Genomic DNA, 56,670 nt, shown 5'->3' on the forward strand with positions numbered 1-56,670 from the left:
ACGACACCCTTGTCTCGAGCTAACACTTCCTACTGCTAAGCGTGTTCGGGACTTGAACCCTATAGTCGATTGCCATGCCCGGCGCACGAAAAATAAAAGCCCCCGATATAAACCGGAGGCTTTTCCTAACAACTAAAAAATAACACCTATGGTGGTGTTTTATCCAACTTTAAAAGCAGGAGCAACATCATCAATACAAGTACATGTTACCTGTAAATCTTTAATGATTCCTGTTTTTAAGCTATAAACCCAAGCATGTACAGAAAGCTCCTGGCCATTTGCCCAGGCACTTTGTACAATTGAAGTATTGGTTACATTTGCTGCACCTTCAATAGCGTTCAGTTCAACCAAACGATCAAAACGCTGATCCTCATCTTCAATCGCCGCCATTTCACTTTCGTGCGTACGGTATACATCGCGGATGTTTCTCAACCAGTTGTCGATTATACCAACCTGTTTGTTACCCAAGGCCGCTTTAACACCACCACAACCATAATGGCCGCAAACAATTACATGTTTTACTTTCAATACATTAATAGAATAATCCAGTACCGAAAGTAAATTCATATCAGTATGCACCACTACATTGGCAATATTTCTATGTACAAAAATATCACCAGGGCGGGTATTCGTAATCTGGTTGGCAGGTACACGGCTATCAGAACAGCCTATCCACAATACAGGCGGACTCTGGCCTGCAGAAAGTTTATCAAAAAAGGCAGGATCCTTGTCTATTGTATCCTTAACCCAATCCTTATTGCCTTGTAACAAGTTATCGTAAGTAATATCTTGTGTTTCTATTGTTTTTGCGCACATAACTATATTTTATTAATTTCTTCTTTTACTTTAATATTTAATTTTGGTACTGTATAATGTTTCTGGATGTTCTCCAGGGTTACAATAATACCTTTTGTATAGGCATTATGTTTGTAATTAAAAATGGTTTCCAATACATCAGGATCTATGTACCTGGCGTTCGAACCATCAATAGTTACATTTGTTTCTTTAGGGATATTCGTTAAAACTACCTGTATTGCTGCTTTATTTAAAAATGAAACCTCTTCTGCCAGTTTAATCCTTATATTCTTTTTGTCGCCTTCGTTCGTAATTCTGTAAAAGAAGGGGTTACGCATGTTGGTACGCAATAAATAAAATATCGAAACCAACATACCAATGGCCACTCCTTTTAATAAATCGGTAAACAACACCGCAACAACTGTAATTACAAATGGCACAAACTGATCCCATCCTTTATGGTACATGTGCTTAAACAAGCTGATGCGAGTTAATTTATAACCCGTTACCAAAAGAATTGCTGCCAAACACGACAATGGAATCATGTTAATTAAACCCGGAATAAACAACAGGGATAACAATAACCAGGTTCCATGGAAAATTGCCGACATTTTTGTTCTTCCTCCAGCATTTACATTGGCCGAACTCCGTACAATTACCGATGTCATGGGTAAACCACCAACCATTCCACTGGTGATGTTGCCTATCCCCTGCGCAATCAATTCTCTGTTTGTTGGCGTAACACGCTTAATCGGATCAATCTTATCTACCGCCTCAATACTGAGCAAGGTTTCTAAACTGGCTACAACAGCAATGGTTATAGCCACAATATAAACGTTTTTATTAGCCAGTTGCGAAAAATCGGGCATGGTAAACAAACCTAAAAATTCACCGAATCCGCTTACTACAGGTATTTTCACCATTTGATCGGGCCTTAAAGGATGATCAGTACCAGCAAAAATTATAGTACCAATAATACCCAAGGTTACCACAAGCAATGGTGCCGGCACAATTGCCAATTTAGGAAATTTAGGCCAGATGATAAGAATGGCTATCGATAATAAGCTGATTACTACAGCAGCCAAACTAAAATGGCTTATTGCTGCAGTAATTGCAGAAAAAGTATTTTCGTGATCTTGTTGAAAGAAACCTTCATCGCCTGTAAAATCAGTATCAACACCTAATGCATGCGGCAACTGTTTTAAAATTAAAATCAGTCCGATTGCAGCAAGCATGCCTTCAATTACACTTGATGGAAAGTAGTTACCAATTGTTCCGGCCTTAACCAGGCCTAAAATTAATTGGAATACCCCTGCCAGCACAACAGCAAGTAAAAAGGTTGGATAGCTACCCAAAGAGGTAATAGCGCCCAAAACAATAACGGTTAAACCTGCTGCGGGGCCACTTACGCTCAGTTGCGAGCCGCTAAATGAGGCCACTACAATACCACCAATAATACCGGTAATTAAACCGGCAAATAATGGCGCACCCGAGGCAAGTGCAATACCTAAACACAATGGCAGGGCCACCAAAAACACTACAATACTTGATGGTAGATCTTTCTTTAAATTCTTTTTAAGAATATATTTCTTCACGTCCGAACCTGAAAAGGCCGGGTTAAACTTTTGCATAACGATATAATTATCTGGTAAATTTTAACGAATAAATCGTTGGGGAAATTTTAAAAAGCGATCACAGATCACAATGATTATATCGTGCAGGTATTTAAACACGGCATATACCATCATAGCTGGTTACTCACCAAAAAGATTACCCCAATAAAAACTGACTAAATAAAGTTAGGCGGTGGTGTTGGTACCGTAGGATGATATGGATCTACATATCTTTTGAAATGTTCAATAAAACTGCTCTTCAAAAAGAAATGACTTGAAGAGAACTCGTAAGAAAAAATAGGATGGTTAAGTTCAACAAGCTTAAAATCGGTAAACTTTGCGGTATCTTTGGCGGTATCCTTTCCGCCATCATGCTCTAACTCAATTTGCATGATTACAGCGTTCATGATTTCCTTATCAATACTCGTACAAAAAACCGGTGCACCAGATATACCCATCTTCGCCATGAAGATGAACATGAATGATGTAACGATTAAATACTTGTATTTCCTTAAAAACATCTACTAATTCTAATGTTGTTCTAATACTAACGGTTACAAAAATAAACGGATAATTGGTTTTTCAATGCTTTAGGCTGTAAAAAAAATGTAATTATATCGTAAATCTTAGTTTGTAGCTTATAAAAAAGGCTTTTATTTATCTTTTGAAACATCATGGCTTGGTTATCATCGGCCAGCGCAGCCCTGCCAATTGCTTAATCTTTCTGGCAACTTTCATTTCAAAATTAAAATCAAACCAGGCCAAAAAGGATACCGCTGCTGTTTAATTAACATCGGGCATAGTTCAAGGATAAATAACCTGGTGCAAACCTTGCATTACCGTTAGTAATTTTTAATTTTAAATTCTCATAGCTTCAGCAATGGATAAAAAAATAGCATTACTTAAAGATAAGATTAACCAGGCCAACCTAGGTGGCGGACAAGCGCGGATAGACAGTCAGCATAAAAAAGGCAAACTTACAGCCCGCGAACGCATTCATTTTTTAATGGATGAAGGTAGCTTTGAAGAAATCGGGATGATGGTTACCCACCGCAGCACCGATTTCGGCATGGAACGCGAAAAATATCTTGGTGATGGTGTAATAACAGGCTATGGAACAATCAACGGAAGGTTAACTTATGTTTTCTCTCAGGATTTTACCGTATTTGGCGGTTCACTTTCCGAAACCCATGCAGAAAAAATCTGCAAATTAATGGATATGGCCATGAAAAATGGTGCACCTTTAATTGGTTTAAATGACAGCGGTGGTGCCCGTATCCAGGAGGGTGTTGTTTCATTAGGCGGTTATGCAGATATTTTTTATAAAAACGTGCAGGCATCCGGTGTTATCCCGCAGCTATCGGCCATTATGGGCCCATGTGCCGGAGGTGCAGTGTACTCGCCCGCCATTACCGATTTTATTTTAATGGTAGAAAACACTTCATATATGTTTGTTACCGGCCCAAATGTGGTTAAAACAGTAACACATGAAGAAGTAACCTCAGAAGAATTGGGCGGCGCAACCACACATGCCACAAAATCAGGCGTTACGCACTTTGCCTGTGCCAACGAAATTGAAGCCATTAACCACGTAAAACGCTTACTCAGTTATATGCCTCAAAACTGTGAGGAAATTGCCGATCATTTACCATACGAAACCGCTGATGAAAGCAGGCCGGAGCTGAATACCTTTATGCCCGAAAATGCTTCACAGCCATATGATATCCGCGAAATAATTACCACTGTTACCGACAGTGATAGCTTTTTGGAAGTACATGCCGCCTATGCAGAGAATATTGTAGTAGGTTTTGCCCGCCTTGCAGGAAGAAGCATTGGCATAGTGGCCAATCAGCCAGCCTATTTAGCAGGTGTTTTAGACAGCAATTCATCAAATAAGGCCGCAAGGTTTGTCCGCTTTTGCGATTGTTTTAACATCCCTTTGCTTGTATTTGAAGATGTTCCGGGCTTTTTACCAGGTACAGATCAGGAATGGAACGGAATTATCACCAATGGTGCAAAATTATTGTATGCCTTTAGCGAAGCCACTGTACCGCGCATCACAGTAATTACCCGAAAAGCTTATGGCGGAGCTTACGATGTAATGAACAGCAAACACATTGGTGCAGATATGAATTACGCCTGGCCAAGTGCCGAAATTGCGGTTATGGGTGCTAAAGGTGCCGCAGAAATTATTTTTAAAAGAGAAATCAATTCAGCAGAAAAACCCGAAGAAAAGTGGCTCGAAAAAGAAAAGCTCTACTCCGATATCTTTGCTAACCCTTACCGTGCGGCAGAGCGTGGCTTTGTTGATGAAGTAATTGAACCCGCCCAAACCCGTGTAAAGTTGATAAAAGCTTTTAAGATGTTAGAAAATAAGGTAGTGAACAGCCCAAGAAAAAAACACGGAAATATACCTTTGTAGAAATAGTATATAGTCATAAGTGCATATTCAGCTAGTATAGCAACCCGCCCACTAACACTTATGACTGTTGACTTCTGACTCAAAAACCAACATGCAGATTACTCCCCAATTATCACGGACAGATATTTTACTCATGGCCTTTTGCACAGGCCTCATTGTTGCAAACATTTACTATTGCCAACCATTGGTGATCTTAATTGCGAAAGATTTTAAGCTCAGCGAAACCGATGCCGGAAAAATCACTTACCTCACACAAATTGGTTATGCCCTTGGCCTTTTCCTATTGGTACCACTTGGCGATATGTTTGAGCGCAAGAAACAGATTCTCATGATTACTGGTCTGGCTATTTTTGCCTTACTTGTGGCGGCAATTTCGCACACTTTCTTTCTACTCGAAATTGCTTCCATATTAATCGGAACATGCTCTATTGTACCACAATTAATTTTACCATTGGCAGCCAACTTAAGCACCGATGAAAACCGTGGTGCAAATATCGGCATGATTATGAGCGGGTTATTGGTGGGCATTTTAGCCTCACGCGCGGTAAGCGGAAGCATTGGCTTTTGGTTGGGCTGGCGTGCTGTTTATTATATCGCTGCTGCCATTTGTGGGTTACTAATCATTTTAATGGCCAAACGTTTCCCTAAAAGTTACCCTGCCTTTAAAGGAACATATAAAGAATTAATGCGCTCGATGTTTGGCTACATCAAAACCCAGCCTGCTTTAAGAGAAACATCGATTATTAACTTTTTGGCCTTCGCCATAATCAGTGCCTTCTGGACCACCATGGTGCTTTTCCTCGCCAATCCACCCTTTAGTTTTCAAACTTTACAGATTGGGTTATTTGGAATTGCCGGAGCTGCAGGCGCATTGGCGGCACCATTGGTTGGTAAACTGAGCGATGGTAACAATCCACGTAAAAACCTGATGATTGGCTTTATCCTGCAAATTGTAAGCATTGCCTTATTCTATTTTACAGGCAGCCACTTGTATCTTTTTGTAATTGGCATTGTATTGATCGATATTGGCCAGCAGGCTATCCATGTTACTAACCAAACCCGGATTTACACTTTAATACCTGAAGCAAGAAACCGGTTAAATACCATTTTTATGTCGGTTAGTTTTATTGGCGCAAGCTGTGGGTCGGCACTCGGTTTATGGCTCTGGGATCAGGGTGGATGGGCTTTATTCTGCTACGGGATGACGGGTATAATAATCCTTAACATATTAATTTACCAATTTTACGGAAGAAAAAATAAATCCATTAATTAATAAAAATACATGAAATCTAAAAACGCAATCAAAACACTTTCAATTCTCTTATTCTCTTTAGTTTTTGCAGGCCAGTTAAAGGCGCAAGACAGTACACATGTAGAACAACAAACAGAAGTTAAATCGCTGAACAAAATAAGGCTTACCTTATTGGGCATTAGTTATGAGCGTGAACAAAAAATTGATAGACTGGCCACCTTATATTTTGCCGGAGGTATAGGTGCTTCCTTTGCCATCCAAACAGAGGATTATGGCCTTATTGCTAAAACGAATACCTATTTTAATATCTCTCCAAACATTAATGCAGGGTTTAGGCGCTACTATAATTTTGACAAAAGAAATAAAAAAGGAAGGAAAACGGCCAACAATGCCGCCAACTATTACGGCTTGGATGTTTCGGCATACTTTAAACCGCTTTTAAACAATGATTATTTTGGTAATGGTGAGATTGGAATTACTCCGCAATGGGGGTACCAACGAAGTATTGGCAAAAAAATAAATTTTGAATTGATGCTAGGTCCAACCGTTCGCTTAGGCGCCTTTGATCCATACTTTGGGGTTGACGGCAGAATCGGTTTTAGCTTTTTATTATAACGATGGTTCAAATTGAGCAAATATTTCCTTCTTTAACCTGGCGGATCAGGCATGAAACCATGTATCCTGATCAACCCTTTGATTTTGTAAAACTACCAGATGATTTTAATGGCATCCATTTTGGATTGTATCTTGATCATAAATTAACAGGTGTAGTTTCCGTATTTAATGATGGAGATGTTTACCAATTCAGGAAACTGGCCATTCTTCCTACAGCACAAAAGACTGGTTTAGGTTCGCAATTGCTGGAATATATCATTGATTTTTGTAAAATTCAAAAAGCGACAAAACTATGGTGCAATGCCCGTGTAAATGCTAAAGAATTTTACTTTAAATTTGGCTTCCACGAAACCGATAAAACCTTTTTTAAAGATGGGTACGATTTTGTGATCATGCAATTAATATTAAATTACGAAGAACCCCCAATACGCGAAGATCACAAAGAAATTTAATTTTGTGCCCCCTGGTGCTTTGGTGGTAAAACAAATAACATATGGCTAAGAAAAAAGACGACGAAAAAAAGAAACATACTCCGGTAGTAACAAAAAAATCGCTACAATTTCTGGAAGAATACATTAATAACCCAGCGCCTACCGGTTACGAATGGGAAGGGCAAAAACTTTGGTTAAACTATTTAAAACCATATATCGACGAGCATTTTATAGATAATTATGGCACAGCAGTAGGTGTAATTAATCCTAAAGCAGCTTTTAAGGTAGTTATTGAGGCGCATGCTGATGAAATTTCGTGGTATGTAAATTACATCACCAGCGATGGTTTAATTTATGTAATCCGCAACGGTGGTTCTGATCATCAGATTGCGCCTTCAAAACGCGTAAACATCCACACCGAAAAAGGCCTGGTAAAAGCAGTATTTGGCTGGCCGGCCATCCACACCCGCCATGGTGAAAAAGAACAGGCTCCTGAACTTAAAAATATATTTTTAGATTGTGGTTGTACTTCAAAAGAGGAAGTAGAAAACCTGGGCATCCATGTAGGTTGTGTAATTACTTACGAAGATGAGTTTATGGTATTGAACGACCGCTATTATGTTGGTCGCGCTTTAGATAACCGTGTAGGTGGCTTTATGATTGCCGAAGTTGCACGTTTATTAAAAGAAAACAAGAAGAAGCTTCCGTTCGGTTTATACATTGTAAACTCTGTACAGGAAGAAATTGGTTTGCGTGGGGCAGAAATGATTGCACATCGTATTAAACCTAATGTGGCTATCATTACCGATGTAACCCACGATACCACTACCCCAATGATTAACAAAAACATTCAGGGCGATTTATCTGCCGGTAAAGGCCCGGTGGTTTCTTATGCGCCAGCCGTGCAAACCAACCTGAATAAACTGTTAATTAAAACTGCAGAAAAAAATAATATTCCATTTCAGCGTCAGGCTTCATCGCGCTCTACCGGAACAGATACTGATGCCTTTGCCTACTCAAATGGGGGTGTTCCATCAGCATTAATTTCATTACCGCTACGCTATATGCATACCACTGTAGAAATGGTGCATAAAGAAGATGTTGACAATGTAATCAGTTTAATTTACGAAAGTTTATTAAACATTACCGATGGTCATGATTTCAGGGAATTTAAATAATGGAAAAAGTAAACCATAAAAAAATCATCATCAGAACCTTTTTAAAGCTTTTGCTGATGATTTTGATCATTTTTACGCTAAACTCATGGCCAAGCATAAAACAAAGCATGAACGGTAATGCACCGCCACTTGCTTACTGGCTCGACCATAGTTTTAAAATAAGCAACATTATCCTCATTTTAGGGTTTACAGCTTATTTCTATTATAAAGATTTAACAGATCAAAGAGAATTGATCGAAAAAGAAAATCGACAAATTTAATTTTTAATATCCGAGCAAGATTAGTTGCTAAAGAAGTCAAGTTTTAATGGCCATGCGCTATAAAAACTTGACTTCTTTTATTTAAAAGGCATTTTACAATTTCACTACAATCATTTTTAGAACATTTTACATCTTATTTGTTTAAGCATATAGTTATGAAAAAACTTGTATTAATTCGCCACGGACAAAGCGTTTGGAACCTCGAAAACCGTTTTACCGGTTGGACGGATGTAGATTTATCAGAAAATGGTTACCAGGAAGCAAAAAAGGCAGGTGAAATTTTAAAAAAGCATGGTTATAATTTCAACATCGCTTTTACATCGCTATTAAAACGGGCTATTAAAACATTACACATCATTTTGGAGGATCTTGATCACCTTTGGATCCCCGAACATAAAAGCTGGCATTTAAACGAGCGTTTTTATGGTGCTTTACAAGGCCTGAACAAGGCAGAAACTGCAGAGAAATATGGAGCAGATCAGGTATATAAATGGAGAAGAAATCCTGATGAAGAACCTCCACAAATTACCAAAGATGATGAACGCTATCCTGGGAACGACCTCCGTTATCAACTCTTAAAACCCGAAGAATTGCCCTTAACCGAAAACTTAAGCGATACCATTGCAAGGGTATTGCCTTATTGGAACGAGCGCATTGTACCCGCCATAAGCAAAAACGAAAAAGTAATTATCAGCGCACATGGCAATAGTTTACGGGCACTGATTAAATACATCGATAACTTATCAAACGAAGAAGTTACCGCTTTAGAAATCCCTACAGGGGTGCCGCTGGTTTACGAACTGGATGATAACCTGCAAAAAATCAGGCATTATTATCTTGAATAAATACTAAAAGAAGCTTTATTTATAAAAATACCGTCATTTGAGGGAGGAAAACGAGAAGTAAACCATCATGCTAGATATTTTTGCTTAAAAGATTGCTTAGTTAGCTGAAAAACTTCTGCGAATTAACAGCACATAGAGTAATTTTATACCAATTTCACCTACTTATCTCCTCGTAGAGAAAAATTCTTGCCAACTATACCAATTAAAACCTTAAGCACTGCGTTTATTGTTATTAATACTTAAAATTATATTTACATTGTTTGCGTTATTATAACAATTAGTTTATCCTTATTATGAGATCAAATATTAGAAGCATCGATCTCTCAATTATCTGCGATGGTCATTGGGATGTTGTGTTCGACCACGTTGGTCTGGGTTTTTGGGAGTTAAGTGTAGCCACTGGAATACTCCGCTCAACCAGGTCGTTTAAAGAAAATTTTGGGTACCCGCCAAATGCTGTTTTAAGTTATGAAACCGTTTTAGGCTTAATTTTACCAGAAGATCTTGACCATGTTCAAGACGAAATTGAATTGACAGTAACCAGAGAAAAAAGCAGTTACAATGTGCTTTACCGCATCCGCCGTCCTGATGGTGAAATCAGATGGATTAAAGCGGATGGAATACTATCTCAGCAAGATGGCGAAAGTTTAAAACTAATCGGAACAACTTTAGATGTTACCGATTTAAAGCAGTCTGTTTCTTAATTATAAATCATCAATTTCAATCCACACAGGTCCGTGGTCGCTTGTTTTTTCCCATCCCCTAACTTCCCTGTCTACTCCTGCCGATTTTAAGCGATCGCTAACCTGTGGGCTCAGCAAAAAATGATCAATCCGTAACCCTGCATTCCTTCCGTATGCATTGCGGAAATAATCCCAAAAGGTGTAAATTGTTTCATCAGGATATAACTTTCTGATGGCATCTGTATACCCCTGCCCTATTAAATTTTTAAAGGCCAAACGTGTTTCTGGTCTAAACAAAGCATCCTCCACCCAGCGTTCGGGTTTATAAGCATCGAGTTCTGTTGGAATTACATTGTAATCTCCAGCCAAAACCACAGGCAAATTGTAGGTGAGTAATTTGGCAGCATGGGCAGTAAAGCGCTCAAACCATTGTAATTTATAATCAAACTTTGGCCCCGGTGCCGGGTTGCCGTTTGGCAGGTACAAACAGCCAATAATTACATTGTTTACCATAGCCTCAATGTACCGGCTATGCAAATCTTCAGGGTCGCCGTCTAACCCACGCCTTAATTCCTTTATTTCTAAATTTTTGGCCAATATGGCAACACCGTTCCAGCTTTTCTGTCCGTGCCAAATGGCATTATAACCAGCATCTTTAATGGCCTGTTCAGGAAATTTTTCTTGCGGTGCTTTTAGTTCCTGCAAACAAACTACATCGGGTTGGGTTTCTTCGAGCCAGCGCAATAAAACAGGCAAGCGACCATTAACTCCATTTACATTATAAGTTGCTATCTTCATTTTATAAATCTCAGTATTAAAACGCCAAATTGAAACCAAGTGTTTCAACTTACCATACTAAAGCTACAATTTTAGCAATAAAATTTCTTTTGAGTTAAAAAACTATGACTTATAAAAAATTTGCAACTATCTTGCAGTATATTAAATTATCCCGTAAGTACCCATGTTCAAAGCAGTTTTAAATATCCCTCCTGCAGAACCAAAGGATATCCGTTGGTTTTATGATCGCTATGCGGCAATGTTGCTTGGCTACATTAATGGCATTGTTAAAGACAAGCAGCAATCAGAAGATCAATTGGTTAAAATCCTTACCTCTTTTACCCAGGATTTTGTGGCGGCAGAAAAAAGCAATCAGCACATCTGGCTTGAGTTGCGCCAGTATGCACAAAACAGGTTAAATTCGGCTGTACTATCAGATCGTCAGCTTATTCAAAAACAATCTGTTAGCGAGCCAGGCTTAGCATCGCTTGATGATTTGCAGAAAATAGTTTTTAAAGCCGTGTACTATCACGGAAAATCAATTTCACAACTGGCCATAAGCTTAAATTATGGAGAAGAGGAAATACGTAACCAATTAAAATTAGCAATTGATAAAATGAGGAGGGCCCGTGGAAATTAAAAAATTAATGGAAAGCGGTTTAATGGAAACCTATGTAATGGGTATTGCAACCGAAGAGGAAATTCAGCAGGTTTTATCATTAACAAAAACACACCCTGAATTTAAAAATGCTTTAGATCAATTAGAGTTTGATATGGAAACATTGGCGCAAAGCATGAGCATCGATCCACCTGCCGGAACTCTGGAGAAAATTGAACAGGAGATTAACCAAATTCAACGCCGTAACCAAGCTTTACAGGCCGAACCAGAGCCAGCATTCAGGTACGATAACAGAGAGCAGGAATATGCCAAACAAGAACGCTATATCGAGGTAGAATCAGAATCTAACCAGATGCGGGTTAATAAAGCCTGGAAATGGGCATTTATAGCTGTTTTTGTATTGGGAAAGATATTTTTGGCTACTGCAATTTATTTTTACCTGGAAAACAGACAGGCGCAGGAGCAAATAAATGAACTGAAAATAGAATTGAAGCAAAAGCTAAGGTAATATTGAAAAATTGAGTAGAATAACCTCGCCTTTTTAAAACCAATAGTTAATTGAACTGTTTAGTAGATAAGATTCATTCATGTTTGAGCGCATGTTTGAGTTTAGATATAGGGATAAGCTAATTACTTATCCCTTTTTTAATATTTAAACTCATTATTTTTTAGATAGCTGTAGAATTTTGAATTGAGCTTAGCAATAAAACTAGGCTGCCATGCCAGATTTATAATTTTTAAGCATCTTTTTCAAAAGTCCTCTGGCCACATGTATTTTGGTTTTAACAGTACCAAGGGGAATATCCAGTTCTGCAGCAATTTCATGGTATTTATACCCTTCAAAATAGCGGCAGAAACAAAAGCGGCAATCTTCTGGCAATGCATTTAATGATTTTTGAATATCTTCCATCATAAACTTAGCAGTTCCGGCATTGCTTGATGCACTGGGGGCCAACTGTAAAGAAGTTAAATCTTCTTCCTGCTGGATCATTTCGTTTTTCCGCTTTAATTTATAATAATGATTAAGGAAGGTATTTTTTAAAATGGTAAAAAGCCATGCCCTAACATTACTGCCCATTTCAAACTTGGCCGAAAACCTAAATGCTTTCATAAAGGTATCCTGAACCAGATCGGCGGCATCGTCTTCATCACGAGTGTATGCTAATGCCCGCTCGAAAAGTGGCTGGCGATATTGGTAAATGTCGCAATTGAAATTTAATGTTTCCATGTTGGTTTTGGGATTGATGTAAATGTTCAACAAACGGTAACATGCAATGTTATTTGTAGAAATACCCGATTTTTTACGGTTTATTTAAAACACCGTAAAATGAACCCCAAAACCACCAAAATTGTTAAGAAATGTACCCGTTCCGCATCACAAAACGGACTAAAGATGCTGAGTTTTTGGTACCCGTTTTATTGATTAAAGCCTCCCTTTGGCTCTCAACTGTACGCCTGCTGAGGTACAATTTATCTGCAATTTCCTGGTTGGTTAAACCATCTGCTATGAGTTGTAATACGTTAATTTCGCGCTCAGAAAAATTAATTTCTCCGTTGGTTTTTTGCGACAGCATATTTAATTGGGTGTTAAAACGCTCCAAAATTGAGATGCATAAATTAGATGAAAGGTACCGTTTTCCCTTCATTACATGTTTAATGCAAAACAGCAGTTCATCTTCTTCAATATCTTTAGAGAGGTAAGCAAAAGCTCCTGAAATAAAGGCATTTGAAGCATATTTTTCATCATCTAAAATAGAGAGAATTACAATTTTTGTATTGTATCCATGTGCCTTAACTGCACTAATTAAACCTAAACCATCAAGGTTCGGCATGGCCATATCAGACAAAACAATATCAGCCTTTATTCCTTTTTCCAAAAGTGCTAAAACACCTAAACCATCAGATACTTCTGCTACAACTTTTATCCCATCATGTTTTTCTATAAGTGCTTTTAGAGAGGTGCGGATAATATGGTGATCGTCTGCAAGAATAATGTTAATCATAATTCAAATATAACTTACGCCATTTTAAAATTAAAAACGGCTACTTCGGAAGCTCGATATAGAAGGTGGTTCCGACACCAATTTTGCTCTTAAACCAGATTTTTCCCTGATGCAAATCTACAATCGACTTGATTATGCTCATTCCAAAACCTCCGGATTCTTCGCCCTTTAAACCCGGCCTTAAAGTTTCAGGCAAATGATCAAATAGTCCTGCCTGCAACTCATCCGGTATCCCTATGCCATCATCAGTTACGGTGATTAGAACCGTTTTTTCCAATTCTTCGGCATGCAAACCAATGTAACCGTTATCGGTTGTAAATTTTAAGGAGTTTGAAATTAAATTATTAATTACCTGCAAAAACTTCATGCTATCCAGGCGCAGGTAAATTTGCTCGGCAGAGCTGGTAAACTGTATATTTTTGGTTTTGCCCAATTTAGATCGCTTGTAAAAACGCACCACATCCCTAAGCTCCCAAACGAGATCGGCGCGCTCCTTGCCAATTTCTATTACTGATGATTTAAGAAACTCCCGATTAATCATACTCCTTACCAAGAGCAGGTTGCGCTCGCACATATCCTTAATAAAACTTAACGAATTCACCATCCGTTCATCGCCCATTTGTGCAATGCTATCTTCCATTGATGATGCTGTTAATTTCATCATTCCAAGTGGCTCCTTCAAATCATGCGCCAGCACCTCAAGGGTTATGTTCTTTCTGGCGTTAATTTGCTCAATATGGATTTTATTGTGCCGCACTACAGTAGTATCTTCTACAGTACCAATCATCCGCGCTCTGCCTGCATCAGCAACAGCAAATACCGTTGTACGCACATACTTTTCTCTACCTTTAAAAGTGAGGCGGAACTCATATCTCTTTTCTTTTTCATTTTCTAAACATTCTTCATAACATGAAAATACATGCGCTGTATCTTCAGGATGAATCCGCTCCAAAAGTACTTGTGGATTAGTATAAATATCATCTGGTGTTGTTTCCCAGATTGCAGCCAAGGATTTATTCAGGTAAGAAAATTTCTGTTGATCATGTTCGTAAATAAAGTAGCCATCAACAGACAAATCGCCAAGTTTGCAAAAAAGCTCGTTATTTAATTCGATCATAGATTTAGTGTTTGATAATTTGTACACGAGGATGGTTATGAACCTTCTGAGCAACCTAATCAGAAACGCAGCAGGCCGTAAAATGTTTTATATAAAAAAATTACGTAAAACGGGTTTACAATTAATCGCCATTTTAACCTAAATTATAGATATACAGCTGGCTTTTACAGAGATATTAACATTTTCCACACGATGTGTAAAATTATTTTGCATAACAAAACTAACTATTGCCTAAATTGTTAATCATAAAGGAAAGACAAAAAAGTCCTGTGAGCGGGAGATCCGCGGAGGGCAGGCACACCATAAAAAGAGGAATATCTTTTACCAATATAGCCATCATTACAGGTGGCTATTTTTATTTCGGGGCTGCTTACTTTAACACCACTTTTTTGCCCGTTTTGGCAGAGATTTTAGCCGCCTCCAAAATGCTAACTACAATTAAGTTATTGGCTAAAGAGGATAAATCATTTGTTGGGTTAATTTCGCCTTTTAATATTGCTGATAGATAATTTAAATGATTGGCATATACTGGCGGTAATGCTTTTGCTGCATATAACTTATAATCTTCCTTCCCGTTTTTCCTTCCCCTTAAATCTTTTTCGTTTACCGCTTGTATATATCCTGTTGCGCCAAACACTTCCATATCTTTTATGCTAAACGGCCAGTTCCACGAGGCCTCAATAATGCCGGTGGCACCAGGGTATTCTAATAAAATTGTGGCATCATCATCCACATTCGGATAAATATTTTTTTTAATCTGGTGCGTAACTGCTGTAACAGAAACGGGTGCTTTACCATCCATTAACCAGGTCATTAAATTTGCACCATAGCAGCCAAAATCCACCAATGCACCTCCACCGTTTTTAGCGGGATCAGTTAACCAGCTTAAAAACTCCTTACTTACACCAATTTCCTTTGGTCCTTCATGCCCATCATGTACAATTATTTTTCTTAAGGTGCCTATGCTATTGGTTTCTTTAACATTTTTATACACTTCCTGGTTACTGGGATACCAGGTGGTTTCGTAATTGGTAAGCACATGCACCTGATACTGTTTGGCCAGTGCCGCCATTCTTTCTGCTTGTTTAACCGTTACCGCCAAAGGTTTTTCTACCATTACCGATATGCCAAGCGGAGCAGCAGCTTCTACCACGGCTAAATGATCGCTTATGGCATTATAGGCCAGTACAACATCTGGCTTCTTTTTCTTTAATAAATCAACCAGGTTAGTATAAAATATACTGTCGGGAATTTTGTAGCGTGTTTTAAACTTGTTTACCAGTTCAGGATTACTTTCTGCAATACCGATGATATTAACCTCTGCCTTTTGGTAACTGTTCATAATGAGATACACATGATCGTGGTTTAACCCGGCAATTGCCACATTTAATTTCTGTTGCGCACAAACAGTAAATAAAGAAAATACAAAGCAGGCAACTAAGCTACTTAAGCTTAATAAATAGTTGTTTCGGTTAATAATCATGACTTCTGATTTCTATTGATAATTACCAATTTAGAAATTTATAAAAGCATAGATGTTAACACCCAAAAATATTACAGAGTTTAGAATAGGGAGGTGAGAAACAATTGATTCAACTTAAAGGGTGAGTGGTAAAAAAAATAAAATCTAACGGGATGATTAGATCACTCACATTAAGTTGTGCAATTGCACGGTATTTGGTTAGTATATATTATTATTGGTACAAAAATGCTTCAGTTTTTTTATTTCTTAACGGAAACTCTTTACTAATGGGATCTTCCTGTTGCTCTTCGGTAATTAACAGATCATTGTACTTTTCTAATAAGTGAATGTACTTGTTCATCCAGAAATAAACCGAATTGGCGTCAGACCCGATTTGTTTTGAAGGATCTGCAGTTTGATTTGCATTATCTGAACTATATCGGGGAAAAGCTTCCGGGAATGATGCTGAAAGATCCTGCCCTAATAATTTGCCTACCTGCCAAATTACTTCGTGACCAATCCTATCCTGACCAAACCAGTTGTAAATTGTTCTGCGGCTTACATTAAGCTTTCTGGAAAGCTCACTGATGCCCATACGATCTCTGCGCACTAAGCGCTCAAGGATTTCTCCTTGCTTTAATTGTGTTGTCATTGAGATAATTAATTTTTTAAAAAATGAAAAAATAATTAAATCAGCTATCGGGGACGATTGACAATTCAAATGTAGAAAAAAGTGTAAAAGGTTGTATAAAAAATGTTGTTTTTTTGACATTTGTCAATCTTCATTTAAGAATAATTGTAAAAGGATAAGTGTTGGGGAGTGATGGTTATAATGCAATAAGAAATGTGGTACAGGGGAAAAATAATTTCGTTAAACATAGTGATGCATTACGGTTCCCGCATGCGCGGGAATGACGGATTTATTGTGATGGCAAATCCAAAGATTTCTCCACTACGGTCGAAATGACGATACTATGTACCCCTTCAGTTTCTTAAAAGAGATAAGCTTAAAGATTGTAAAAGCATAGCGATCGCATTACGATTCCCGCATGCGCGGAAATGACGACCGTTTTAATCTGAACCTCGCTATCTGCACCTCGCTATTTCCTCCCTGCTATCCGGCATAGGAAATGATGGAAGGAGAAAACGTTAAAGCTTTATCAATACCTTTTAGTTTATAATTGCATTGAGGCAGCACACACTTTCCGCCCCCTTCGGCGGAACTTGTGCTGACGACCAAAAAGCTTTAACGAATTTATCCGACATCAGTTCCAAGCCTCAAGCCTTTCAGTTATGCCTTATTGTTTGTTGTTTTTATAGGTAGTCATGCTTTCGCTGCGCTCAGGTTTGTTACTTTTGGGCCAAGCCAAAAGTAAGAGCCTCATCGGCGGCGGTGAGCCGAGGCAAGACTAAGCGAAGCGAAAATATAGCGATCGCATTACGGTTCCCGCCTGCGCGGGAATGACGACAGTTTTAATCTGAACCTCGCTACATGCACCTCGCTATATGCTCTATGCTATCCGGCATAGGAAATGATGGAAGGAGAAAACGTTAAAGCTTTATCATTACCTTTTCTTTTATAATTGCATTGAGGCAGCACACACTTTCCGCCCCCNGTTAAAGCTTTATCATTACCTTTTCTTTTATAATTGCATTGAGGCAGCACACACTTTCCGCCCCCTTCGGCGGAACTTGTGCTGACGACCAAAAAGCTTTGACGAATTTATCCGACATCAGTTCCAAGCCTTGGGCTTTTGTTACTTTTGGGCCAAGCCAAAAGTAAGAGCCCCATCGGCGGCGGTGAGCCGAGGCAAGACTAAGCGGAGCGAAAATATAGCGATCGTATTAAGATTCCCGCATGCGCGAGAATGACGGATTTATTGTGAAGGCAAATCCAAAGATTTCTCCACTACGGTCGAAATGACGTTACTATGTACCCCTTTAGTTTCTTAAAAGAGATAAGCTTAAAGATTGTAAAAGCATAGCGATCGCATTACGATTCCCGCATGCGTGGGAATGACAACCGTATTAAAAACTACAAAGATTGCTTCGGCTCGCTATTTCCCTGCCTCGCAATGACGGATTCAACGTTTTCGTTGCATAATGCTATTTAAACCTCGCGATCTGCATCTCGCTATATGCTCCCTGCTATCCGGCATAGGAAATGATGGAAGGAGAAAACGTTAAAGCTTTATCATTACCTTTTCTTTTATAATTGCATTGAGGCAGCACACACTTTCCGCCCCCNAACTTGTGCTGACGACCAAAAAGCTTTAACGAATTTATCCGACATCAGTTCCAAGCCTTGATTTTTGGTTACCTTTTTATCAAGAAAAAGGTAAGAGCCCCATCGGCGGCGGTGAGCCGAAGCAAGACTAAGCGAAAGCAAGCCTGAGTAATGGGTAAAAACAGCTTGGCGCATTAGGGTTCCCACCTGCGCAGGAATAATAACCTTACCAGCACGATGTAAATAAGAAGTTACGCTATAATTAGTTAAATTTTGCAATATTTGATTATTCCTTATTTCGAACAAACTAACTGGAAATGATTAAAAAACTACACCTCTATTTACTGATAGCGGGCACTTGTGTTTCGCTTAATGCAGCGGCACAGGATGCCATAAGCTACCAAACCCCACCAAAAGAAATTGCAGATTTGCTGCTGGCCAAACCCACACCTGGCGTTAGCATTGATGGCAAGGCAGAATGGATCTTATTTAGCGAACGTAATTCTTACCCATCTGTAGAAGAATTGGCCATGCCCGAATACCGGATTGCGGGCTTAAGGTTAAATCCAAACAATTATTCGCCAAGCAGGCAGACGTACATTAATAACTTCAGTCTTAAAAATATAAAATCCAATCAAACCTTCCAGGTAACTGGTTTGCCAACGCCATTATATGCAAGCAATATCAACTGGAACCCTTCAGAAAACAAAATTGCCTTTACCAACACCACACAAAAAGGTGTAGATCTTTACATTATAGATTTAACTACAAAAAAAGCTACTAAAACAAATAAAGCTTTCTTAAATGTAGTTTTAGGCAGTGGCCTTATCTGGTTAAACGATAACACCATTATTTACCGCACGGTAACCAAACCAGCAAGTGCCGCACCAACAAAACCATTAACGCCAAAAGGGCCAACCATACAACAAAATTTAGGTAAAGCCGCGCCAAGTGCTACTTATCAGGATTTAATAAAATCGCCTTTTGATGAACAATTATTTGAGTTTTTTGCCACATCACAATTGGTTAAAAATACTGCACGTGTAGAAACCCCAATTGGCAAACCAGCCATTTATGGTTTAACAAGTATATCGCCCGATAAAAACTACATGATGATTGAAACCATCCGCAAACCTTTTTCTTACCTGGTTTCTGCTTATGGTTTCCCTTCTACCGTAACCATTACCGATTTAACTGGTAAAACAATAAAAGTTATTGCCGAATTACCATCTTCAGAAGGCACTCCATCAGGTTATGATAATACACAAAACGTAGCGCGTGGTTTTGATTGGAGAGATGATGAGCCTGCCACTTTGGTTTGGAGCAAACCTTTAGACAGTGGTTTAATTAAAAAAGATGTTCCTTTTCATGATGCCGTTTACGCCCTGAGCGCGCCTTTTACAGGGGCAGAAAAAGAACTGTTTAAAACACAAACCCGTTACCGTGGTGTACAATGGGGCGATGCCAACCTTGCCCTCATTATGGAAGGCTTACGCAGCAAACAAACCAGTAAAGTAAGCAGGTACAACCCAACTACCGGTGCTGTAGAGGAATTATACAGCCGGAACCAAACTGATGCTTATGGCAATCCAGGTTCGCCGGTTACAACAAAAAACAAATATGGCCGGCAGGTAATTAAAACAGTTGATAATGGCACCAAACTATTGATGAACAACGTTGTAGGCTCATCAGAAAAAGGCGACTTACCGTTTTTGGCCAAGTTTGATTTAGCAACCAAAAAGAACGAAATTATCTGGCGCAGTGCAGAAGGAACTTTTGAATATGTAACTGATGTAATTAACCCTGATAAACTGGTTTTACTTACCCGCAAGGAGAGTCAGAAACTGGTTCCCAATTACTTTATCAAAAACCTGATGCTCCGCATTGCAGATCAGCCAATTACCAATTTCACTAATCCATATCCATCTTTAGAAGGTATTACCAAAGAAAAAATTTCTTATAAACGTGCAGACGGGGTTGATTTAACGGGCGATCTGTATTTACCTAAGGGCTACAATAAGGATAAAGATGGTCCGTTGCCAGCATTAATCTGGGCTTATCCACGAGAGTTTAATTCAGCAGCTGATGCGGCTCAGATCCGCGGATCGAAAGATAAATTTACAACCATCAGTTGGGCATCACCTATATTTTGGGTAACCCGTGGTTATGCGGTTCTGGATAATGCCGAAATGCCGATTGTGGCTAAAGATGGCAAAAAGCCCAACGATACCTTTGTTGATCAGTTGCAGTTAAACGCAGAAGCTGCCATTAATAAATTATCAGATTTAGGCGTTGGAGATAAAAAGCGCATGGCTGTAGGCGGTCACAGTTACGGAGCATTTATGACAGCAAATTTGTTGGCACACACCAATCTTTTTGCAGCAGGTATAGCCCGCAGCGGTGCTTATAACCGTACATTAACACCATTTGGTTTCCAAAACGAAGAACGCACCTACTGGCAGGCCCCTCAATTATATTATGAAATGAGCCCTTTCAGTTATGCCGATAAAATTAAAACACCTATATTGTTAATCCACGGTGATTCTGACGATAACCCAGGAACTTTCCCAATTAACAGCGAACGTTTATTTAACGCTATAAAAGGAGCTGGAGGCACCACCCGTTTTGTATTTTTACCTTACGAGGCACACAGTTACCGCGGTAAAGAAAACTTATTGCACATGCTTTGGGAGCAAGACCAGTGGTTGGAAAAATACGTTAAAAACAAAAAATAAATCTCTCTCTACCTTTATCGATTAAAGTGCCTCTAACCGGGGCACTTTTTTTGTTTCTAAGTTTAATTTCGAGGGTATTAGCTATTTCTACCTGACACTGATTATGAACTATCTTTCAATCGCTTATTCTTATCCATTTGGTTATTTGGAGTAAAATGGCATCAATTAACTTTGAAAACCTCCTGCCATACGCAGCGATAAATCAAAGTTACTTTGAAACCTTCCTGCCGTGGGCAGCGACAAAACAAAGTTACTTTGAAACCTTCCTGCCATAAGCAGCGACAAATCAAAGTTACTTGGAAACCTTCCTGCCGTGGGCAGCGGCAAAACAAAGTAACTTTGATGGTTTAGTGCCCTGCGCTGCTTAGCATCATTATAAAAGGTAAATCCATACTTAGCATTTAAATTTTGCTCATTCTTTGCCATTATGCTCAATAGTTAATCAGGCACTTATCAATCAGCCAGAATCATAACAGCTAACCGCATCAAATTCAACTCACACCCCCTGCTCTATTCTCTTTACCCTTTGCTCTATTTCCTATGCGCTTTGCACCACGGTTTAGCCGCATTTTCAACCTAAAACCTTACATTTATACCATTAAAACTGAACATTCTTTTTACTTATTTGTTATGCCAATATGGACTACATAGACTATTATAAAATCCTCGATTTAAAAAAAGATGCTACAACTGAGGATATTAAAAAAGCTTATAGAAAATTAGCCAGAAAGCACCATCCCGACCTTAATCCCAATAATGAGGAAGCGAATAAAAACTTTCAACAGATTAATGAAGCCAATGAAGTTTTAAGCGATCCGGATAAAAGAAAGAAGTACGATAAATATGGTAAAGATTGGCAACATGCCGATCAGCTGGATGCGCAACAGCAGCAGCAAAGGCAATATCAATCGCAAGGCGGCGGCTATGGAGGAGGAAATAGCTACTCGGGTGGTTTTGGCGGAGATGATTTCTCTGATTTCTTTTCTTCCATGTTTGGTGGTGGGGGCAGAAGCAGTAGAAATTCTCCTTTTAAAGGCCAGGATTATAATGCCGATTTGCAGTTAAACCTACTCGATGCTTGCACTACACATAAACAAACGCTAACTGTAAACGGTAAACAGGTGCGCATTACCATTCCGGCTGGTGTAGAAAACGGACAGAAAATTAAATTGCCAGGTTATGGCGCAGCAGGTGTAAATAATGGTCCTCCGGGCGATCTGTTTATTAAATTTAATATTATTGACGACCCTAAGTTTAAACGCAAGGGCAACGACATTTACATTCAGGAAGAAATAGATGTATATACAGCCATTTTAGGCGGAGAGAAAATTGTAGAAACCCTAAACGGCAAAGTGAAACTTAAAGTACCCGAAGGCACACAACCCGATGCTACACTGCGTTTGAAAGGGAAAGGATTTCCGCTTTATAAAAAAGACAATCAGTTTGGTGATCTGTACATCAAATGGCAGGTTAAATTGCCTACCAACTTAAACGCCGAACAAAAAGAACTATTTGAAAAACTTTCCAAATTCTAACCATTATGGAAACCTATCTAATCCCTGTAGAAGATATTTGCGCTTACCACCATGTGGAGATCAATTTTATCCAGTCTTTAGAAGATTTTGGACTGATCCATACCACTGTTAAAAAGCAATCGATCTTTTTACCTGTTGATGAATTAGCTAAATTGGAGCAATACCTGCGTTTAGCGCACGATCTTGAAATCAATTTAGAAGGGATTCATGCCGTTTCCCATCTGCTTAATCAATTGCAAAATATGCAGCAGGAAATAACAACACTTCAGAACGAACTAAATTATTATAAGCAACTTAACCAACACCATTAAACAACCGTTTGTGCAGTATTTTGCATTAAAAGTGGTAACAAAAACACATCCTTTTTAAGATATGTTTCTTAAATTGGCAATCTAATTTTAAAAAATGAGCGATCTTTCTTCAAAATTCATCGAAAAAATAAAATCATCTTATGCCCCAACAGGCTCGTACATTTATTTAGGCGCCGGAATTTTAGACGGACAGGTTTACAGCGAAGCCGAAGTTAATTTATCATTAAAAATGATGAACAGACACGGTTTAATTGCGGGAGCTACAGGAACCGGTAAAACACGTACGCTGCAATTATTGGCAGAGCAGTTATCAGATGCAGGTGTTCCGGTGTTTATGTTGGATGTGAAAGGTGATTTATCGGGGTTGAACCAGCCTAGCGCAGTTAATCCAAAAATTGAAGAAAGGGCACAACAGCTCAACAAACCTTTTTCACCATCTGGTTTCCCAATAGAAATTTATTCGCTTTCAGGTAAAATGGGTGCGCAGATGCGGGCAACCGTGCTCGAATTCGGACCTACGCTTTTATCAAAAATTTTAGATTTAAACGATACACAATCAGGTGTTATGGCGGTAATATTTAAATATGCCGACGATAACAAGATGCCGATAATTGATTTAAATGATTTAAAGAAACTAGTATCTTACCTTTCTGAAGGGGCTGGTGCAGCAGAAATAAAAAGCAGTTATGGTACCATATCAACAGCAACATCAGGCACTATACTGCGAAAAATTGTTGCCATAGAGCAACAGGGGCTGGCAGGTATGTTTGGTGAAAAATCTTTCGATATTGAAGATCTTTTCGAACGTGTTGATGGCAAAGGAACCATTAGTTTATTAAACATTGCTGATGTTCAAAATCAGCCGGTATTATACTCTACTTTCCTTTTGAGCTTATTGGCCGAATTATTCAATACCATGCCTGAGGTTGGCGACTTAGATAAACCGAAGCTGGTTTTCTTTTTTGACGAAGCGCATTTACTTTTCAAAAACTCTTCGAAAGCATTTTTAGCGCAGATAGAAACCATTATCAGGTTAATCCGTTCAAAAGGAATAGGCGTTTTCTTCTGTACGCAGGCACCTACCGATGTTCCGGAAAGTGTTTTGGGGCAATTGGGTAATCGCGTTCAGCACGCCCTAAGGGCATTTACCCCGAATGATGTAGATGCTTTAAAGAAAACTGTTAATACTTATCCAAAATCCGATTTTTATGAAATTGACAAGATATTAACCGCATTGGGTACAGGGCAGGCATTGGTAACTGTATTAAATGAAAAAGGAATACCTACTGAGGTTTCTGCAACCATGCTTACGCCCCCGCGTGCAGTAATGGGGCCACTTACCGCGGCAGATTTCGATCAAGTGGTGCATGCAAGTCCATTGTACACCAAATATAAAGATCCGGTTGATCCGGAAAGTGCCTATGAGATTTTAACAAAACGCATTAATGAACAAACCGCAGCTGCTGAGCAACAAAAACAGGAGGCTGAGGAACAGAAACAGGCCGAACAGGAAAGCAAACCTAAACCAGGCGAAAAGAGTTTGGTAGAGCAGGTAATGGGTGCAACAATTACACGCCAGATTGGCAAAGAAATTGTTCGGGGCATTTTCGGCATGCTTACAGGAAAAAAAACACACTCAAAAACCGGTGGCGGCCTGTTTGGATTTTAAATAAATGATATAAATACATTATAGCAATTAAGCTAATGGCCCGCAAGGGCCATTAATAATAAACATAGAAATTACTATTTTCGCAACAATAACACACCAGATTGGTAAAAGACTGTACCTCGTATTTCGCATGATTAGAAGAATAAAACATGCTCAAAAAGCTGAGATAGTCTGTTTGAATATTAAAACTGGTTAAATAACAATATAAAAACGCTCATATAACTAATTTCACAATAACATTACCAATAGAAATGACTTTAAATGATATTGGTGTAATCCCAAAAAAACAATAAACAATAGATGAAACCTACCCTATTAATATTGGCTGCAGGTATGGCAAGCCGTTATGGAAGTATGAAACAGATCGATGGTTTTGGCCCGAACGGCGAAACCATTATCGATTATTCAATATATGATGCAATTAATGCTGGCTTTGGCAAAGTTGTATTTATCATTAAAGAAGAGTTTGTAGAAAACTTTAAGTCTATTTTTGAGCCTAAACTTGCCGGAAGAATTGAAACGGATTACGTTTTTCAGAACTTTGATTTAAAGCAATTTGGTATCGAAGAGGAAATTTACAGGGAAAAACCTTGGGGTACTGCCCATGCAATTCTTTCTGGAAGAAACGTAATCAAAGAACCGTTTTGCGTTATTAATGCAGATGATTATTATGGTTACGATGCCTTTAAAAAAATGGTCGATTTCTTATCTACAGAAGTTACCGACAGCAATTATGCCATTATTGGATACGAAATTGGCAAAACTTTATCTGAGTTTGGTGCAGTATCACGCGGTGTTTGTAAAGTAGACGCAGCTGGTAACCTGGAAGAAATTGTAGAACGTACAAAAGTTTATCCTAAGGATGGCAGTATCTTTTATGAAGAGAATGGCGAAGAATTCCCTTTAGCGTTTGAAACACCTGTATCGATGAATTTCTGGGGTTTTACACCTTCAGTATTTAAAATTACCGAAGAACTTTTCAGAGAATTTGCCCAAGCGAACAAAGATAAACCTAAGGCAGAATTCTTTATTCCATTAATTGGCGAAAGTTTGGTAAAAAGCAATACAGCAACCTTTAAAGTGGTACCAACTTCAAATAAATGGTTTGGTGTAACTTACAAAGAAGACAAACCTTATGTTCAGGATAGTATTGACCAGTTGGTTAAAAACGGAACATATCCGGAAAAACTATGGAACTAAATTTAGATTCTGAAGTTTTAAAAGCCTACGGATACACTAAAGAAAATATCAAAATTACACAAATAGGTACGGGTTTAATTAACCGTACTTATTTGCTTGCTCCATTAGCAGAAGAAAAAAAGTACATTCTTCAAAACATCAATACCTCGGTGTTCAAATCGCCACAAGCTATTGCAAATAACCTCAGGGCAATTGCCGATTATCTTGCGTTTAACTATCCAGATTACCTTTTTATAAAACCGGTTTCTACCGCTAACAGCGAAGAAATGGCCCATATCCATAATGAATACTGGCGCATGCTTCCCTTTGTGCCTAACACAATCTCATTGGATGTACTGGCCGACCCAAAACAAGCTTATGAAGCAGCAAAGCAGTTTGGAAAACTTAGCAGGCTGCTTAATCATTTCGAGGCTAAAACACTTCAGGCTACCATCCCTGGTTTCCACGACCTGGCTTTAAGGTACAAACAGTTTATTTTAGCTTTAAACCAGGCAGAAGAAATGCTCAAAAATGCGGCAAATACGCAGATTGAAGATGCTTTATCTCATAAATATATTTTAGATTATTATACTTTATACTCGCACAGGACTGATTTCCCTGATCGTGTAATGCACCACGATACCAAAATAAGCAATGTTTTATTGGATAATGAAACTTATGAGGGCATCTGTGTAATTGATTTAGATACCATTATGCCCGGTAAATTTATTTCCGACCTGGGTGATATGATGCGCACTTATCTTTGTGCTTTTTCTGAAAATGAAACCGATTTAGATAAGATTAAGATACGTTTGCCCTACTTTGAGGCCACGATAAAAGGTTATTTATCGGAGATGAAAGGTATTTTAACCGAAACAGAAAAAGAACTCATTTTATTCTCAGGCAAATACATCATTTATATGCAGGCCCTGCGCTTCTTAACTGATTATTTGAGCGGCAATAAGTATTACCCTATTAGCTACCCCAAACAAAATTTGGATAGGGCCAAAAATCAGTTTAAACTATTGCAACAAATTGCTGCAGAAGAAAAAGAATTACAGGATATTATTGAACAGAATTTAGTTTAATTAAATTCGTCATACTTAATTAGTTTAACCTCATTTGTCACCCTAAATTTAGTTCAGGGTCTTAAGTGATGAAAAGATGCTGAAATTAATTCAGCATGACGATCGCATTAGTTAAACCGATCGCTATTCAACCTGCCCCAAGAAGCACTAAACCCTCCTACCTAAACCCGACAGCAGCGGTTCCGATCTTTCATCGGATTAGCAAATGGCGGGACTACATCAACCGAAACGTACCGAACCGTTCATTTCCAAACCATTTCAACCATATAAGGCATTTAAAAATACATAAGTAAACTATCGCCTGGATATTATATTAATAAAAGAATGGATTTAACCTCATTCTTCACCCTGAATTAGTTCAGGACCTTAAGTGATGAAAAGATGCTGAAATAAATTCAGCATTATGATCGCATCAAACCTGCGCGATTTACATCATATACAAAAAAAGCGTTCCGATGTGAAATCGGAACGCTTTTAATATTCTCCCAAGACTCTCGCCTCAGAACTAAAGACTCAAGACTTATTTCTTATCGTCTTCTTTTACTTCTTCAAAATCAACATCGGTAACGTTATCGCCACCACCTTGAGGCTGACCATCAGCTTGTGGTTGTTCACCACCTTGAGGCTGACCGCCATCTTTGTACATTTCCTCAGATGCTGCGTTCCATGCATTTTGCAATTCAGCTTGTGCTGCATCGATATCTGCAAAGTTACGAGAACCGTGTGCTGCTTTTAATTTCTCTAAACCAGCTTCGATTGGTGCTTTTTTATCAGCAGATAATTTATCACCAAACTCTTTTAGTTGTTTCTCAGTTGAGAAAATTAAAGCATCAGCTCCGTTGATTTTATCAGCTTCTTCTTTCTGCTTAGCATCATCTGCTGCATTAGCTTCAGCTTCTTCTTTCATTTTTTTGATCTCAGCATCAGTTAAACCTGAAGATGCTTCGATACGGATTTTTTGCTCTTTACCAGTAGCTTTATCTTTAGCACTTACGTGTAAGATACCGTTGGCATCAATATCGAATGATACTTCTACCTGAGGCACACCACGAGGTGCTGGTGGAATACCATCTAAAATGAAACGGCCAATTGTACGGTTCTGACCAGCCATTGGGCGCTCACCTTGTAAAATGTGAATTTCCACTGAAGGCTGGTTATCAGCCGCAGTTGAGAAAGTTTCAGATTTTTTGGTTGGGATTGTTGTGTTAGACTCGATTAATTTAGTCATTACACCACCCATAGTTTCAATACCTAATGATAAAGGCGTAACGTCTAATAACAATACATCTTTTACATCACCAGTTAATACACCACCTTGAATAGCAGCACCAATTGCTACAACCTCATCAGGGTTAACACCTTTACTTGGCTCTTTACCAAAGAAAGCTTTAACTGCATCCTGGATTGCAGGAATACGGGTTGAACCACCTACCAAAATAATTTCGTCGATATCGCTTGTGCTTAAACCAGCATTTTTCAAAGCAGATTTACAAGGATCGATAGTACGTTTGATCAAACTATCAGCCAATTGCTCAAATTTAGCACGAGATAATGTACGCACCAAGTGTTTAGGGCCGCTAGCATCAGCAGTAATGTATGGTAAGTTAATTTCAGTTGAAGTTGTGCTTGATAACTCAATTTTAGCTTTCTCAGCAGCTTCTTTTAAACGTTGTAAAGCCATTGGATCTTTAGCCAAATCCATGCTGTTTTCAGCTTTGAATTCGCTAGTTAACCAATCAATAATAATGTGGTCAAAGTCATCACCACCTAAGTGTGTATCACCATCAGTAGATTTTACTTCGAAAACGCCATCACCTAATTCCAATACAGAAACGTCATGTGTACCACCACCACAATCGAACACAACAATTTTCATGTCTTTGTGTGCTTTATCCAATCCATAAGCTAAAGCAGCTGCAGTCGGCTCGTTAATGATACGTTTTACAGTTAAACCTGCAATTTCGCCGGCCTCTTTAGTAGCCTGACGTTGTGCATCATTAAAATAAGCTGGTACTGTAATAACCGCTTCTGTAACTTCCTGACCCAAGAAATCTTCAGCAGTTTTTTTCATTTTCTGCAAAATCATTGCAGAAATCTCCTGTGGAGTATATTTTCTGTCGTCGATTTCAACACGTGGTGTGTTGTTATCACCTTTAACAACTTTATAAGGTACACGTCCAGCTTCTTTCGCGCTTTCGTCATAGCTGTTACCCATAAAGCGTTTAATCGAATATATCGTTTTTGTTGGGTTGGTTATAGCCTGACGTTTAGCAGGCTCGCCAACCTTACGCTCACCGTTTTCTGCAAAAGCAACAATAGACGGTGTAGTACGTTTACCCTCACTGTTTGCGATAACTACAGGCTCGTTGCCCTCCATTACGCTCACGCAAGAGTTTGTTGTTCCTAAGTCTATTCCAATAATTTTTCCCATTGTATTTGTATTTTCTCTTTTTAAAGTATTATAATTTCTACTCCTATTAAACAATGCTTGTGCCAATTGGGTTTTGGCAGATAATACATGTAAAAGACTGATAAAATGTAAAAAAAGAGGTTATAGTTTACTGACAGCATGACAGAAATAAGCTGAAAGGCTTAGGTTTAAATACTAAAGCGAAGTACAAATTTCTGAAAATGATTTGAAAATGAAAGTCAATAGTGCTTTGGAGGCAGCAGTTCCGCTTTAGGGTTTATAATAACAGCCCGTTAAAAAACCACTTTTAATTTTTATATCTTTAGAGATACAATCAATCTGTACAATCATTTAAATCTGTATAATCCCTTATAAAATGCAATTAGCAGCTCAAATCGTAATCGGCTTAGTAGCCTTCATCCATATCTATATACTTTGGTTAGAAATGTTCGCCTGGACTACCAAAGCACCAAAAGTTTTTAAAACCATCCCTAAAGATTTGTTTGTGCCAACCAAAACCTTGGCAGCAAACCAGGGATTGTACAATGGATTTTTAGCCGCAGGTTTAATCTGGTCGTTATGTATAACTGATCATCAGTGGAAAATTTATGTGGCTGTATTTTTTTTAACCTGCGTAATTATTGCTGGTATTTACGGTGCAGCCACGGCCAGTAAAAGGATTCTGTATGTACAGTCGATACCTGCATTGGTAGCCTTGATTTTATTGCATCTGTAAATTCATCTATCGGTTGTGGCTCAACAATAAAAATGTATGCTTTTTCATTAATCTTATATGCTTAAGTTATCCGCTATCCTTTTCTTATTTACGCTGTTAGGTTTAAAACCCACTACTGGTAACAAAATAAGAGAAGAAAGAATTAATGAAGCCCTAGCTTTTTGCCATAAAAACAAGATGGACACTTCCATCGCCATCATGGTTGATATGAGTATCCACTCCGGCAAAAACAGAATTTTCGTTTACGATTTCAAACAAAAAGCAATTACCGTTGAAGGATTGTGTGCGCATGGTGTTGGTGGAGGCAGTACTCCGGCCAAACCCGTTTTTAGCAATAAAGAAGGTAGTTATTGTACTTCATTGGGTAAGTATAAAGTGAAAGGCCGCTCTTATAGTAATTGGGGGATTCATGTACACTATAAAATGTTTGGATTAGAGCAATCAAACAGTAATGCTTTTAAGCGAATTGTCGTTTTACATTCCTATACGCCTGTACCCAACCAGGAAATTTATCCTCAAACCTTATTTGGCCAAAGTGCCGGCTGCCCTGTTTTATCAGATGGTACCATGCTAAAGATTGATGTGTTACTCAAAAACAGGAAAAAGCCAGTGTTGCTTTGGATTTATTCTTAGGCGATCAACTTAATAAAGGCCTTCGTTACCCCTGAACCTGTTTTAGGGGCTAGTTTAAAAGGGGATAACGCCCCATTTGTTTTTCTAAATGTATGATAGATGCTAAAATAAATTCAGCATGACGACCACATTAAAAAATCTAAAGCCCCAATAATCTTTCCAAATGGTGGTGCCCAATCCCGAAATATTCTTTACTTGCTTTAATTTTCTGTAAAATTTCTGCTTTCTTCTCTGCACCATGCTCCTTGCCCTTTATCCCTACCACAAGTACATTCTTAGGCGTATGCGCATCAGAAATAAATTCGAATACCTTGGTTTTATACCCGAAGTATTCCAAAATCAGGGCACGTATACCATCAGTAACCATTTCGGCCTGACGTTCTAAAAAGATACCATATTTAGTTAAAAATGATACCTCATTCTTTACTTTATGTTGCTCAATTTCTTTACGGATTTGTTTGTGGCAACAAGGTGCAACCACAATCAGTTCGGCATGAGCTTTAATTCCCTTGAAAATTGCATCGTCAGTTGCGGTATCGCAGGCATGCAAGGCAATTAATAAATTAACATCCTCAGCATTATATTCCTCAATTGTTCCCTGAACAAATTTTAATTTATCGAAAGCAGATTTGTCGGCCACTTGATTGCATAAATCAACCATATCCTGGCGGTATTCAACACCAATTACTTCAGTTTTCAGTTTTAAAACCGAATGCAGGTAATCGTATAATGCAAAAGTTAAATATCCTTTACCGGAGCCCATATCAGCCACTTTTTTAATCGTACCTTCTGGCAGCTCCTTAATTAAAGAACTTAAAATTTCAATATAATGGTTTATCTGACGGAATTTATCCTGGGCATTTTTAAACACCTTACCATCGGCATCGGTAATTTTCAGTTCCGTTAAATACGACTTTGAATCGGGTTTAATTAAACGCGCTTTTTCTTTGTCGTGGTTTACAGAAGGAGCGGTCGCGCTTGATGCCGGACTTTCTCTCAAAACAATTTTACCATTATTCAATTCTTCCAAAATCAGGTCTTTTTCGGTCGTAAATAAAGTACCGATTTTAAAACCTTGCTCCAGGTAATCAGAAATTAGATCTATAGCTTCATCAACCGGGTAATTTTTCACCACATCGCGGGTTTTGTAACGGTAGGTAAAAGCCAGTTTATCATCGCGCTTAATTACAACTTTACGAACCAGCAACTGTTTTAATGCTTCTTCATTGCCTTTATAGTTCCCTAAAGAAACTTTTACAAAAGTTGTTGCATTCAGGCTTTCTTTTAAAGCTGCGATAAATTGTTTGATATATTCTGACACTGGCATTGAAATTTAAATGACAAAGATAATCAAGTTTACCCGGAGCAGAACATCTGCGTGATAATGTAACAATAGAGCGACCAAATTAAATTTTTCACCGCCAAAAAAGGGCTGATACATTGTTAACGTAATACGATTTAGAAATACACAAAGGCAGCAATTATCTATATTGATTCCAAAGAAGCCTAACGCTTTTATTTCAAAAAATTAAGCTTTAGATTAGAGCATATAAAAATAGCTAACCATAATCCATGAGTGACTTTCAGATAAAAAAATCGCCTACCGTTTATGATGCCATTGTTGTTGGCTCTGGTGCGGGTGGTGGAATGGCTGCATATGTTCTGGCCCATGCAGGTCAAAAGGTTTTAATGCTAGAGGCCGGTCAAAATTTCGATCCCCGATTAGATTCACATCAACTAAAATGGCCCTGGGAATCTCCACGTAGAGGTGCAGGTACTGTTAGGCCATTTGGCGATTTCGATGCTTCTTACGGAGGCTGGGAATTGGAAGGTGAGCCTTATACCCAAAAAAATAAAAGCGAATTCGAGTGGTTCCGCTCGCGGATGCTCGGTGGCCGTACCAACCACTGGGGAAGAATTTCTTTGCGGATGGGCCCCGAAGATTTTAAACCTAAAGATGGCTTAACAGATGCCTGGCCTATAACATATGCCGATGTTAAACCGTTTTATGATAAAGTAGACCGCATGATTGGGGTTTATGGAACAGCAGAAGGTTTAGAAAATGAACCTGATGGAATTTTTATGAAACCACCTAAACCAAGGTTAAATGAGCTTTTTATCAAAAAAGGTGCAGAAAAGGCTGGTGTAAAAGTAATTACTGGTCGTGGCTCGGTACTTACCGAAGCTTTACCGAATAACAGCGACCGTGCTCCTTGCTTTTACTGTGGGCAATGCGGAAGAAGCTGCAAAGTTTATGGCGATTTTTCTTCTTCTTCATGTTTGGTAAACCCTGCAATAAAAACCGGTAACCTTACTGTAATTACTGATGCAATGGTGCGCGAGGTGATTACCGATAAAGATGGTACAGCTAAGGGCGTTTCGTATGTAAACCGTAAAGATTTACAAGAATATCAGGTTACTGGCAAGCTGGTTATTTTAGGTGCAAGTGCTTGCGAATCGGCCCGTATATTATTAAATTCAAAATCAAATTCGCATCCAAACGGCTTGGCCAACAGCAGTGGTGTAATCGGCAAATACCTGCATGATTCTACAGGGGCAAGTGTTTCGGGTTTTCTTCCACAGTTAATGGACAGGAAGCGTTACAACGAAGATGGTGTTGGCAGTGTGCATATTTATTCGCCCTGGTGGTTAGATAACCGGAAATTAAACTTTCCACGTGGTTATCATATCGAATATTGGGGTGGAATGGGCATGCCTGCTTATGGCTTTGGCGGTGGCGTGGCCGAAATGAATGGAATGGTACCAGGAAGGGATGGCAAAATGAAAGAAGCGGGTGGGTATGGTAAATCTTTAAAAGATGATTATCGCCGTTTTTATGGAACTGGAGTTGGAATGGCAGGCCGTGGTACCGCAATTGCGAGAGAAAGCAATTACTGCGAAATTGATCCTAATACGGTTGATAAATACGGGATTCCTGTTTTGAGGTTCAATTATAAATGGGACAAAGATGAAATTCTGCAAGCCAAACACATGCAGGAAACATTCCTGTCAATTATGAAAGAAATGGGTGCTGTTGTAACCTCTGAAATACAGGGAGCAGACACCAATTATGGTTTACTCAACCCCGGTAAAATTATTCACGAAGTTGGAACAATCCGTATGGGGGATGATCCTAAAAAATCAGCATTGAATAAATATTGCCAGGCACACGATTGCAAAAACCTATTTGTGGTTGATGCTGGTCCGTTTGTACAGCAGGGCGACAAAAATGCCACCTGGACTATTTTAGCACTTTCGATGCGTACAGCCGAATATATTTTAGCTCAAAAGAAAAAACAAAACATTTAAAGAATTACTATATGAACAGACGTGATTCCCTAAAAGCACTGGGTTTAACAGTTGTTAGTACCACAGTACTACTTGAAGCCTGTAAGCAACCTGAAACAAAAACCGATGTAGCAGCACCAGAAGAAACGGCAAAAGAAACAGGAAGAGAGCCCTGGGAAATTGACCGAGATAAAAAATTAAAAGCCGAAACCTATTTTACCAAACATGAAATGGCTACAATTACGGTTTTAGCTGATATCATTATACCTAAAGATGATGTTTCTGGCAGTGCTTCTGATGCCAAGGTGCCAGAATTTATTGAGTTTATTGTAAAGGATATTCCAGAGCATAAAGTACCCATGCGTGGCGGCCTGAAATGGCTGGATGTGTACAGTTTTAATAAATTCCAGAAACCTTTTGTTGAGGCATCTACAGATCAACAGCTTTCGATTGTAGATGAAATTGCTTACCCGAAAAAAGCCCGACCAGAAATGCAGGCAGGGGTAACATTTTTCAACAGAATGAGAAATTTAACTGCATCAGGGTTTTATACAACGGAAATTGGCGTTAAAGATATTGGCTATGTTGGCAATGCGCCAAACCAATGGGCAGGTGTTCCAGCAGATGTACTGAAACAGTACGGTATGGAGAATGTGAAGGTATAGCCTAAAAAATCATCAGTGCCAAAAGTCTTTTCAGCCGAGGAAGTAATATTAAAGTGCTAGCCGGTTGCGATCGTTGTAAGATTGCTTCGTCGTTACTTCTCTCGATGGCGACGAATGCGAAATTACGCGGTTTGTGAAGACTCGAACCATGGTAGATGGAAAATATAATCTTATAGCAAAGAAGTCAAGTTTTAAAAACTTGACTTCTTTATTTAAGCGTTTTTAACCACAAATGGACATATATAAACACAGATCTTTATATCTGTGTGCATCCTTTTTATCTGTGGTTAAAAGATATTTTCTTGTGAATAGGATTCCCCTTAGTGATATTAAGTGTCCTCACGTACCGAAATGCGATGGTTTGTGAATACGCGAACCACGGTTGATAAAATATAATCTTATACCAAAGAAGTCAAGTTTTAAAAACTTGACTTCTTTTATTTATGGCAATAAAGACCCTGAAACAATTTCAGGTTGACGTAAATAAAATATTACTCTACTATCAAAATCAAACCTTTTCCTTTTTCAATAGGAACCAATTTCCCATCAGGATAATTTCCTGAGGTTTGGAATTTATCAATTGCCGGGGCTGTAATCTTTACTTCACCTGCATCTAAACCCAGTTTGGCCCAATCGATTGTTAAATTAACCTTTACATCATCTCCAGCCCAGCTTGCCAATGAAATCATTGTTTTACCTTTTTGTTTGTAAACAGTGGCCAATACTTTAGGGTTGTCGGTTTTAACCGGACAGTTTTCACTCCAGTAACCAATCATTTCAGATCCTTTAATACCAAAATTACTCCAGGCTTTCCATAAAGGTTTAGGATCACTCTTATCCGACCACCCTAATCGACTTGTCATCCCATAAATCATACCGCGCCAAGGATTTCCATCATCCTGTAGCATCTCTCCCATTAAACCGAAAGGAATTCCACTTACTTCAGTTAAAAAGAAATCCGGATTATTTTTTTGATAATCGAAATATTCGCCAAACCATAAACGGTTCAGGTATGGGAAATGCTCCAGGTATAAAATCGCACTATTGTTAAAACCATCGCTTTTGTTATACTGGTTTGCCGAGTGTAAATCGATAATGCCAGGATGATTATTTTGTGTTAACACCCTTTTAATGCGTTTCATCGTTACGCGGTCAAAAGCAACGTCATCTAAATACACGCCATCAATACCCACATTGTTTACCAGCCAGTTCATTCCTTCTACATAATAGTTATGCCAGCGGTTCATTCCACTATTAATTACGGCAGCATCTTTAATTTCGGGTACAAACCAGGCTGCAATATAGTTGGAGTCTAAATGTTCCTGTAACCAGCTAAAACCTCCACCTTTGCCCGGTGAATATACTTCAGTACCTAAACTTCTTAATGCAGGCCACTCGTAAGCATGGTTCGAAAGTTCGCGAACGGTATTGTAAATCTTTACTTTTAAACCCTTAGCGTGTGCATTATCAATATAACTTTTCATCTTTTTCCATTCGATAAATGGATAGTTGATCCATGGGTTAATTGGCGTGGCATGGTGAATATTTACAACCGTAGCACCTGATGATTTAATGGTATCCAAATCACCGTATTTATGATAAAAGCGGTTATCCCATTGAAAATCAGTATCAAGTAAATGGAATGGTGTAATCAATAAATTGAAATTATAATAAAGCACATCACCTTTTTTCATGCTTCTTGCCCCGGTAAAGTTGTCGGCAAGCATCGAACTTCCTTTAACATTAATCTGGATACCACCTTTATCTCCATTACCCCATGATTTTGGCAATAATAAAGGCTTTTGAAGATAGAAATTAGTATTAAGCGGCCGAACATAGTTTTCGTCTCTCAAGTTATAATATAAGCCTGCATTTACATTACCGATCCATACAGCATCCTGATTTTTATTCGCTACATCCCATTTCCATTTTACAGTATCTGGTCTAACCCCACCTTTTTCACCTAAACCCATTAAATATTTTGTAGCGTTTTTATCAAATGGAATATGAAAATCAACATTGCTGAATTCGACATCTTTTAATGCGGTTACTTTAATAACATAGTGTACATAGCCATCAAATTCTAAAGCACCTTCCAAATCCATTTTCACGTTTTCGGAAGTATTGGTAGTTGTCCATTTAACGGTTCCAGCTTCTTTACTGGTAATCTGGAAATTGCTTGGAACAAACTTCTCCTGTGTTTTTGGTGTATTAAAAAAGTGAAAATGGATAGGTTCAGCCAAAATATTATTAGGCTTTTCGCTATAAGCCGTCATTTCTGGATTAAAGAATGTTTGAATCTGTTTTGGAAAACCATCAATATTTATTTCGAACTTTCTGCCTAAAAGTGAGATTACATTTCCATCAACACTTAAGGGCGTATATGGTGCAACAACAGTATTGGCTTGTGCCAAAGTAGAATTTAGCCAGGTTAAACGTGTTTGTTTTTCTGGATTACCAACACCTGCATCGGCTAAAACCTGCTTCCCAACTGTAATATTGACATCAACTATTTTCGATTTCCCGTTGGCCTTTACTGTAAATTTACCTGAGTAAACGCCTTCATTGGTACTTTCAGGAATGTTAACTGTGATCCACATCGGCTGAATTTTGCCAGAGGCTACATCAACCGTTTCAATTAAAGGTTTGTTATCATAACTTATACCGTTTGTGTTTAAACAATTTATATATTTTGAAGAAATCACTTTTCCAGCTGCACTTTTTAAATCACCGAAGATAACCACAACATTTTTGAGATCTTTCAATGCAAATACACCCAATTGAAAAGCATAGTTTTCACCTTTAGCAGCTGAGCCTGCAAAAGTATTTAAAGCACCTTTTTGCACCCAACGATAAGGTAAATCGTTTTGCATTTTGATTGGAAACATTCTGTCCTCTGGAAAAACAACAAAAGCATCTGCGCTATATTTGGTTCTTATTGCTGCCGTTTCTTTGCCCGTTGCAATTACTTCCATCGGGTAAAAAGAATTAAAGGCATCTATAGATTGAATTTCGACAACAGCAGCATTTACTTTAACAATCTTTGCATTGGCTAACCAAGCTTGATCCACCTGTTTAGGTTTGATATAAAGCCCTTTTGGATAGTTGCTTCTGCCCTCGTTTTTATAAGCGAGATAATAAACATAATATTTTCCAGCAGCAGATGCTTCGAAATAAATATCAGCACTTTCTCTGGTCAGATTATCAGAACCAACTACCGAAACCAGTTTACCATTGGCATCTTGTATAATGATTCCCTTCAGTTCAGGATGTTCATCCCTCCTGCGCCAATCAATTTTAGCATGTGCAATTTTACCAGCTCCCTGAAATTGGAGAACAACTCTATGGTTTCCTAACGAATCAGGATTCCAGGCGTTATTGCCATTGGTATATTTTAGTGTTTGAGCATTAAGTGATAACTGCCCGAAAAGACAGAATAATAGAAAAAGCCTAAATTTCATTTCAAATTTGTTTTAGGCTAATTTATAGATACCTACTTGAAATAATGCTATGTAATGAAAAAATGAGACAAACGTTTGCTTGATTTTGTTAAGACTTTAATATTAAATGGTTTATTGTTTATTAACAGGGTAGCTTAATTGAATTTATACCCTTAATAGCAGATTTATTCTCCGACGCATAACCAAAATCTAAGTCTATCGTGATAACAACATAGCAACCGTCACATAGGACATCTGACGGCACAAAAAAAAGTCCTGCTCTTTCGAACAGGACTTTCTTAATCTTAAGGTGAATAAAATTATTCTCCTTTTGGTTCTTCAGTAGCAGGTGCTTCTTCAGCAGGAGCAACTTCTTCAGCAACTTCAGCTTTCGCTTCAGCAGCTTTAGGTGCAGCAGTAGCTTTACTTCTACCACGACGAGTTGTTTTCTTCTCTTCTTTAACCTCTGCATCTTTACCGTAAACTGTATTGTAGTCTACCAATTCAATTAAAGCCATTTCAGCGTTATCACCTAAACGGTTGTTTAATTTAATGATACGAGTGTAACCACCTGGACGGTTTGCAACTTTCTCAGCAATTTCGCGGAATAAGATTGTTACTACTTCTTTATCTTGTAAATAAGCAAATACTGTACGACGTGAGTGAGTAGTATCATTTTTTGATTTAGTGATAATTGGCTCAACATAAGTACGTAAAGCTTTAGCTTTCGCTAAAGTTGTTGTAATTCTTTTGTGCAAAATAAGTGATGAAGCCATGTTAGCTAACATCGCCTTTCTGTGGCTTGCGGTTCTACCTAAGTGGTTTACTTTTTTACCGTGTCTCATTGTTTTTTAATTGAGTGTATACCGTCTCGTTGCAATTAAGCTGAGGGAATTATACACTGTGAAATATTAATTTGTTCAACGCTTTGCGCTAAGCGCATGGCGCCATGCGTTTTATTCTTCGTCTAATTTAAATTTAGACAGGTTCATACCAAATGATAAACCTTTTGATTTTACTAATTCTTGGATCTCTGTTAAAGATTTTTTACCGAAGTTTCTGAATTTCAACATGTCAGCAACGTCGTAAGAAACTAAATCAGCTAAAGTACGGATATCAGCAGCTTTTAAGCAGTTTAATGCCCTAACTGAAAGATCCATATCCACTAATTCAGTTTTAAGTATTTTACGCATGTGTAAAATTTCCTCGTCTACCTCTTTAGTTTCTTCTTTAGCTTGAGATTCTAATACTAAATTCTCATCAGAGAATAACATAAAGTGTTGGATAAGGATCTTAGCCGCTTCTTTTAATGCTTCTTCTGGATGAATTGAACCGTCAGTAGAGATATCTAAAACCAATTTTTCATAATCCGTTTTTTGCTCAACACGAAAGTTTTCGATCGTGTATTTTACATTTTTCATTGGAGTATAAATCGAATCGATTGCGATTACACCTACAACAGCATCAGCAACTTTATTTTCTTCAGCAGGTACATAACCACGTCCTTTATTGATGGTTAATTCCACCTCCAAAGTAACAGATTTATCCATGTTGCAAATTACATGCTCAGGGTTTAAAACTGTAAAGTTGTTAGAGAATTTAGTGATATCACCAGCTTTAAACTGATCTTGACCATTAACGATGATGAACACTTTTTCAGAATCACCTGAATCGCCTGTTTTCTTAAAACGAACTTGTTTTAAGTTTAAGATGATATCAGTTAAATCTTCTACAACACCTTTCATGGTAGAAAACTCGTGAGAAACGCCTGAAAAACGAATAGTAGTAATAGCATAACCTTCTAATGAAGACAGTAAAATTCTTCTTAAGGCATTACCAATTGTTACACCGAAACCGGGCTCTAAAGGACGAAATTCAAATGTGCCATCGAAATCAGTCGATTTCTGCATGATCACTTTGTCTGGTTTCTGAAATGCTAAAATTGCCATTTATAATTTTTTAAATTCGTTATTGAATATATAGTAACATGAAAAAAGTTAATTACCCTTTTGAGGTAATTAACTAGATCATTTATTACTTTGAGTATAACTCGATGATTAAGTTTTCCTTAATGTTTTCAGGAATCTCATCACGTTGAGGATAGGTTAAGAATTTACCAGTTAATTCACTAGCGTTCCACTCTAACCAAGCGAACTTATTGATTGTTCTACCTGCAACTGAGTTACTAATTGATTCTAAAGATTTAGATTTTTCACGAACAGCAACCACATCACCAGCTTTTAACTGATATGAAGGGATATTTACAACTTCACCATTCACGGTTACGTGTTTATGGCTAACTAACTGGCGTGCACCAGAACGGGTTGTTGAAATACCTAAACGGTAAACTGTGTTATCTAAACGTGCTTCTAATAACTGAAGTAAGTTATCACCGGTAATACCAGCACGAGAAGATGCTTTTTTAAACAAGTTACTGAATTGTTTTTCTAATACACCATAAGTATATTTTACTTTTTGTTTCTCCATTAACTGGATAGCATATTCAGATTGTTTTCCTCTTCTTTTTGATGAGCCATGTTGCCCAGGAGGATAATTTTTTCTGTCTAACACCTTATCAGGACCGAAGATTGGTTCTCTGAATTTACGGGCGATTTTTGATTTTGGGCCTGTATATCTTGCCATTTTTTTTTCTGTTTTAAAGTATCATCCAACCTGAAGCTGGAGATTCTTAGCTTTAAAATTAATTAAACTCTTCTCTTTTTAGGAGGACGACATCCGTTGTGAGGAAGTGGAGTGATATCTTTGATAGACATAACCTCAATACCTGCTACTTGTAAAGTTCTGATTGCAGATTCACGACCTGAACCCGGACCTTTTACAAATACTTCAACTTTACGTAAACCTAAATCAAATGCAACTTTACCGCAATCTGAAGCTGCTTGACCAGCTGCATAAGGCGTGTTCTTTTTAGAACCTTTAAAGCCCATTTTACCAGCAGAAGACCATGAGATAGTCTGTCCGTTGTTGTTTGTTAAGGTAACGATAATGTTGTTGAAGGTAGCATTGATATGGGCCTGACCTACAGACTCAATTACAACGATACGTTTTTTTGTTACTTTTTTACTCTTAGCCATTTTATCTTTTAGATTTTAGATATGAGACTTGAGATAGGAAACTACCCTACCCCGATACTCAGTATCCTACTTTTTCTCTTTTATTCCAGATTTGAGCAGATTTTGAAGATATGGTGCTCACATCTAAAATCTCATATCTCTTATCTATCTATTACTTAGTAGCTTTTTTCTTGTTAGCAACTGTTTTTCTCTTACCCTTACGAGTACGTGAGTTGTTTTTAGTACGCTGACCACGAGAAGGTAAACCTTTTCTGTGACGTAAACCACGGTAACAACCAATATCCATTAAACGTTTGATGTTTAACTGAACCTCTGAGCGTAAAGCACCTTCTACTTTAATCTCATCGTTAATCATTGTACGGATAGCTGATAACTCATCATCAGACCAGTCTTGTACTTTTTTGTTCAAGTCGATACCAGCTGTAGTTAATATACGTTGTGCAGTTGTTCTGCCAATTCCGTAGATATACGTTAAACCGATTTCTCCTCTTTTGTTTCTTGGTAAATCAATACCTGAAATCCTTGCCATATTTATTTATTTTTTGAGTAATTCCGAACGGCGGGCCACCGTTGTGCGGTTGATTACAGTATTTTTAATTACCCTTGACGTTGCTTGTATTTAGGATTTTTCTTGTTGATTACGTAAAGTTTTCCTTTACGGCGAATAATCTTGCAATCAGCGCTACGCTTTTTAATTGATGATCTAACTTTCATTTTATTTGTATCTATAAGTAATGCGTCCTTTTGTTAAATCATAAGGAGACATTTCCAATTTAACTTTATCACCAGGAAGAATTTTGATGTAGTGCATCCTCATCTTACCTGAAATATGCGCAATAATCTCATGCCCGTTCTCGAGTTCTACCCGGAACATTGCATTGGATAATGCTTCTCTTATTACTCCGTCTTGTTCAATTGAGGCTTGTTTAGCCATATTTTATTGATTGTTACTTAATTAGCTGCTTCTAAACAGGGTTGCAAAATTAAATAAAAAATTTTAATTATTTATTTTTTTTGTTGTAAAACTTCTTCTATAATAGAAAACGTTGATAAAACCTCTGCTTTGCCCTTTTTAACCGCTACTGTGTGTTCAAAATGTGCCGATGGCTTATTGTCTTTACTTGTTACAGTCCATCCATCGTTATGGAATTTAACACCGGCTACGCCTGCATTGATCATGGGTTCTATTGCAATCACCATTCCTTCTTCAAGTTTTGGTCCTGCACCACGTTTCCCATAATTCGGAACTTCTGGTTTCTCATGAAGTTTTACACCAACACCATGCCCAACAAGTTCTCTTACTACACCAAATCCATTAGCTTCTGCATATTGTTGAACGGCAAAACCAATATCACCAATGCGCATACCCACTACGGCCTTTTCTACTCCTAACTCCAAACAACGTTTGGTAACCTCAACCAATTTCTGTTTTTCAGTATCAATTTCCCCGATGGAGAAAGTATAAGCCGAATCGCCGAAAAAATTGTTTTTGATTACACCACAGTCAACTGAAATTAAGTCGCCCTCCTGAATTACGTATTCGCTTGGAAAACCATGAACAACCTGCTCATTTGGCGAAATACATAAAGAATTTGGGAAACCATTATAATTTAAAAATGCCGGGATTGCTCCGTGGTCACTTATAAACTCGTAAGCCAGCTTATCTAACTGAATGGTAGTCATGCCTGCTTTTATCACCTTGGCCACTTCGGCCAAAGTTTTAGAAACAAGCATGGAACTTTCTCTTATTAACTCGATCTCCTCAAGAGATTTGTAATAAATTTTAGACATCCTTTACACTACAACGCAGCATTGCTACTTGCAGCAGGAACACCTGTTCTGCCGGTAACTCTACCCGTTTTCATCAAACCATCGTAATGGCGCATCAATAAATAACTTTCGATCTGTTGCAATGTATCCAAAACAACACCAACCAAAATCAATAAAGAAGTACCACCAAAAAAGTGTGCAAACTCTTGTTTAATTCCGAACTTAACCGCTAATGAAGGTAAAATAGCAATGATCGCTAAAAATACTGCACCTGGGAAAGTAATTTTAGAAATTACATCATCAATAAAAGTTGATGTTGCAAAACCTGGTTTAACACCAGGGATAAAACCACCATTTTTCTTCATATCGTCGCTCATTTGAGTTGGATTAACTGTAATTGCAGTATAGAAGAAAGTAAATGCGATAATTAAAAATGCGAACGTTAAACTATAAGCCAACGAAGTTGTATTGCTGAACTGGATTAACCAAGAACCTTGTAATGAAGGAACAAACTGCATTAAAGCACCTGGAATAAACATTAACGCCTGAGCAAAAATAATCGGCATAACACCAGCAGCATTCACTTTTAAAGGAATGTACTGACGAACACCACCAAACTGGCGGTTACCAACAATTTTCTTAGCGTATTGTACAGGCACTTTACGTACACCTTGAACAATTAAAATGGTAAACATCACCACTGCAAATAATGCAACGATCTCTAAAACTAATGCAACAGGACCTCCACCTTCACTAGATGAACCTACACGTGCACTAAATTCTTGAGAAATTGCTACTGGTAAACGGGCAATAATACCAACCATAATGATTAGTGATGTACCGTTACCAATACCTTTATCAGTAATTTTTTCACCTAACCACATTACAAATAATGTACCTGCTGTTAATACAAACGTAGATAACACTAAAAATAAAGTATTTGGCAATAAAATAGCTTCTGCAGGAACTTGCGTTTTAACGTAACCAACAGATTGAACGATTGTGATCGCTACCGTTAGGTAACGGGTAATCTGGTTCATTTTCTTTCTACCACTTTCGCCTTCTTTCTGCATTTTTTGGAAAGAAGGAACAGCAATACCCAATAGTTGCACCACGATGGACGCAGAGATATAAGGCATTACGCCCAATGCTAAAATAGACACACGAGAGAAAGAACCTCCGGCAAACATATCTAGTAAGCCCAAGATTCCTGATTTTTCGTTATTGCCTAAAGCAGTTGGATCCACACCTGGTAAAACCACGTGAGATACGAAACGGTATACCAAAAGAATTAAGAGCGTAAACAATATACGCTCTTTTAATTCCTGAATTTTCCAGATATTACTTAAAGTAGTAAATAGCTTCTTCATTTAATAATTACAATTTTACAATAGAACCACCTGCAGCTTCAATAGCTTTTTGTGCGGTTGCAGAAAACGCATGTGCTGTAATTTCTAGCTTTGCTTTAACTTCACCACGACCTAAAATTTTAACCAAGTCGTTTTTAGAAGCTAAACCATGCGCTTGTAAAGCAGCAAAATCGATAGTTGTTAAGCTGTGTTTTTCAGCCAATGCTTGTAAAACATCTAAGTTTACGCCAACATACTCTGTACGGTTAATTGGTTTGAAACCAACTTTAGGCACACGACGTTGTAATGGCATTTGACCACCTTCAAAACCGATTTTGGTTTTGTGACCTGAACGAGAACCCGCACCTTTGTGACCACGAGTTGAAGTACCGCCACGACCAGAACCTGTACCACGACCAATTCTTTTGCTGTTTTTTGTAGAACCTACTGCAGGTTTTAAATTATTTAAATTCATTTTTTTGAATTTGTGTTGCCCTTCGCTTTCACTAAACAGGTACAACGATTAAACATATATAAAGGTAGTACAGGCTTTTACCCATACTACCTTTAAAACTTTTACTAAATTGCTTCGATTGCTACCAAATGGTTCACTTTGCGAACCATACCGATAATTTGTGGAGTAGCTTCAACCTCAACACTTTGGTTCATTTTAGATAAACCCAAAGCCTGAACGGTTCTTTTTTGGCGCTCGCTTCTGTCGATAACGCTTTTTACTTGTGTTATTTTGATCTTAGCCATGATATTATCCGTTAAATACTTTGTTTAAATCTATACCACGAGTTTGAGCTACTGTATAAGCATCACGCATTTTAGTTAATGCATCAACAGTTGCTTTTACCACGTTGTGTGGGTTAGATGATCCTTTAGATTTTGCCAATACGTTATGCACGCCAGCACTCTCTAATACAGCACGCATCGCACCACCAGCAATTACTCCGGTACCTACTGCAGCTGGTTTGATTAAAACAAAACCACCAGAGAATTTACCGATTTGCTCGTGAGGAACAGTACCGTTTAAAATCGGAACTTTTACCAAGTTCTTTTTAGCATCATCCACACCTTTAGCGATTGCTTCAGTTACCTCTTTCGCTTTACCTAAACCGAAACCAACAACACCGTTTTCATCACCTACAACAACAATTGCTGAGAAGCTGAAAGTACGGCCACCTTTGGTTACTTTGGCAACACGTTGTATACTAACCAAACGATCCTTTAATTCGATATCGGTGGTTTTTACTCTTTTTATATTAATAGTTGACATCTTACTTTTTCTTCAGATTAAAATACTAAACCAGCTTCGCGGGCACCCTCTGCCAACGATTTTACACGACCGTGGTATAAATAGCCATTTCTATCGAAAACAACTTCTTTAACACCTGCAGCGATTGCTTTTTCGGCAACTAATTTACCTACTGCAACAGACTGATCGCTCTTGTTTCCAGTACCAGTAAAATCTTTCGATAATGATGATGCTGATGCTATTGTTTTACCGGTTACATCGTTAATTACCTGCGCATAAATCCCTTTATTGCTTCTATATACAGATAACCTTGGACGTTCTTCCGAACCGGTAAGTCTTTTTCTGATCCCTTTTTTAATACGATCTCTTCTTGATAATTTTTTACCTGCCATGATTACTATTTTTTAGATGCTGATTTACCTGCTTTTCTTCTTAACACTTCACCTACAAACTTGATACCTTTACCTTTATATGGCTCTGGTGCACGTAACGAACGGATTTTCGCTGCTACCTGACCGATCAATTGTTTGTCAATACTTTCTAAAATGATTTTAGGAGTCTGACCTTTTTCTGAAGATGTAGTTACTTTAATTTCTTCTGGTAACTGGAACACATAATGGTGAGAATAACCTAAAACAAGATCTAATGTATTACCTGTGTTTGTAGCACGGTAACCAACACCTACTAATTCTTGAGTTAATTTATAACCATCTGTAACACCAATAACCATATTGTTAAGCAAAGAGCGATATAAACCGTGTAATGCTTTGTGTTTCTTTTGTTCTGAAGGACGTTGAACTGTTAAAATTCCTTCTTCTTGACTTACAGTGATATCTGAATCTACTGCTTGTGTTAATTCACCTTTAGGACCTTTTACGCTTACAACGTTATCTTTTGAAACGGTAATTGTAACACCTGCAGGGATTGTAATTGGGGCTTTTCCTATTCTTGACATTGTGCTGTTCTCCTAATATTAATAAACGTGACACAATACCTCACCACCAATGTTTAATTTGGCTGCTTCTTTATCGGTCATTACACCTTTAGAAGTAGATAAGATTGCGATACCTAAACCGTTTAATACTCTTGGCATATTTTCAACACCAGCATAGTTTCTCAAACCTGGTTTACTTACTCGCACTAATGTACGAATAGCAGGAACTTTAGTAATCGGATTGTATTTCAAAGCAATTTTAATGGTGCCTTGAACTGTAGTATCTTCAAACTTGTAGTTCGCGATGTAACCTTTATCGAAAAGAACTTTAGTAATTTCTTTTTTAAGGTTTGATGCAGGAATTTCTACAACACGGTGGTTGGCCTTAATGGCATTCCTTACTCTTGTTAAATAATCTGCTATTGGATCTGTATTCATTTTTTATTATTTGTGATAGTGGTTTCCTGTGCCGATTTCACATCGGTATGGGACCTGCTACCGGTTAAAATTCTTTTTCAAGCCGAAAGCTAAAAGACCAAAGTCTAAAGCGATTTTATATCGCCTTAAACTTTGAACTTCAAACTCTTTTTCAGCTTTAGTATTTAAGCTCAAGACTTTAGTCTTTAAGCTATATTACCAAGATGCTTTTTTAACACCTGGTATTTTACCGTCTAATGCCATCTGGCGGAACGTTACCCTTGAAATACCAAAGGTACGCATATATCCACGAGGACGACCAGTTAATTTACAACGGTTGTGTAAACGTACTGGAGATGAGTTTTTAGGTAATTTATCTAAACCCTCGAAATCTCCTGCAGCTTTTAAAACTGCACGTTTTTCAGCGTATCTAGCTACCAATTTTTGGCGCTTAACTTCGCGTGCTTTTACACCTTCTTTTGCCATTATTCTGCTGTTTTTTGATTTTTAAATGGTAATCCGAATTGTTTCAATAACTCAAGAGCCTCAACGTCAGATTTTGCCGAAGTTACGAAAGTTATATCCATACCTAAAATTTTATTGATTTTATCGATATTAATCTCAGGAAAGATGATTTGCTCAGTAACACCTAATGTATAGTTACCTTTTCCATCAAAACCTTTATCGTTAATACCTTTGAAATCACGGATACGAGGTAAAGCTACAGAGATCAAACGATCTAAGAACTCGTACATGTTGTTATCGCGTAATGTAACACGTACACCTACTGGCATACCTTTACGTAACTTAAAGTTAGAGATATCTTTCTTAGAGTTAGCAGGAACCGCTTGCTGACCAGTAATGGTAGTCAACTCAACGATAGTGGTATCCATAATCTTTTTATCTGTAACAGAAAAACGACCAACACCCTGATTGATACAGATTTTTTCCAATTTAGGAACCTGCATTACAGTTTTGTACTGAAATTTTTCTTTTAATGCATTTACAACTTCTTCTTTGTATTTGCTTTTTAATCTTGGTGTAGCCATTATTTAATCTCCTCTCCTGAAATTTTAGCAACTCTAACTAATTTACCATCTGCGTTAAGTTTACGACCTACGCGGGTAGCTTTACCAGATTTTGGATCAACCAACATCAAGTTAGAAATGTGAAGAGCAGCTTCTTTTTTAATAATACCACCGTTTGGATTTGCAGCATTTGGTTTAGTATGTTTAGATACTAAGTTAACGCCTTCTACAATGGCTCTGTTTTTATCTATTTGTACTGAAAGTACTTTTCCTTGTTGACCTTTTGAATCGCCAGCAATGACTTTAACTAAATCTCCTGTACGGATTTTAAGTTTTGATGGTGTATTTACTTTGTTTCCCATTTTATAATACCTCCGGTGCTAATGATACAATTTTCATGAATTGTTTTTCACGTAGTTCTCTCGCAACCGGGCCAAAGATACGTGTACCTCTTGGCTCATCCTGTGCGTTCAATAATACAGCTGCATTATCGTCAAAACGGATATAAGAACCATCTTTACGACGGATTTCTTTTTTAGTTCTTACAACAACTGCTTTAGAAACTGTACCTTTTTTAATGTTACCAGAAGGTAACGCGCTTTTTACGGTAACAACTACTTTATCACCAATTGAAGCATAACGTTTGCCGGTTCCACCTAGCACACGAATTACCAATACTTCTTTTGCGCCGCTGTTATCAGCAACGTTTAATCTTGATTCCTGTTGTACCATCTTATTTAGCTCTTTCTAAAATTTGTACCAATCTCCAGTTCTTGTTTTTACTCAAAGGACGAGTTTCCATAATCAATACTGTATCACCGATACCGCATTCGTTTTTCTCGTCGTGAGCCATAAATTTGGTAGTTTTCTTTACGAACTTACCATAAATCGGGTGTTTTACTTTACGTTCCACGCTCACTACAACAGATTTATCCATCTTGTTGCTTACCACTAACCCGGTTCTTGTTTTTCTTAATTGTCTTTCCATGTCGACTCTCAAATTAATTAGTTTCAGTAGCTGACTCAGTGTTTTTCACTTTTGTCAACTCAGTGTTTAAACGGGCTATGTCTTTCCTTACTTTTGCAATGCGCGAAGGATTTTCGATAGCTGAAATAGTATGAGCGAACTTCAATTTTGATAAGTTCTCTTTTTCTTCCGCAATCTTAGCTACTAATTCTTCTTTTGAAAGCCCTGTGATTTCTGAATTTTTCATTTTTCTTTTTCTTTTACGTTGAGTGTAGCGGTTATAATAAACAAGTATTTACAACATTCACCTCAACACTTTACTATGCTTCTACGTAATCTCTACGTACTACGAATTTGGTTTGGATCGGTAATTTCTGAGCTGCTAAACGCAATGCTTCTTTAGCAACTTCTAAAGGCACACCTTCAGCTTCGAAAATTACGCGTCCTGGTCTTACAACTGCTACCCAATATTCAGGAGCACCTTTACCTTTACCCATACGTACCTCAGCAGGTTTTTTAGTTACCGGTTTGTCCGGGAAGATCCTGATCCATACTTGGCCTTCACGTTTCATGAAACGAGTTACGGCAATACGGGCAGCCTCTATCTGACGACTTGTGATCCAAGTAGCTTCTAGAGATTTGATACCGAAAGATCCGAATGCTAACTCAGCTCCACGAGAAGCTAAACCCTTCATTCTGCCTTTTTGCATCTTCCTGAACTTCGTTCTTTTTGGCTGTAACATTTTATTTTGTTCTAATCGTTAAACGATGTTAATAAATCAATTATTTACGAGGACCTCTGTTAGCGCCTGCGCCACCACCTCTGTTTGCACCACCTTGGCCCGGACCACGACCGCCGCCTTGGTTTCCACCACGTCTGTCGTTACCACCGCCACGGTTATCTCTTCCACCACCACGGTTATCTCTTCCACCGAAAGCTGGTTTATCTGATGCGCCTTTTGGACCGTTGTTTGTTGCACCAATGTTTGGAGACAAATCACGTTTTCCATAAACTTCACCTTTACAGATCCAAACTTTAACACCTATTTTACCATAAGTAGTTAAGGCTTCAGCTAAAGCGTAGTCGATATCAGCACGGAATGTATGCAAAGGCACTCTTCCTTCTTTGTACTGCTCAGTACGTGCCATCTCAGCACCACCTAAACGACCAGAAGTCATGATTTTGATACCTTCAGCACCCATACGCATGGTTGATGCGATAGAAGATTTCATTGCTCTACGGAATGAGATCCTTGCTTCTAATTGTTTTGCAACACCTTCTGCAACTAATTGTGCATCAAGTTCTGGGCGTTTAATTTCGAAGATGTTAATTTGAATTTCCTTTTTAGTCAATTTCTTTAACTCTTCTTTGATTTTATCAACCTCAGCACCTGCTTTACCGATTACGATACCCGGACGAGCTGTGTGGATAGTTACGGTGATACGTTTTAACGTACGCTCAATAACTACTTTTGCAACACCGCCTTTAGCGATACGGGCAGAAAGGTATTTTCTTATTTTCTCATCTTCAACTAATTTATCGGAGTAGTTGTTGCCACCGAACCAGTTAGAATCCCATCCTTTGATGATACCTAACCTGTTACCTATTGGATTTGCTTTTTGTCCCATTTCCTAAAATTAGTTTTGAGTTGTTTCTGTACTTTTACTATCTACAATCAGCGTTACGTGGTTAGAACGTTTACGAATTCTATATCCACGGCCTTGAGGAGCTGGACGTAAGCGTTTCAACTGACGGCCACCATCAACCATAACTGTTTTTACAAAAAGTTGGTTTTCTTCAGGGCGGGCACCTTCATTTTTAGATTCCCAGTTTTTGATAGCAGATAATAATAATTTCTCAACTCTTATTGCTGCTTCTTTATTGGTAAACTTTAAAATGCTTAATGCTTTTTCTACACGTTCACCTCTGATAAGATCTACAACCAAACGCATCTTACGCGGTGAGGTTGGACAATTGTTTAATTTTGCTATTGCTTCCATTGTCTAATTATTTTTTCTTTTCAGCGTGTCCTCTGAATGTTCTGGTTGGAGCAAATTCTCCCAACTTGTGACCAACCATGTTTTCTGTTACGTACACAGGGATAAATTTATTTCCGTTGTGTACTGCAAATGTATGATTCACGAAATCTGGTGATATCATTGATCTGCGAGACCAAGTTTTGATTACAGACTTTTTGCCTGAATCATTCATAGAGTTTACTTTTTTCTCTACGTTATGGTCAATATAAGGTCCTTTTTTTATCGAACGAGCCATTATTTCTTCCTTCTCTCTATGATGTAACGATTAGAATATTTTTTAAGTTCTCTGGTTTTGAAGCCTTTAGCTAAAACACCATTTCTTGAACGTGGGTGACCACCTGATGATCTACCTTCACCACCACCCATTGGGTGATCGACAGGGTTCATCGCTACCGGTCTAGTTCTCGGACGACGGCCCAACCAACGTTTACGACCTGCTTTACCTAATACTTCGTTTGCGTGATCTGAGTTAGATACTGCACCGATAGTAGCAAGACAAGTAGTCAAGATTAAACGGGTTTCGCCTGAAGGCATTTTCAAAGTAGCATATTTACCATCGCGGGCAGCTAATTGTGCATAAGCACCTGCACTACGAGCCAATTGTGCTCCTTTTCCAGGGTGAATCTCCACGTTGTGGATGATAGAACCTAATGGAATGTTCGATAATTTTAAAGTGTTACCTACTTCTGGTGCTGCTTTATCGCCCGATAATAATACCGAACCAACTTGCAATCCTTCAGGAGCGATGATATAACGCTTCTCGCCATCTGCATAATGTAATAATGCGATGCGGGCAGTACGGTTTGGATCGTATTCAACAGTAGCTACTGTTGCAGGAATATCGAATTTATCGCGTTTGAAGTCGATTAAACGATATGATTTTTTGTGACCACCGCCCATGTAGCGCATAGTCATTTTTCCTGTGTTGTTACGTCCACCAGACTTTTTTGATGATACAACCAATGATTTTTCGGGCTTGGTTGCTGTAATCTCCGTAAAACTAGCACCAACTCTGAAGCGGGTACCTGGAGTAACTGGTTTAAATTTTCTTAAGCCCATAGTTATAATGAATTATTAAATTAAAGGGTTGCGTAATAATCTATTGTTTCGCCGTCTTTTAACGTTACGATTGCTTTTTTGTATTTCGGGCTACGGCCTGAAACAAAACCTGCTTTAGTGTAACGAGATTTAGCTTTTCCATCAACAACCATTGTGTTAACTGCAACGATGGTTACACCGTACAATTTTTCAATTGCTTGTTTAATCTGGATTTTGTTAGCCTTATGGTTAACGCTAAACGTGAAACGGTTAGATTTCTCGGTTAAAGCTGAAGCTTTTTCGGTTAATATTGGTTTTTTTAAAATTTCCATATTATTTGGCAAATGCCTCCTCCAAAGTTTTAACAGAATCAGCAGTTAACACAAGTACACCAGCATTTAATACATCATATGTATTCAAATCTGCTGCAGCAATCACTTTAGTTTTCTGAACGTTTCTGCTTGATAAATAGATATTATTATTTTGTGCAGGTAAAACCAACAAAGTTTTTTGAGTACCTACGTTTAACGCAGCCAATAAACTTGTATAGTTTTTAGTTTTAATTGTATCGAAGTTGAAATCTTCTAAAACTACCACGTTGTTATCTTTTGCTTTATAAGCTAAAGCAGATTTACGTGCTAATGATTTTAATTTCTTGTTCAATTTAAAACTGTAATCACGTGGCTGAGGACCGAAAACACGACCACCACCGTTAAATAACGGAGATTTAATGCTACCAGCACGGGCACCACCTGTACCTTTTTGTTTGTATAGTTTGCGAGTTGAACCAGCAATCTCATTACGTTGTTTAGATTTGTGAGTACCTTGACGTTGGTTAGCCAAATACTGTTTTACATCTAAATAAATCGCGTGGTCGTTAGGCTCGATACCAAATACCGATTCAGGAAGTTGCACCTTGGCACCTGTTTCTTTACCTGAAATGTTTAATACTTTAACTTCCATCTGATTACTTGTCTAAGATTACGTAAGAACCTTTAGCTCCTGGAATGGAACCACTAACTACTAATAAGTTTTGCTCAGCATAAACTTTCAAAACCTGTAAGTTCTGAACTTTTACCCTGTCTCCACCTGTTCTTCCAGCCATGCGCATTCCTTTGAATACACGTGAAGGGAATGATGATGCTCCCAATGAACCTGGGGCACGTAAACGGTTATGCTGACCGTGAGTCTGCATACCAACACCGGCAAATCCGTGGCGTTTTACAACACCTTGAAAACCTTTACCTTTTGAGGTACCTACAACATCAACAAAATCGCCTTCTGCGAAAGAATCAACCGTTACTACATCACCTAAATTAAGTGAAGTTGTAAACGAATCGAATTCTACCAGCTTGCGTTTCGGAGTTGTGTTTGCTTTCGCGAAATGGCCTTTTAACGGTTGAGTTGTGTTTTTCTCTTTTTTCTCATCGTAACCCAGTTGGATTGATGAATACCCGTCTTTTTCTTCGGTCTTTACTTGTGTAACTACACAAGGCCCAGCCTCGATTACCGTACAAGGAATGTTTCTTCCTTCGGCATCAAAGATACTGGTCATTCCTACTTTTTTTCCAATAATTCCTGACATTTTATCTTTTCTTTTTAACACCCATCGAAGCAGTAGGGCTTCGTTCAAGGTGGTTGTACATCCCCCGAAAGGGACGGCAAAGATAGGCAAGAAATATTAATTTTCAAATAGTTAGCCAAATATTTTTTCAAATAAATTGCTGATATGATGGGATTTAACTAAAAAAGAGATGTTAATGTGCTAAACCGCCATTTAAACTGATAGTTATGATCGCTAAAATGATAAATCCAATGAGTACATATAGGTAATCGCGCTCAATTAAAAAGCTAAAAATAGCAAAAACAATGCGTGCAATCGGCGTAAAAATAAGCATTAGGATCCCAAACTGAACAATAGCATCGCCTTGAAAAGTAGCTACTCCTTTAAATATGGCTATTATGGAAGAAAATTTACTTAGCTCGGGTTTAAAAACTTTATAGTCAGTAATAGCGCCATTTTTATGGATCAGAAAGATTGCGCCACCAATTAATACAATACTCATTGAGATAATTACACCTGCCCGCAAAAGCGTACCCAGAATAACCTGAATATCTTTATCGTTCATCTTTTCCTTTTCAGTAGTATTCATTATAATCCGCTTATTCCTTTATAGATCATTTGCAGCGCTAAAAAAGCAACTACTACCGCAAATACAATTTTAAGTTTATCAGTTTTAGCTTTTAATAGAATTTTTGAACCAACGGTAGCCCCTGTTAGTACACCAATACATACGGGCATGGCAATTCCAGGATCAATCTGACCGCGGTGTAAATAAACAACTGCGCTGGCCGCTGCAGTTACACCCATCATAAAATTACTGGTAGTGGTTGATACTTTAAAGGGCAAACGCATAATATTATCCATCGCGATTACCTTTAGCGCCCCGCTCCCAATACCAAGCAAACCCGATAATGTTCCTGCAAAAAGCATCATCATAAACCCTCCGGGAACATGTTTAACCGCGTATGGGTGATCAATTCCTTTATCAGGATAAGATCCGTTGAGCTTAAAAAATCTGGCCCATTTATCGGTATTGTCCAATGTGGTATGGTCTACTTTTTTCTTCAAAGTCATGATGGCCGAAAAAATCAGGATACAGCCAAAAAGAATTGCGATATAGTTGGCGTTTAAGTAAACGGCTACAATTGCACCGCAAACTGCTCCTATTGTGGTTGCAATTTCCAAAAACATACCAATCCGGATATTCGTAATCCCTTCTTTTACATAGGCTGCCGCAGAACCTGAAGATGTTGCAATAACGGAAACAATGGATGCACCTATAGCATAATGAATATCGACGCCTAAAGCCAGAGTAAGCAGGGGTATAATTATTACCCCGCCACCCAAACCCGTTAAAGAGCCCAGTAAACCGGCTAAAAAAGCACCTGATAAAACGATAATGGTAAACAACAATACCGACATGCGGGCAAATATAATGCACTGTTTTTGGGTAAACGAAGGATTAAGGGAATAAAATAAAGTCTATATGTTATATGGATGATGTAAGATGGGTGACGGAAAATGTGAGTTTATGGCAGCTAAATTTGGAATGTACGATGAATAATTGCAGGCTTAACCAACTACATTTAAATCTCCAAATACTTCATATTCGTTATCAAAAAGAAAATTGTAAAGCGAAAATTCTTTCTTAAACGGATTGCGATCAGCACCATGTGGATAGCCACCCTCAATTTTACGGCAGAACAACAGTCTATGATTAACAAATTTATAATCAGGAAAATTGCTTTCGACTATTGTTTTTAGCTTTTGAACCATATTTTCGGCATTAGCAATATGCCCAATTGAGGATGAAACGGTAAACGACATTGACACCGCCTGATTAGGACCTGCCTTAAGGTTTTTATGAAAAATCAATTCTTCAAAGAAAATGGTATAATGGTTTGTTAAAAGGGATATTCTCACACTCAATTTATAATTCAGATCTACTTCCGGATATTCTATTTTGGGGAAGCGAATATCCATCGCATAATTGGGGAATTGATGATGGTAACTATTTAGGACTGTAAAATCGTTAAATGAATTCTGGATATCGCTATCCAATTTACTAGCAGCCGCAGGAAGTGTGTTAGACATAAGTCTTTCAATTTTATCTTTTACAATAGCCGTGAGCTTGCTATAACCCGGAAATGCTTCATTTACATCCTGCGTACCAATCGGATAATATTGATAAACTACTTTAACTAAATCGAAAAAAGGATTACCTCCTACTGAAATTTTGATTTCTGGTACCATATTTAAGTGTAAGATTTTAATTCTAAACTGAAGCCATCAGATACCAGGAGCATTAATATCCTAAATTTGGGGCTTATCAGCTATACCTTTATAATGCAACTTACTTTCCTTCCCTAAATCAACATCCTTAAAACTTTCCAGCAATTCGAAAGCGATTTGCCTCACTGTTTCGGGTATTGGGTTAATGGTTGATTTGTTACCTTCAGCATCTTTTACATTCCAGCCCGACGTATTAAGCAACAATGGACTAGAACTGGCCACCGATTTAATTATTTTAGCCCTTGTAAATGCTATTTCATCCGAATCGATGATTACCTTTTTATTATTCCACCAGTTTTCTTGGGATACACTTTTTAAATCTCCAGGGTCTAATTTAGAAGAATATCTCCAGCCCTCCCCTGCTTGATGTGCCAATTTTAACAATCCGATAAAATTGGTGAGGCTTTTGGAGTTGTAGATCTCAGAACTGCAATACATATCAGGATGGGTTAATTTAAGCTGATTCACCAATGCTTTTGTTTGATCGGAGTTATGAAAAATCATGATAATCTTTTCAGCTATTGAAGAAATAACGGCTTCGTTTCCCAGATCATATTCACCACAAAGTAATTCGATATCTATTATTTGTTGTTGCAATAGCGAAACCAGTTCTGGTTTATTCAAAATGGTTTTCATATTCGAATTTACTTGCCCAGCCTTTTAATCATTTCCGCACTTAAATCCCGTCCATCATTTAAACGGTTGGCAAAAAATGATTTGGCAGCTTCGAAATGTTCTTTATAACCTTTTAAATCGCCATAGCCAATAATTGATGCCCATTCGTGCACTGCTGTGTGAAACTCTAAATCATCACCACGGATAGATTTATCATATAATGCAGTTTTTATAGATTCTTCCAGCATTGCTTCATTTTTGAAAAGATACTCGGCAATGCCCAATCTCAATTTAAATGGAGGTGTTTGGCAG

General features: G+C 38.1%; 67 protein-coding genes (1 of these 67 only partly in view). 20 read left to right on the forward strand and 47 right to left on the reverse strand.

Translation table 11 applies throughout. From position 1 onward, the window contains the following. Positions 1–159: 159 nt before the first annotated feature. The 3 genes from can to ASE74_RS13450 form a co-directional block, all read right to left on the reverse strand. Positions 160–816 (reverse strand): carbonate dehydratase, encoded by a 657-nt coding sequence (gene can / locus ASE74_RS13440; protein WP_055909989.1) that lies wholly within the window; start codon positions 814–816, stop codon positions 160–162. A 2-nt stretch (positions 817–818) separates the two neighbouring features. Next, positions 819–2,426 (reverse strand): SulP family inorganic anion transporter, encoded by a 1,608-nt coding sequence (locus ASE74_RS13445; protein WP_055909992.1) that lies wholly within the window; start codon positions 2,424–2,426, stop codon positions 819–821. A gap of 158 nt (positions 2,427–2,584) precedes the next feature. Continuing rightward, positions 2,585–2,887 carry a hypothetical protein gene (locus ASE74_RS13450; protein WP_235526092.1) on the reverse strand — a complete coding sequence of 101 codons (303 nt, stop codon included), beginning with the start codon at positions 2,885–2,887 and terminating at the stop codon, positions 2,585–2,587. 401 nt (positions 2,888–3,288) lie between these two features. On the opposite strand from ASE74_RS13450, the gene ASE74_RS13455 reads away from it, so the two are divergent. From ASE74_RS13455 to ASE74_RS13490, 8 genes are all read left to right on the forward strand, one after another. Then, entirely contained in the window at positions 3,289–4,830 is a 1,542-nt protein-coding gene (locus tag ASE74_RS13455) for an acyl-CoA carboxylase subunit beta (RefSeq protein ID WP_055909996.1), read from the forward strand. 91 nt (positions 4,831–4,921) lie between these two features. Beyond that, the gene (locus tag ASE74_RS13460) at positions 4,922–6,103 is read left to right on the forward strand and encodes an MFS transporter (RefSeq protein ID WP_055909998.1); all 1,182 of its coding nucleotides are present in this window, start codon (positions 4,922–4,924) and stop codon (positions 6,101–6,103) included. A 9-nt stretch (positions 6,104–6,112) separates the two neighbouring features. After that, complete coding sequence (locus ASE74_RS13465; RefSeq protein WP_055910000.1) at positions 6,113–6,697, forward strand: hypothetical protein; 585 nt, start codon at positions 6,113–6,115, stop codon at positions 6,695–6,697. Between the two features lie 2 nt (positions 6,698–6,699). Next, complete coding sequence (locus ASE74_RS13470) at positions 6,700–7,149, forward strand: GNAT family N-acetyltransferase (protein WP_055910002.1); 450 nt, start codon at positions 6,700–6,702, stop codon at positions 7,147–7,149. Between the two features lie 41 nt (positions 7,150–7,190). Further along, positions 7,191–8,306 (forward strand): M42 family metallopeptidase, encoded by a 1,116-nt coding sequence (locus ASE74_RS13475; RefSeq protein WP_055910004.1) that lies wholly within the window; start codon positions 7,191–7,193, stop codon positions 8,304–8,306. Next, complete coding sequence (locus ASE74_RS13480; protein ID WP_055910006.1) at positions 8,306–8,566, forward strand: hypothetical protein; 261 nt, start codon at positions 8,306–8,308, stop codon at positions 8,564–8,566. Before ASE74_RS13475 ends, ASE74_RS13480 begins: the two co-directional genes overlap by 1 nt. Before the next feature lie 155 nt (positions 8,567–8,721). Further along, on the forward strand, positions 8,722–9,411 hold the full coding sequence (gene gpmA / locus ASE74_RS13485) for a 2,3-diphosphoglycerate-dependent phosphoglycerate mutase (protein WP_055910008.1): 690 nt from the start codon (positions 8,722–8,724) through the stop codon (positions 9,409–9,411). A gap of 293 nt (positions 9,412–9,704) precedes the next feature. Continuing rightward, positions 9,705–10,115 carry a PAS domain-containing protein gene (locus ASE74_RS13490; protein ID WP_055910011.1) on the forward strand — a complete coding sequence of 137 codons (411 nt, stop codon included), beginning with the start codon at positions 9,705–9,707 and terminating at the stop codon, positions 10,113–10,115. Here ASE74_RS13490 and xth read toward each other — a convergent pair whose 3' ends face one another. Then, entirely contained in the window at positions 10,116–10,892 is a 777-nt protein-coding gene (gene xth / locus ASE74_RS13495) for an exodeoxyribonuclease III (protein ID WP_055910018.1), read from the reverse strand. 163 nt (positions 10,893–11,055) lie between these two features. Here xth and ASE74_RS13500 point away from each other — a divergent pair, with 163 nt between their 5' ends. Both ASE74_RS13500 and ASE74_RS13505 read left to right on the forward strand, forming a co-directional pair. Then, positions 11,056–11,511, forward strand: a complete 456-nt coding sequence (locus ASE74_RS13500) for a sigma factor-like helix-turn-helix DNA-binding protein (protein ID WP_055910021.1) — start codon at positions 11,056–11,058, stop codon at positions 11,509–11,511. Between the two features lie 7 nt (positions 11,512–11,518). Further along, positions 11,519–11,998, forward strand: a complete 480-nt coding sequence (locus ASE74_RS13505) for a hypothetical protein (protein WP_235526093.1) — start codon at positions 11,519–11,521, stop codon at positions 11,996–11,998. A 201-nt stretch (positions 11,999–12,199) separates the two neighbouring features. On the opposite strand, the gene ASE74_RS13510 is transcribed toward ASE74_RS13505, so the two are convergent. The 5 genes from ASE74_RS13510 to ASE74_RS13530 form a co-directional block, all read right to left on the reverse strand. Continuing rightward, positions 12,200–12,718, reverse strand: a complete 519-nt coding sequence (locus ASE74_RS13510) for an RNA polymerase sigma factor (RefSeq protein ID WP_055910028.1) — start codon at positions 12,716–12,718, stop codon at positions 12,200–12,202. 124 nt (positions 12,719–12,842) lie between these two features. Then, entirely contained in the window at positions 12,843–13,493 is a 651-nt protein-coding gene (locus ASE74_RS13515; RefSeq protein WP_055910031.1) for a response regulator transcription factor, read from the reverse strand. A 40-nt stretch (positions 13,494–13,533) separates the two neighbouring features. After that, positions 13,534–14,610: a PAS domain-containing sensor histidine kinase gene (locus ASE74_RS13520; RefSeq protein WP_055910034.1), complete on the reverse strand. Its 1,077-nt coding sequence runs from the start codon at positions 14,608–14,610 to the stop codon at positions 13,534–13,536. Positions 14,611–14,980: 370 nt separating this feature from the next. Next, positions 14,981–16,093, reverse strand: a complete 1,113-nt coding sequence (locus tag ASE74_RS13525) for a Gfo/Idh/MocA family protein (RefSeq protein WP_055910036.1) — start codon at positions 16,091–16,093, stop codon at positions 14,981–14,983. A 211-nt stretch (positions 16,094–16,304) separates the two neighbouring features. Further along, a complete protein-coding gene (locus tag ASE74_RS13530) occupies positions 16,305–16,724 on the reverse strand; it encodes a helix-turn-helix domain-containing protein (RefSeq protein ID WP_055910043.1) in 420 nt (139 codons plus the stop codon). Between the two features lie 1,892 nt (positions 16,725–18,616). On the opposite strand from ASE74_RS13530, the gene ASE74_RS13540 reads away from it, so the two are divergent. Beyond that, positions 18,617–21,034: a S9 family peptidase gene (locus tag ASE74_RS13540; RefSeq protein WP_055910047.1), complete on the forward strand. Its 2,418-nt coding sequence runs from the start codon at positions 18,617–18,619 to the stop codon at positions 21,032–21,034. Between the two features lie 165 nt (positions 21,035–21,199). Here ASE74_RS13540 and ASE74_RS13545 read toward each other — a convergent pair whose 3' ends face one another. Continuing rightward, positions 21,200–21,460: a hypothetical protein gene (locus tag ASE74_RS13545; RefSeq protein ID WP_055910049.1), complete on the reverse strand. Its 261-nt coding sequence runs from the start codon at positions 21,458–21,460 to the stop codon at positions 21,200–21,202. Between the two features lie 212 nt (positions 21,461–21,672). On the opposite strand from ASE74_RS13545, the gene ASE74_RS13550 reads away from it, so the two are divergent. The 5 genes from ASE74_RS13550 (at position 21,673) to ASE74_RS13570 (ending at position 26,816) form a co-directional block, all read left to right on the forward strand. Then, positions 21,673–22,569, forward strand: coding sequence for a DnaJ C-terminal domain-containing protein (locus ASE74_RS13550; RefSeq protein ID WP_055910052.1), 897 nt, complete (start codon positions 21,673–21,675; stop codon positions 22,567–22,569). Positions 22,570–22,574: 5 nt separating this feature from the next. Beyond that, the gene (locus ASE74_RS13555; RefSeq protein WP_055910054.1) at positions 22,575–22,880 is read left to right on the forward strand and encodes a chaperone modulator CbpM; all 306 of its coding nucleotides are present in this window, start codon (positions 22,575–22,577) and stop codon (positions 22,878–22,880) included. Between the two features lie 94 nt (positions 22,881–22,974). Continuing rightward, the gene (locus ASE74_RS13560) at positions 22,975–24,549 is read left to right on the forward strand and encodes a helicase HerA-like domain-containing protein (RefSeq protein ID WP_055910056.1); all 1,575 of its coding nucleotides are present in this window, start codon (positions 22,975–22,977) and stop codon (positions 24,547–24,549) included. Between the two features lie 300 nt (positions 24,550–24,849). After that, complete coding sequence (locus ASE74_RS13565) at positions 24,850–25,749, forward strand: sugar phosphate nucleotidyltransferase (protein ID WP_055910058.1); 900 nt, start codon at positions 24,850–24,852, stop codon at positions 25,747–25,749. Beyond that, positions 25,740–26,816, forward strand: coding sequence for a phosphotransferase enzyme family protein (locus tag ASE74_RS13570; protein WP_055910060.1), 1,077 nt, complete (start codon positions 25,740–25,742; stop codon positions 26,814–26,816). Before ASE74_RS13565 ends, ASE74_RS13570 begins: the two co-directional genes overlap by 10 nt. 520 nt (positions 26,817–27,336) lie before the next feature. On the opposite strand, the gene dnaK is transcribed toward ASE74_RS13570, so the two are convergent. Next, on the reverse strand, positions 27,337–29,247 hold the full coding sequence (gene dnaK, locus ASE74_RS13575) for a molecular chaperone DnaK (protein ID WP_055910201.1): 1,911 nt from the start codon (positions 29,245–29,247) through the stop codon (positions 27,337–27,339). 355 nt (positions 29,248–29,602) lie between these two features. Here dnaK and ASE74_RS13580 point away from each other — a divergent pair, with 355 nt between their 5' ends. Both ASE74_RS13580 and ASE74_RS13585 read left to right on the forward strand, forming a co-directional pair. After that, positions 29,603–29,962 (forward strand): DUF1304 domain-containing protein, encoded by a 360-nt coding sequence (locus tag ASE74_RS13580; protein ID WP_055910062.1) that lies wholly within the window; start codon positions 29,603–29,605, stop codon positions 29,960–29,962. A 57-nt stretch (positions 29,963–30,019) separates the two neighbouring features. Next, the gene (locus ASE74_RS13585; RefSeq protein ID WP_055910064.1) at positions 30,020–30,595 is read left to right on the forward strand and encodes a murein L,D-transpeptidase catalytic domain-containing protein; all 576 of its coding nucleotides are present in this window, start codon (positions 30,020–30,022) and stop codon (positions 30,593–30,595) included. Between the two features lie 139 nt (positions 30,596–30,734). Here the strand turns inward: ASE74_RS13585 and ASE74_RS13590 are convergent, their stop codons facing one another. Beyond that, positions 30,735–31,922, reverse strand: coding sequence for an SAM-dependent methyltransferase (locus ASE74_RS13590; protein ID WP_055910066.1), 1,188 nt, complete (start codon positions 31,920–31,922; stop codon positions 30,735–30,737). A gap of 245 nt (positions 31,923–32,167) precedes the next feature. Here ASE74_RS13590 and ASE74_RS13595 point away from each other — a divergent pair, with 245 nt between their 5' ends. Together ASE74_RS13595 and ASE74_RS13600 are read left to right on the forward strand one after the other, a co-directional pair. Then, positions 32,168–33,904, forward strand: a complete 1,737-nt coding sequence (locus ASE74_RS13595; RefSeq protein ID WP_055910068.1) for a GMC family oxidoreductase — start codon at positions 32,168–32,170, stop codon at positions 33,902–33,904. A gap of 11 nt (positions 33,905–33,915) precedes the next feature. Continuing rightward, the gene (locus ASE74_RS13600; RefSeq protein ID WP_055910070.1) at positions 33,916–34,548 is read left to right on the forward strand and encodes a gluconate 2-dehydrogenase subunit 3 family protein; all 633 of its coding nucleotides are present in this window, start codon (positions 33,916–33,918) and stop codon (positions 34,546–34,548) included. Positions 34,549–35,039: 491 nt separating this feature from the next. On the opposite strand, the gene ASE74_RS13605 is transcribed toward ASE74_RS13600, so the two are convergent. The 35 genes from ASE74_RS13605 to ASE74_RS13770 all read right to left on the reverse strand — a co-directional run. Continuing rightward, the gene (locus tag ASE74_RS13605) at positions 35,040–38,009 is read right to left on the reverse strand and encodes a glycoside hydrolase domain-containing protein (protein ID WP_055910071.1); all 2,970 of its coding nucleotides are present in this window, start codon (positions 38,007–38,009) and stop codon (positions 35,040–35,042) included. A gap of 299 nt (positions 38,010–38,308) precedes the next feature. Further along, entirely contained in the window at positions 38,309–38,833 is a 525-nt protein-coding gene (gene rplQ / locus ASE74_RS13610; RefSeq protein WP_029278659.1) for a 50S ribosomal protein L17, read from the reverse strand. Between the two features lie 111 nt (positions 38,834–38,944). Continuing rightward, positions 38,945–39,937, reverse strand: coding sequence for a DNA-directed RNA polymerase subunit alpha (locus ASE74_RS13615; RefSeq protein WP_025145205.1), 993 nt, complete (start codon positions 39,935–39,937; stop codon positions 38,945–38,947). Between the two features lie 85 nt (positions 39,938–40,022). After that, entirely contained in the window at positions 40,023–40,631 is a 609-nt protein-coding gene (rpsD, locus tag ASE74_RS13620) for a 30S ribosomal protein S4 (protein ID WP_029282720.1), read from the reverse strand. A 62-nt stretch (positions 40,632–40,693) separates the two neighbouring features. Further along, positions 40,694–41,083, reverse strand: coding sequence for a 30S ribosomal protein S11 (rpsK, locus tag ASE74_RS13625; protein WP_055910073.1), 390 nt, complete (start codon positions 41,081–41,083; stop codon positions 40,694–40,696). Positions 41,084–41,234: 151 nt separating this feature from the next. Beyond that, positions 41,235–41,612 carry a 30S ribosomal protein S13 gene (gene rpsM, locus ASE74_RS13630; protein ID WP_010599886.1) on the reverse strand — a complete coding sequence of 126 codons (378 nt, stop codon included), beginning with the start codon at positions 41,610–41,612 and terminating at the stop codon, positions 41,235–41,237. A 68-nt stretch (positions 41,613–41,680) separates the two neighbouring features. Beyond that, positions 41,681–41,797: a 50S ribosomal protein L36 gene (gene rpmJ, locus ASE74_RS24430; RefSeq protein ID WP_010599887.1), complete on the reverse strand. Its 117-nt coding sequence runs from the start codon at positions 41,795–41,797 to the stop codon at positions 41,681–41,683. Between the two features lies 1 nt (position 41,798). Continuing rightward, a complete protein-coding gene (infA, locus tag ASE74_RS13635) occupies positions 41,799–42,017 on the reverse strand; it encodes a translation initiation factor IF-1 (RefSeq protein ID WP_010599888.1) in 219 nt (72 codons plus the stop codon). Between the two features lie 71 nt (positions 42,018–42,088). Next, complete coding sequence (gene map / locus ASE74_RS13640) at positions 42,089–42,874, reverse strand: type I methionyl aminopeptidase (RefSeq protein ID WP_055910074.1); 786 nt, start codon at positions 42,872–42,874, stop codon at positions 42,089–42,091. 8 nt (positions 42,875–42,882) lie between these two features. Beyond that, on the reverse strand, positions 42,883–44,223 hold the full coding sequence (gene secY / locus ASE74_RS13645; RefSeq protein WP_029278656.1) for a preprotein translocase subunit SecY: 1,341 nt from the start codon (positions 44,221–44,223) through the stop codon (positions 42,883–42,885). A 7-nt stretch (positions 44,224–44,230) separates the two neighbouring features. Then, positions 44,231–44,677, reverse strand: a complete 447-nt coding sequence (gene rplO / locus ASE74_RS13650; protein ID WP_055910204.1) for a 50S ribosomal protein L15 — start codon at positions 44,675–44,677, stop codon at positions 44,231–44,233. A gap of 104 nt (positions 44,678–44,781) precedes the next feature. Further along, the gene (gene rpmD / locus ASE74_RS13655) at positions 44,782–44,961 is read right to left on the reverse strand and encodes a 50S ribosomal protein L30 (protein ID WP_010599892.1); all 180 of its coding nucleotides are present in this window, start codon (positions 44,959–44,961) and stop codon (positions 44,782–44,784) included. Between the two features lie 4 nt (positions 44,962–44,965). Further along, entirely contained in the window at positions 44,966–45,484 is a 519-nt protein-coding gene (rpsE, locus tag ASE74_RS13660; RefSeq protein WP_010599893.1) for a 30S ribosomal protein S5, read from the reverse strand. Positions 45,485–45,501: 17 nt separating this feature from the next. After that, entirely contained in the window at positions 45,502–45,855 is a 354-nt protein-coding gene (gene rplR, locus ASE74_RS13665; protein ID WP_029278655.1) for a 50S ribosomal protein L18, read from the reverse strand. Positions 45,856–45,860: 5 nt separating this feature from the next. Beyond that, positions 45,861–46,418 (reverse strand): 50S ribosomal protein L6, encoded by a 558-nt coding sequence (rplF, locus tag ASE74_RS13670; protein ID WP_055910076.1) that lies wholly within the window; start codon positions 46,416–46,418, stop codon positions 45,861–45,863. Positions 46,419–46,436: 18 nt separating this feature from the next. Then, a complete protein-coding gene (gene rpsH / locus ASE74_RS13675; RefSeq protein WP_010599896.1) occupies positions 46,437–46,835 on the reverse strand; it encodes a 30S ribosomal protein S8 in 399 nt (132 codons plus the stop codon). 195 nt (positions 46,836–47,030) lie between these two features. Further along, positions 47,031–47,300 (reverse strand): 30S ribosomal protein S14, encoded by a 270-nt coding sequence (gene rpsN / locus ASE74_RS13680; protein WP_025145214.1) that lies wholly within the window; start codon positions 47,298–47,300, stop codon positions 47,031–47,033. After that, positions 47,300–47,866, reverse strand: a complete 567-nt coding sequence (rplE, locus tag ASE74_RS13685; protein WP_086547740.1) for a 50S ribosomal protein L5 — start codon at positions 47,864–47,866, stop codon at positions 47,300–47,302. The genes rpsN and rplE overlap by 1 nt, the downstream gene beginning before the upstream one ends. Next, positions 47,863–48,204, reverse strand: a complete 342-nt coding sequence (gene rplX / locus ASE74_RS13690; RefSeq protein WP_025145216.1) for a 50S ribosomal protein L24 — start codon at positions 48,202–48,204, stop codon at positions 47,863–47,865. Before rplX ends, rplE begins: the two co-directional genes overlap by 4 nt. A 1-nt stretch (position 48,205) precedes the next feature. Then, the gene (gene rplN, locus ASE74_RS13695; protein WP_010599900.1) at positions 48,206–48,574 is read right to left on the reverse strand and encodes a 50S ribosomal protein L14; all 369 of its coding nucleotides are present in this window, start codon (positions 48,572–48,574) and stop codon (positions 48,206–48,208) included. Position 48,575: 1 nt separating this feature from the next. Further along, a complete protein-coding gene (gene rpsQ, locus ASE74_RS13700; RefSeq protein ID WP_010599901.1) occupies positions 48,576–48,830 on the reverse strand; it encodes a 30S ribosomal protein S17 in 255 nt (84 codons plus the stop codon). Between the two features lie 13 nt (positions 48,831–48,843). Then, on the reverse strand, positions 48,844–49,056 hold the full coding sequence (gene rpmC, locus ASE74_RS13705; protein WP_055910078.1) for a 50S ribosomal protein L29: 213 nt from the start codon (positions 49,054–49,056) through the stop codon (positions 48,844–48,846). Between the two features lie 73 nt (positions 49,057–49,129). Beyond that, complete coding sequence (gene rplP, locus ASE74_RS13710) at positions 49,130–49,552, reverse strand: 50S ribosomal protein L16 (protein ID WP_010599903.1); 423 nt, start codon at positions 49,550–49,552, stop codon at positions 49,130–49,132. A 40-nt stretch (positions 49,553–49,592) separates the two neighbouring features. Next, complete coding sequence (rpsC, locus tag ASE74_RS13715; protein WP_029278651.1) at positions 49,593–50,438, reverse strand: 30S ribosomal protein S3; 846 nt, start codon at positions 50,436–50,438, stop codon at positions 49,593–49,595. A 9-nt stretch (positions 50,439–50,447) separates the two neighbouring features. Further along, positions 50,448–50,810, reverse strand: coding sequence for a 50S ribosomal protein L22 (gene rplV / locus ASE74_RS13720; RefSeq protein WP_029278650.1), 363 nt, complete (start codon positions 50,808–50,810; stop codon positions 50,448–50,450). Between the two features lie 7 nt (positions 50,811–50,817). Then, a complete protein-coding gene (rpsS, locus tag ASE74_RS13725; protein ID WP_010599906.1) occupies positions 50,818–51,084 on the reverse strand; it encodes a 30S ribosomal protein S19 in 267 nt (88 codons plus the stop codon). After that, a complete protein-coding gene (rplB, locus tag ASE74_RS13730; protein WP_055910079.1) occupies positions 51,084–51,908 on the reverse strand; it encodes a 50S ribosomal protein L2 in 825 nt (274 codons plus the stop codon). Before rplB ends, rpsS begins: the two co-directional genes overlap by 1 nt. Before the next feature lie 20 nt (positions 51,909–51,928). Continuing rightward, entirely contained in the window at positions 51,929–52,219 is a 291-nt protein-coding gene (gene rplW, locus ASE74_RS13735) for a 50S ribosomal protein L23 (protein ID WP_029278648.1), read from the reverse strand. A gap of 1 nt (position 52,220) precedes the next feature. Further along, positions 52,221–52,850, reverse strand: coding sequence for a 50S ribosomal protein L4 (gene rplD, locus ASE74_RS13740; protein ID WP_055910081.1), 630 nt, complete (start codon positions 52,848–52,850; stop codon positions 52,221–52,223). 4 nt (positions 52,851–52,854) lie between these two features. After that, positions 52,855–53,472, reverse strand: coding sequence for a 50S ribosomal protein L3 (rplC, locus tag ASE74_RS13745; RefSeq protein WP_055910207.1), 618 nt, complete (start codon positions 53,470–53,472; stop codon positions 52,855–52,857). Positions 53,473–53,644: 172 nt separating this feature from the next. Further along, a complete protein-coding gene (locus tag ASE74_RS13750; RefSeq protein ID WP_055910082.1) occupies positions 53,645–54,040 on the reverse strand; it encodes a DUF1634 domain-containing protein in 396 nt (131 codons plus the stop codon). Then, positions 54,040–54,873 (reverse strand): sulfite exporter TauE/SafE family protein, encoded by an 834-nt coding sequence (locus tag ASE74_RS13755; RefSeq protein WP_055910084.1) that lies wholly within the window; start codon positions 54,871–54,873, stop codon positions 54,040–54,042. Before ASE74_RS13755 ends, ASE74_RS13750 begins: the two co-directional genes overlap by 1 nt. Positions 54,874–55,023: 150 nt before the next feature. Next, complete coding sequence (locus tag ASE74_RS13760; RefSeq protein ID WP_055910087.1) at positions 55,024–55,704, reverse strand: hypothetical protein; 681 nt, start codon at positions 55,702–55,704, stop codon at positions 55,024–55,026. 60 nt (positions 55,705–55,764) lie between these two features. Beyond that, positions 55,765–56,379, reverse strand: coding sequence for a hypothetical protein (locus ASE74_RS13765; RefSeq protein ID WP_055910089.1), 615 nt, complete (start codon positions 56,377–56,379; stop codon positions 55,765–55,767). Positions 56,380–56,387: 8 nt separating this feature from the next. Beyond that, on the reverse strand, positions 56,388–56,670 hold the end of the coding sequence (locus ASE74_RS13770; protein ID WP_055910091.1) for a prephenate dehydrogenase. It continues 974 nt past the right edge of the window; 283 of the gene's 1,257 nt are visible here — the last part of the coding sequence; its start codon lies off the right edge, out of view — the gene reads right to left on this strand; it ends in the stop codon at positions 56,388–56,390.

This window comes from Pedobacter sp. Leaf216 (assembly GCF_001421515.1).
Taxonomy (GTDB): domain Bacteria; phylum Bacteroidota; class Bacteroidia; order Sphingobacteriales; family Sphingobacteriaceae; genus Pedobacter.

Excerpts from the sequence above, each read along its gene's own strand:
- ASE74_RS13470 (WP_055910002.1), top strand. The coding sequence starts at position 6,700 with ATGGTTCAAATTGAGCAAATATTTCCTTCTTTAACCTGGCGGATCAGG.
- ASE74_RS13585 (WP_055910064.1), top strand. The coding sequence starts at position 30,020 with ATGCTTAAGTTATCCGCTATCCTTTTCTTATTTACGCTGTTAGGTTTA.
- rplP (WP_010599903.1), bottom strand. The coding sequence starts at position 49,552 with ATGTTACAGCCAAAAAGAACGAAGTTCAGGAAGATGCAAAAAGGCAGA.
- ASE74_RS13520 (WP_055910034.1), bottom strand. The coding sequence starts at position 14,610 with ATGATCGAATTAAATAACGAGCTTTTTTGCAAACTTGGCGATTTGTCT.
- xth (WP_055910018.1), bottom strand. The coding sequence starts at position 10,892 with ATGAAGATAGCAACTTATAATGTAAATGGAGTTAATGGTCGCTTGCCT.
- rplV (WP_029278650.1), bottom strand. The coding sequence starts at position 50,810 with ATGGAAGCAATAGCAAAATTAAACAATTGTCCAACCTCACCGCGTAAG.
- ASE74_RS13760 (WP_055910087.1), bottom strand. The coding sequence starts at position 55,704 with ATGGTACCAGAAATCAAAATTTCAGTAGGAGGTAATCCTTTTTTCGAT.
- ASE74_RS13550 (WP_055910052.1), top strand. The coding sequence starts at position 21,673 with ATGGACTACATAGACTATTATAAAATCCTCGATTTAAAAAAAGATGCT.
- rplR (WP_029278655.1), bottom strand. The coding sequence starts at position 45,855 with ATGGCAGGTAAAAAATTATCAAGAAGAGATCGTATTAAAAAAGGGATC.
- rpsD (WP_029282720.1), bottom strand. The coding sequence starts at position 40,631 with ATGGCAAGATATACAGGCCCAAAATCAAAAATCGCCCGTAAATTCAGA.
- ASE74_RS13595 (WP_055910068.1), top strand. The coding sequence starts at position 32,168 with ATGAGTGACTTTCAGATAAAAAAATCGCCTACCGTTTATGATGCCATT.
- rpmC (WP_055910078.1), bottom strand. The coding sequence starts at position 49,056 with ATGAAAAATTCAGAAATCACAGGGCTTTCAAAAGAAGAATTAGTAGCT.
- infA (WP_010599888.1), bottom strand. The coding sequence starts at position 42,017 with ATGGCTAAACAAGCCTCAATTGAACAAGACGGAGTAATAAGAGAAGCA.
- rpsQ (WP_010599901.1), bottom strand. The coding sequence starts at position 48,830 with ATGGAAAGACAATTAAGAAAAACAAGAACCGGGTTAGTGGTAAGCAAC.
- rpsS (WP_010599906.1), bottom strand. The coding sequence starts at position 51,084 with ATGGCTCGTTCGATAAAAAAAGGACCTTATATTGACCATAACGTAGAG.
- ASE74_RS13490 (WP_055910011.1), top strand. The coding sequence starts at position 9,705 with ATGAGATCAAATATTAGAAGCATCGATCTCTCAATTATCTGCGATGGT.
- ASE74_RS13555 (WP_055910054.1), top strand. The coding sequence starts at position 22,575 with ATGGAAACCTATCTAATCCCTGTAGAAGATATTTGCGCTTACCACCAT.
- rpsN (WP_025145214.1), bottom strand. The coding sequence starts at position 47,300 with ATGGCAAAAGAAGGTGTAAAAGCACGCGAAGTTAAGCGCCAAAAATTG.
- rpmD (WP_010599892.1), bottom strand. The coding sequence starts at position 44,961 with ATGGCTAAGATCAAAATAACACAAGTAAAAAGCGTTATCGACAGAAGC.
- secY (WP_029278656.1), bottom strand. The coding sequence starts at position 44,223 with ATGAAGAAGCTATTTACTACTTTAAGTAATATCTGGAAAATTCAGGAA.
- rplD (WP_055910081.1), bottom strand. The coding sequence starts at position 52,850 with ATGGAAGTTAAAGTATTAAACATTTCAGGTAAAGAAACAGGTGCCAAG.
- rplW (WP_029278648.1), bottom strand. The coding sequence starts at position 52,219 with ATGGAAATTTTAAAAAAACCAATATTAACCGAAAAAGCTTCAGCTTTA.
- rplC (WP_055910207.1), bottom strand. The coding sequence starts at position 53,472 with ATGTCAGGAATTATTGGAAAAAAAGTAGGAATGACCAGTATCTTTGAT.
- ASE74_RS13515 (WP_055910031.1), bottom strand. The coding sequence starts at position 13,493 with ATGATTAACATTATTCTTGCAGACGATCACCATATTATCCGCACCTCT.
- rpmJ (WP_010599887.1), bottom strand. The coding sequence starts at position 41,797 with ATGAAAGTTAGATCATCAATTAAAAAGCGTAGCGCTGATTGCAAGATT.
- rpsM (WP_010599886.1), bottom strand. The coding sequence starts at position 41,612 with ATGGCAAGGATTTCAGGTATTGATTTACCAAGAAACAAAAGAGGAGAA.
- ASE74_RS13455 (WP_055909996.1), top strand. The coding sequence starts at position 3,289 with ATGGATAAAAAAATAGCATTACTTAAAGATAAGATTAACCAGGCCAAC.
- can (WP_055909989.1), bottom strand. The coding sequence starts at position 816 with ATGTGCGCAAAAACAATAGAAACACAAGATATTACTTACGATAACTTG.
- rplO (WP_055910204.1), bottom strand. The coding sequence starts at position 44,677 with ATGAATTTAAATAATTTAAAACCTGCAGTAGGTTCTACAAAAAACAGC.
- rpsE (WP_010599893.1), bottom strand. The coding sequence starts at position 45,484 with ATGTCAACTATTAATATAAAAAGAGTAAAAACCACCGATATCGAATTA.
- ASE74_RS13475 (WP_055910004.1), top strand. The coding sequence starts at position 7,191 with ATGGCTAAGAAAAAAGACGACGAAAAAAAGAAACATACTCCGGTAGTA.
- rpsK (WP_055910073.1), bottom strand. The coding sequence starts at position 41,083 with ATGGCTAAGAGTAAAAAAGTAACAAAAAAACGTATCGTTGTAATTGAG.
- rplX (WP_025145216.1), bottom strand. The coding sequence starts at position 48,204 with ATGGGAAACAAAGTAAATACACCATCAAAACTTAAAATCCGTACAGGA.
- ASE74_RS13500 (WP_055910021.1), top strand. The coding sequence starts at position 11,056 with ATGTTCAAAGCAGTTTTAAATATCCCTCCTGCAGAACCAAAGGATATC.
- ASE74_RS13600 (WP_055910070.1), top strand. The coding sequence starts at position 33,916 with ATGAACAGACGTGATTCCCTAAAAGCACTGGGTTTAACAGTTGTTAGT.
- ASE74_RS13560 (WP_055910056.1), top strand. The coding sequence starts at position 22,975 with ATGAGCGATCTTTCTTCAAAATTCATCGAAAAAATAAAATCATCTTAT.
- ASE74_RS13530 (WP_055910043.1), bottom strand. The coding sequence starts at position 16,724 with ATGACAACACAATTAAAGCAAGGAGAAATCCTTGAGCGCTTAGTGCGC.
- rplF (WP_055910076.1), bottom strand. The coding sequence starts at position 46,418 with ATGTCAAGAATAGGAAAAGCCCCAATTACAATCCCTGCAGGTGTTACA.
- ASE74_RS13540 (WP_055910047.1), top strand. The coding sequence starts at position 18,617 with ATGATTAAAAAACTACACCTCTATTTACTGATAGCGGGCACTTGTGTT.
- ASE74_RS13755 (WP_055910084.1), bottom strand. The coding sequence starts at position 54,873 with ATGTCGGTATTGTTGTTTACCATTATCGTTTTATCAGGTGCTTTTTTA.
- rplN (WP_010599900.1), bottom strand. The coding sequence starts at position 48,574 with ATGGTACAACAGGAATCAAGATTAAACGTTGCTGATAACAGCGGCGCA.
- ASE74_RS13480 (WP_055910006.1), top strand. The coding sequence starts at position 8,306 with ATGGAAAAAGTAAACCATAAAAAAATCATCATCAGAACCTTTTTAAAG.
- ASE74_RS13590 (WP_055910066.1), bottom strand. The coding sequence starts at position 31,922 with ATGCCAGTGTCAGAATATATCAAACAATTTATCGCAGCTTTAAAAGAA.
- map (WP_055910074.1), bottom strand. The coding sequence starts at position 42,874 with ATGTCTAAAATTTATTACAAATCTCTTGAGGAGATCGAGTTAATAAGA.
- ASE74_RS13570 (WP_055910060.1), top strand. The coding sequence starts at position 25,740 with ATGGAACTAAATTTAGATTCTGAAGTTTTAAAAGCCTACGGATACACT.
- ASE74_RS13545 (WP_055910049.1), bottom strand. The coding sequence starts at position 21,460 with ATGGCAAAGAATGAGCAAAATTTAAATGCTAAGTATGGATTTACCTTT.
- rplB (WP_055910079.1), bottom strand. The coding sequence starts at position 51,908 with ATGGGCTTAAGAAAATTTAAACCAGTTACTCCAGGTACCCGCTTCAGA.
- ASE74_RS13505 (WP_235526093.1), top strand. The coding sequence starts at position 11,519 with ATGGAAAGCGGTTTAATGGAAACCTATGTAATGGGTATTGCAACCGAA.
- ASE74_RS13450 (WP_235526092.1), bottom strand. The coding sequence starts at position 2,887 with ATGTTCATCTTCATGGCGAAGATGGGTATATCTGGTGCACCGGTTTTT.
- ASE74_RS13605 (WP_055910071.1), bottom strand. The coding sequence starts at position 38,009 with ATGAAATTTAGGCTTTTTCTATTATTCTGTCTTTTCGGGCAGTTATCA.
- ASE74_RS13615 (WP_025145205.1), bottom strand. The coding sequence starts at position 39,937 with ATGGCAATTTTAGCATTTCAGAAACCAGACAAAGTGATCATGCAGAAA.
- ASE74_RS13510 (WP_055910028.1), bottom strand. The coding sequence starts at position 12,718 with ATGGAAACATTAAATTTCAATTGCGACATTTACCAATATCGCCAGCCA.
- ASE74_RS13525 (WP_055910036.1), bottom strand. The coding sequence starts at position 16,093 with ATGATTATTAACCGAAACAACTATTTATTAAGCTTAAGTAGCTTAGTT.
- ASE74_RS13750 (WP_055910082.1), bottom strand. The coding sequence starts at position 54,040 with ATGAATACTACTGAAAAGGAAAAGATGAACGATAAAGATATTCAGGTT.
- rpsC (WP_029278651.1), bottom strand. The coding sequence starts at position 50,438 with ATGGGACAAAAAGCAAATCCAATAGGTAACAGGTTAGGTATCATCAAA.
- ASE74_RS13765 (WP_055910089.1), bottom strand. The coding sequence starts at position 56,379 with ATGAAAACCATTTTGAATAAACCAGAACTGGTTTCGCTATTGCAACAA.
- ASE74_RS13460 (WP_055909998.1), top strand. The coding sequence starts at position 4,922 with ATGCAGATTACTCCCCAATTATCACGGACAGATATTTTACTCATGGCC.
- rpsH (WP_010599896.1), bottom strand. The coding sequence starts at position 46,835 with ATGAATACAGATCCAATAGCAGATTATTTAACAAGAGTAAGGAATGCC.
- dnaK (WP_055910201.1), bottom strand. The coding sequence starts at position 29,247 with ATGGGAAAAATTATTGGAATAGACTTAGGAACAACAAACTCTTGCGTG.
- ASE74_RS13465 (WP_055910000.1), top strand. The coding sequence starts at position 6,113 with ATGAAATCTAAAAACGCAATCAAAACACTTTCAATTCTCTTATTCTCT.
- ASE74_RS13445 (WP_055909992.1), bottom strand. The coding sequence starts at position 2,426 with ATGCAAAAGTTTAACCCGGCCTTTTCAGGTTCGGACGTGAAGAAATAT.
- gpmA (WP_055910008.1), top strand. The coding sequence starts at position 8,722 with ATGAAAAAACTTGTATTAATTCGCCACGGACAAAGCGTTTGGAACCTC.
- ASE74_RS13580 (WP_055910062.1), top strand. The coding sequence starts at position 29,603 with ATGCAATTAGCAGCTCAAATCGTAATCGGCTTAGTAGCCTTCATCCAT.
- ASE74_RS13565 (WP_055910058.1), top strand. The coding sequence starts at position 24,850 with ATGAAACCTACCCTATTAATATTGGCTGCAGGTATGGCAAGCCGTTAT.
- rplQ (WP_029278659.1), bottom strand. The coding sequence starts at position 38,833 with ATGAGACACGGTAAAAAAGTAAACCACTTAGGTAGAACCGCAAGCCAC.